Annotated in this window: 42 protein-coding genes and 3 pseudogenes; 21 read left to right on the top strand and 24 right to left on the bottom strand. The window is 63.3% G+C overall.

Annotation, left to right across the window (positions count from 1 at the left end):
• Window position 1: 1 nt before the first annotated feature.
• From C8D77_RS35640 to C8D77_RS35620, 5 genes and pseudogenes are all read left to right on the top strand, one after another.
• Window positions 2–3,460, top strand: coding sequence for a beta strand repeat-containing protein (locus tag C8D77_RS35640; RefSeq protein ID WP_425453801.1), 3,459 nt, complete (start codon window positions 2–4; stop codon window positions 3,458–3,460).
• A gap of 63 nt (window positions 3,461–3,523) precedes the next feature.
• A complete protein-coding gene (locus C8D77_RS35635) occupies window positions 3,524–5,218 on the top strand; it encodes a type I secretion system permease/ATPase (RefSeq protein WP_109672459.1) in 1,695 nt (564 codons plus the stop codon).
• Window positions 5,219–5,237: 19 nt separating this feature from the next.
• On the top strand, window positions 5,238–6,575 hold the full coding sequence (locus tag C8D77_RS35630; RefSeq protein WP_109672457.1) for an HlyD family type I secretion periplasmic adaptor subunit: 1,338 nt from the start codon (window positions 5,238–5,240) through the stop codon (window positions 6,573–6,575).
• Between the two features lie 234 nt (window positions 6,576–6,809).
• Window positions 6,810–7,441 (top strand): annotated as a pseudogene (locus C8D77_RS35625) (hypothetical protein).
• Between the two features lie 109 nt (window positions 7,442–7,550).
• On the top strand, window positions 7,551–9,236 hold the full coding sequence (locus tag C8D77_RS35620) for a tetratricopeptide repeat protein (protein ID WP_109672454.1): 1,686 nt from the start codon (window positions 7,551–7,553) through the stop codon (window positions 9,234–9,236).
• Between the two features lie 23 nt (window positions 9,237–9,259).
• Here the strand turns inward: C8D77_RS35620 and C8D77_RS35615 are convergent, their stop codons facing one another.
• Entirely contained in the window at window positions 9,260–9,946 is a 687-nt protein-coding gene (locus C8D77_RS35615; protein ID WP_109672468.1) for a D-lyxose/D-mannose family sugar isomerase, read from the bottom strand.
• A 191-nt stretch (window positions 9,947–10,137) separates the two neighbouring features.
• Here C8D77_RS35615 and C8D77_RS35610 point away from each other — a divergent pair, with 191 nt between their 5' ends.
• The gene (locus C8D77_RS35610; protein WP_170136916.1) at window positions 10,138–11,196 is read left to right on the top strand and encodes a D-TA family PLP-dependent enzyme; all 1,059 of its coding nucleotides are present in this window, start codon (window positions 10,138–10,140) and stop codon (window positions 11,194–11,196) included.
• 144 nt (window positions 11,197–11,340) lie between these two features.
• Window positions 11,341–11,631 (top strand): hypothetical protein, encoded by a 291-nt coding sequence (locus C8D77_RS35605; protein ID WP_109672448.1) that lies wholly within the window; start codon window positions 11,341–11,343, stop codon window positions 11,629–11,631.
• Between the two features lie 57 nt (window positions 11,632–11,688).
• Here C8D77_RS35605 and C8D77_RS35600 read toward each other — a convergent pair whose 3' ends face one another.
• From C8D77_RS35600 to hutI, 8 genes are all read right to left on the bottom strand, one after another.
• Window positions 11,689–12,447, bottom strand: coding sequence for a heme ABC transporter permease (locus tag C8D77_RS35600; RefSeq protein WP_109672446.1), 759 nt, complete (start codon window positions 12,445–12,447; stop codon window positions 11,689–11,691).
• A gap of 103 nt (window positions 12,448–12,550) precedes the next feature.
• Entirely contained in the window at window positions 12,551–14,332 is a 1,782-nt protein-coding gene (locus tag C8D77_RS35595; protein ID WP_109672443.1) for a glucan ABC transporter ATP-binding protein/ permease, read from the bottom strand.
• A gap of 515 nt (window positions 14,333–14,847) precedes the next feature.
• Entirely contained in the window at window positions 14,848–23,451 is an 8,604-nt protein-coding gene (locus C8D77_RS35590) for a glycoside hydrolase family 94 protein (RefSeq protein WP_109672441.1), read from the bottom strand.
• A gap of 268 nt (window positions 23,452–23,719) precedes the next feature.
• Window positions 23,720–24,307, bottom strand: a complete 588-nt coding sequence (locus C8D77_RS35585) for a HutD/Ves family protein (RefSeq protein ID WP_109672439.1) — start codon at window positions 24,305–24,307, stop codon at window positions 23,720–23,722.
• Window positions 24,308–24,319: 12 nt separating this feature from the next.
• On the bottom strand, window positions 24,320–25,990 hold the full coding sequence (gene hutU, locus C8D77_RS35580; protein WP_109672436.1) for a urocanate hydratase: 1,671 nt from the start codon (window positions 25,988–25,990) through the stop codon (window positions 24,320–24,322).
• Between the two features lie 27 nt (window positions 25,991–26,017).
• The gene (hutG, locus tag C8D77_RS35575) at window positions 26,018–26,836 is read right to left on the bottom strand and encodes an N-formylglutamate deformylase (RefSeq protein WP_109672433.1); all 819 of its coding nucleotides are present in this window, start codon (window positions 26,834–26,836) and stop codon (window positions 26,018–26,020) included.
• Window positions 26,836–28,377: a histidine ammonia-lyase gene (hutH, locus tag C8D77_RS35570; protein WP_109672430.1), complete on the bottom strand. Its 1,542-nt coding sequence runs from the start codon at window positions 28,375–28,377 to the stop codon at window positions 26,836–26,838. The genes hutG and hutH overlap by 1 nt, the downstream gene beginning before the upstream one ends.
• A complete protein-coding gene (gene hutI, locus C8D77_RS35565; protein ID WP_109672465.1) occupies window positions 28,374–29,609 on the bottom strand; it encodes an imidazolonepropionase in 1,236 nt (411 codons plus the stop codon). Before hutI ends, hutH begins: the two co-directional genes overlap by 4 nt.
• A gap of 98 nt (window positions 29,610–29,707) precedes the next feature.
• Here hutI and C8D77_RS35560 point away from each other — a divergent pair, with 98 nt between their 5' ends.
• Window positions 29,708–31,060 carry a formimidoylglutamate deiminase gene (locus tag C8D77_RS35560; protein WP_109672427.1) on the top strand — a complete coding sequence of 451 codons (1,353 nt, stop codon included), beginning with the start codon at window positions 29,708–29,710 and terminating at the stop codon, window positions 31,058–31,060.
• Complete coding sequence (hutC, locus tag C8D77_RS35555; protein ID WP_109672424.1) at window positions 31,057–31,797, top strand: histidine utilization transcriptional repressor HutC; 741 nt, start codon at window positions 31,057–31,059, stop codon at window positions 31,795–31,797. Before C8D77_RS35560 ends, hutC begins: the two co-directional genes overlap by 4 nt.
• Before the next feature lie 148 nt (window positions 31,798–31,945).
• Here the strand turns inward: hutC and C8D77_RS35550 are convergent, their stop codons facing one another.
• On the bottom strand, window positions 31,946–32,290 hold the full coding sequence (locus tag C8D77_RS35550) for a RidA family protein (RefSeq protein WP_109672422.1): 345 nt from the start codon (window positions 32,288–32,290) through the stop codon (window positions 31,946–31,948).
• Between the two features lie 228 nt (window positions 32,291–32,518).
• Here C8D77_RS35550 and aztA point away from each other — a divergent pair, with 228 nt between their 5' ends.
• The 6 genes from aztA to C8D77_RS35520 all read left to right on the top strand — a co-directional run bounded on the left by aztA (window position 32,519) and on the right by C8D77_RS35520 (window position 36,594).
• Window positions 32,519–33,325 carry a zinc ABC transporter ATP-binding protein AztA gene (aztA, locus tag C8D77_RS35545; RefSeq protein WP_109672419.1) on the top strand — a complete coding sequence of 269 codons (807 nt, stop codon included), beginning with the start codon at window positions 32,519–32,521 and terminating at the stop codon, window positions 33,323–33,325.
• A complete protein-coding gene (gene aztB / locus C8D77_RS35540) occupies window positions 33,325–34,200 on the top strand; it encodes a zinc ABC transporter permease AztB (RefSeq protein WP_109672416.1) in 876 nt (291 codons plus the stop codon). Before aztA ends, aztB begins: the two co-directional genes overlap by 1 nt.
• Before the next feature lie 28 nt (window positions 34,201–34,228).
• Entirely contained in the window at window positions 34,229–35,170 is a 942-nt protein-coding gene (aztC, locus tag C8D77_RS35535) for a zinc ABC transporter substrate-binding protein AztC (protein WP_109672414.1), read from the top strand.
• A 95-nt stretch (window positions 35,171–35,265) separates the two neighbouring features.
• Window positions 35,266–35,745: a YeeE/YedE family protein gene (locus tag C8D77_RS35530; protein WP_342770068.1), complete on the top strand. Its 480-nt coding sequence runs from the start codon at window positions 35,266–35,268 to the stop codon at window positions 35,743–35,745.
• 4 nt (window positions 35,746–35,749) lie between these two features.
• Entirely contained in the window at window positions 35,750–36,187 is a 438-nt protein-coding gene (locus C8D77_RS35525) for a DUF6691 family protein (RefSeq protein ID WP_109672412.1), read from the top strand.
• A gap of 68 nt (window positions 36,188–36,255) precedes the next feature.
• A complete protein-coding gene (locus tag C8D77_RS35520; RefSeq protein ID WP_109672409.1) occupies window positions 36,256–36,594 on the top strand; it encodes a protein tyrosine phosphatase family protein in 339 nt (112 codons plus the stop codon).
• Window positions 36,595–36,607: 13 nt separating this feature from the next.
• Here C8D77_RS35520 and C8D77_RS35515 read toward each other — a convergent pair whose 3' ends face one another.
• Window positions 36,608–37,075, bottom strand: a complete 468-nt coding sequence (locus tag C8D77_RS35515; protein WP_109672406.1) for an Lrp/AsnC family transcriptional regulator — start codon at window positions 37,073–37,075, stop codon at window positions 36,608–36,610.
• Between the two features lie 138 nt (window positions 37,076–37,213).
• Between C8D77_RS35515 and hppD the strand changes: the two genes are divergently transcribed.
• Complete coding sequence (gene hppD, locus C8D77_RS35510) at window positions 37,214–38,326, top strand: 4-hydroxyphenylpyruvate dioxygenase (RefSeq protein ID WP_109672404.1); 1,113 nt, start codon at window positions 37,214–37,216, stop codon at window positions 38,324–38,326.
• Between the two features lie 56 nt (window positions 38,327–38,382).
• Here hppD and C8D77_RS35505 read toward each other — a convergent pair whose 3' ends face one another.
• From C8D77_RS35505 to hmgA, 5 genes are read right to left on the bottom strand one after another with little or no spacing between them, the layout of a single operon-like run.
• Window positions 38,383–38,925: a DinB family protein gene (locus tag C8D77_RS35505; protein WP_109672402.1), complete on the bottom strand. Its 543-nt coding sequence runs from the start codon at window positions 38,923–38,925 to the stop codon at window positions 38,383–38,385.
• Window positions 38,926–38,929: 4 nt separating this feature from the next.
• Complete coding sequence (locus C8D77_RS35500) at window positions 38,930–39,217, bottom strand: hypothetical protein (RefSeq protein WP_109672400.1); 288 nt, start codon at window positions 39,215–39,217, stop codon at window positions 38,930–38,932.
• Window positions 39,218–39,221: 4 nt separating this feature from the next.
• Complete coding sequence (locus C8D77_RS35495; protein WP_109672397.1) at window positions 39,222–40,235, bottom strand: fumarylacetoacetate hydrolase family protein; 1,014 nt, start codon at window positions 40,233–40,235, stop codon at window positions 39,222–39,224.
• Window positions 40,232–41,119, bottom strand: a complete 888-nt coding sequence (locus tag C8D77_RS35490; RefSeq protein ID WP_170136915.1) for an MBL fold metallo-hydrolase — start codon at window positions 41,117–41,119, stop codon at window positions 40,232–40,234. Before C8D77_RS35490 ends, C8D77_RS35495 begins: the two co-directional genes overlap by 4 nt.
• 11 nt (window positions 41,120–41,130) lie before the next feature.
• Window positions 41,131–42,444 (bottom strand): homogentisate 1,2-dioxygenase, encoded by a 1,314-nt coding sequence (hmgA, locus tag C8D77_RS35485; RefSeq protein ID WP_109672392.1) that lies wholly within the window; start codon window positions 42,442–42,444, stop codon window positions 41,131–41,133.
• Window positions 42,445–42,531: 87 nt separating this feature from the next.
• On the opposite strand from hmgA, the gene C8D77_RS35480 reads away from it, so the two are divergent.
• Window positions 42,532–42,999: a MarR family winged helix-turn-helix transcriptional regulator gene (locus C8D77_RS35480; RefSeq protein WP_109672389.1), complete on the top strand. Its 468-nt coding sequence runs from the start codon at window positions 42,532–42,534 to the stop codon at window positions 42,997–42,999.
• Between the two features lie 58 nt (window positions 43,000–43,057).
• Here the strand turns inward: C8D77_RS35480 and tdh are convergent, their stop codons facing one another.
• Window positions 43,058–44,092, bottom strand: coding sequence for an L-threonine 3-dehydrogenase (gene tdh / locus C8D77_RS35475; protein WP_109672387.1), 1,035 nt, complete (start codon window positions 44,090–44,092; stop codon window positions 43,058–43,060).
• Window positions 44,093–44,144: 52 nt separating this feature from the next.
• On the bottom strand, window positions 44,145–45,332 hold the full coding sequence (locus C8D77_RS35470) for a glycine C-acetyltransferase (RefSeq protein ID WP_109672384.1): 1,188 nt from the start codon (window positions 45,330–45,332) through the stop codon (window positions 44,145–44,147).
• 318 nt (window positions 45,333–45,650) lie between these two features.
• On the opposite strand from C8D77_RS35470, the gene C8D77_RS35465 reads away from it, so the two are divergent.
• Together C8D77_RS35465 and C8D77_RS35460 are read left to right on the top strand one after the other, a co-directional pair.
• Window positions 45,651–47,717, top strand: a complete 2,067-nt coding sequence (locus C8D77_RS35465) for a putative bifunctional diguanylate cyclase/phosphodiesterase (RefSeq protein ID WP_109672382.1) — start codon at window positions 45,651–45,653, stop codon at window positions 47,715–47,717.
• Window positions 47,718–47,881: 164 nt separating this feature from the next.
• Entirely contained in the window at window positions 47,882–48,589 is a 708-nt protein-coding gene (locus tag C8D77_RS35460; RefSeq protein ID WP_245951969.1) for a polysaccharide deacetylase family protein, read from the top strand.
• 25 nt (window positions 48,590–48,614) lie between these two features.
• Here C8D77_RS35460 and C8D77_RS35455 read toward each other — a convergent pair whose 3' ends face one another.
• Window positions 48,615–49,043, bottom strand: coding sequence for a MarR family winged helix-turn-helix transcriptional regulator (locus C8D77_RS35455; RefSeq protein WP_109672377.1), 429 nt, complete (start codon window positions 49,041–49,043; stop codon window positions 48,615–48,617).
• 116 nt (window positions 49,044–49,159) lie between these two features.
• Here C8D77_RS35455 and C8D77_RS35450 point away from each other — a divergent pair, with 116 nt between their 5' ends.
• Window positions 49,160–49,567 (top strand): hypothetical protein, encoded by a 408-nt coding sequence (locus C8D77_RS35450; protein ID WP_109672374.1) that lies wholly within the window; start codon window positions 49,160–49,162, stop codon window positions 49,565–49,567.
• A gap of 136 nt (window positions 49,568–49,703) precedes the next feature.
• Here the strand turns inward: C8D77_RS35450 and C8D77_RS35445 are convergent.
• Window positions 49,704–51,748 (bottom strand): annotated as a pseudogene (locus tag C8D77_RS35445) (oxidoreductase).
• Between the two features lie 56 nt (window positions 51,749–51,804).
• On the opposite strand from C8D77_RS35445, the gene queF reads away from it, so the two are divergent.
• Window positions 51,805–52,266: a preQ(1) synthase gene (queF, locus tag C8D77_RS35440; RefSeq protein WP_109672371.1), complete on the top strand. Its 462-nt coding sequence runs from the start codon at window positions 51,805–51,807 to the stop codon at window positions 52,264–52,266.
• 8 nt (window positions 52,267–52,274) lie between these two features.
• Here queF and C8D77_RS35435 read toward each other — a convergent pair whose 3' ends face one another.
• From C8D77_RS35435 to C8D77_RS38635, 4 genes and pseudogenes are all read right to left on the bottom strand, one after another.
• Window positions 52,275–52,889 carry a YqhG/Tai3 family protein gene (locus C8D77_RS35435; RefSeq protein ID WP_109672368.1) on the bottom strand — a complete coding sequence of 205 codons (615 nt, stop codon included), beginning with the start codon at window positions 52,887–52,889 and terminating at the stop codon, window positions 52,275–52,277.
• A 4-nt stretch (window positions 52,890–52,893) separates the two neighbouring features.
• Window positions 52,894–53,373 (bottom strand): DUF3828 domain-containing protein, encoded by a 480-nt coding sequence (locus C8D77_RS35430; protein ID WP_109672365.1) that lies wholly within the window; start codon window positions 53,371–53,373, stop codon window positions 52,894–52,896.
• Window positions 53,374–53,569: 196 nt separating this feature from the next.
• Complete coding sequence (locus C8D77_RS35425; RefSeq protein WP_109672363.1) at window positions 53,570–54,679, bottom strand: mandelate racemase/muconate lactonizing enzyme family protein; 1,110 nt, start codon at window positions 54,677–54,679, stop codon at window positions 53,570–53,572.
• 98 nt (window positions 54,680–54,777) lie between these two features.
• Window positions 54,778–54,933 (bottom strand): annotated as a pseudogene (locus tag C8D77_RS38635) (cobalamin-binding protein); the annotation flags it as partial.

Below are 54,933 nucleotides of genomic sequence, written 5' to 3'. Positions count from 1 at the left end.
CGTGGCCAACTACACCGTCACCGACGAGCATGGCGCCACCTCCAGCGCCTCGCTGACCATCACCGTCACCGGCGTCAACGACGCCCCGGTCGCGGCAAATGACACCAGCGCCAGCGCGGGTGCGATTGCCGCAACCGAGAAGGGTGGCACGCTGAACGGATCCGGCGGCACCAATGGTTCCGGCAACGTGCTGACCAACGACAGCGATGTCGACAGCGCCACCCTGACCGTCAGCGCGATCCGCACCGGTGGCGTCGAAGGCTCAGGCACGGGCGGTTCGCTGGGTGTCGGCCTGGTCGGCGCGCACGGCACGCTCACCATCGCCGCCAACGGCAGCTACACCTATGTGGTCAACGAGAACGACTTGACGGTGCAAGCCCTCAACACCGGCGGCTCCACCACCGATACGTTCAACTACACGGTCAGCGACGGCAGCCTGACCGACACGGCAGTACTCACCGTTACCATCAATGGTGCAAATGACGCGCCTGTCGGTGCAAATGACACCAGCGCCAGCGCGGGTGCGATTGCCGCAACCGAGAAGAGCGGCACGCTGAACGGATCCGGCGGCAACAATGGCTCCGGCAACGTGCTGACCAACGACAGCGATGTCGACAGCGCCGGCCTGACGGTGAGCGCGATCCGCACCGGTGGCGTCGAAGGCTCAGGCACGGGCGGTTCGCTGGGTGTCGGCCTGGTTGGCGCGCACGGCACGCTCACCATCGCCGCCGACGGCAGCTATACCTACGTGGTCAACGAGAACGACTTGACGGTGCAAGCCCTCAACACCGGCGGCTCCACCACCGACACGTTCAACTACACGGTCAGCGACGGCAGCCTGACCGATACAGCAGTACTCACCGTTACCATCAATGGCGCCAACGATGCTGCGGTGCTCTCCTCCGCCTCGGTGAATCTGACCGAGACCAATGCTGTCGCCAACATCTCGACCTCGGGCACTCTCACCGTCTCGGACGTCGACAGCGCGGCGACCTTCGTCGCCCAGGCGGCCAATGTTGGAACCTATGGCACGTTTGCCATCAACGCAGCCGGTGCCTGGACCTACACGGCGTCTTCTGCGCACAACGAGTTCGTCGCCGGCACCACCTACACTGACACCTTCAACGTGGCCAGCGCCGACGGCACCACCACCTCGGTGACGATCAACATCGCGGGCACGAACGACGCCCCGGCCATAGATCTCAACAGCGGGACGGCCGGAACATCTACAAGCCTGAGCTACACGGCCGGGTCCGCCGCCGCTACCATCGCCCCTTCGGCGACGATAACGGATATCGACTCCGCCAACTTCGGCGGCGGCTCGCTCACTGTCGGGTTCACGGCAAACGGCGCGGCCACGGACCAGCTTACGATTCAGAACCAAGCCCCCGGCGCCGGCCAGATCACTGTCAGCGGCAATAATGTGAGCTATGGTGGCACACTCATAGGTACCTTCAGCGGCGGCACGAACGGGTCGAACCTAGTCGTGACGTTCAACGCCAATGCCACCGCAGCGGCCGCGCAGGCCCTTGCCGATCACATCCTCTATGCAAACGCAACCAGCGGAACCATCGCAAAGACCGTGACCTATACACTGGTGGACGGCGATGGCACGGCCAACGGCGGCACCGACACGGGCTCGGCGACCGCAACGATCAATGTGACGGGCGGCGATACAACGGCGCCGACGGTCGTCATTTCGCACGACAACAACGGCGCCAAGCAGACGATCACCTTCACCTTTAGTGAGGCCGTCTCGGGCTTCGACATCAATGACATCGCGCTGGTAGGAGCAACCGCGACGGCCGGGACCTTCGTACATGTCGGCATCGATGGCACCGGACACGACATCTACACCTTGGACGTCACGAAGCCGGTCGGCGGTGGCGCGCATACCGTGCAAGTCGTGTCCAGTGGCACCGGAACGTCGTCCTGGACCGACATAGCTGGCAATCCCGGGGTCGGCACGCCGGCATTCAGCCTGCCCGCCGGCACCTCCGGCGAGCCCATCAATCTCGCCTTGACCGACCCCTCACATGAAGGCGCGCTCATCACCGTCACGGTGAAGGACGTGCCTTCGGGCTGGACTATCGACGGCGCGACGCACAACGCCGATGGATCCTGGACGACACAGACCAACGACCTGCACGGGCTGACTGTGACCACACCGGTCGAATTCACCGGGGCAGCGGTGCTCGACGTGCAGTTGACCTGGACCAATGCCGACGGCACGACGGGCAGCGCGTCGATCGCCGACAATGTCGAGGCCTACGCGCCGGGTTCGCCGATCTTCGCCTGGTCGGGCGACGACGTGCTGACCGGCTCCAGCGGCAACGACCTCTTCGTCTTCTCGCAGCCGATCGGCGCCGACACGGTGCATAGTTTCGACGCCGCGGCCGACCAGATCGACCTTATCGGCTACAACGGATTGGCAGACTTTGCCGACCTCCAGACCCATATCGCCGACGATGCCCACGGCAACGCGGTGATCACGCTCGGCGACGGGCAGTCGATCACGCTGGACGGCGTGCACTCGGGCGCGCTGACGGCAAGCAATTTCGTCTTCGACCAGACGCCGGTGGTCAACAATCCAGGCACCATGACGATCGGCGACGGCGCCTTGCTGCCGTTGAGCGGCACGATCAACAATACGGGCCTTATCTCGCTGGACTCGACGGGCAGCGAAACGTTGCTGCAAATCATCCAGCATGGCGTGACGCTGCAGGGCGGCGGACAGATCCTGCTGTCCGACAGTGCCGCCAACGTGATCTCCGGCACGGGGCCGGATGTCACTCTGGTCAATGTCGACAACACGATATCCGGTGCTGGCCAGTTGGGCGGCGGGATGCTGAGCCTCGACAACCAGGGCACCATCATCGCCACCGGTTCGAATGCGCTGGTCATCGACACAGGGGGCAGCGTCGTTACCAACTCCGGCACACTGGAGGCGACCGGTTCAGGCGGCCTGACGGTCACCGGCGGGCTGGCGAATTCCGGCATGCTGTTGGCCAATGGCGGCGACATCGTCATCCACGGTCAGGTGACCGGCGATGGCGATGCCACGATCGGCAATCTGTCGAAGCTCGAGTTCGGCGGCGCCTCGTCGACGGACGTCACCTTCGCGCACGATGCGGCCGGCACGCTGCAGCTCGACGATTCCTTCGACTTCAGCGGGCGGATCGGCGGCATCACCAATGACGACAGGCTGGAGCTCGAGGATATCCTGTTCGGTGCGGGCACGACGGCCGTCTACCAGGCAAACCAGGATGGCAGCGGCGGAACGCTGACTATTTCGGACGGCACCCACGGTACCGCGCTGCATCTGGTCGGCTCCTATGATGCAAACGGCTTCAAGCTCGCCGATGACGGCCAAGGCCATACCGCCGTCTCGTACAATCCGGCGGAGTTCACGCTGACGGGCGTCGGCAATGGAGCAATTTCAAGCGACTTCGTGGTGTGAACCAAAGGGCCGCCGTCAGCGGCGGCCCACCTGGCCTGACGAGTTTTGAGTGGGGTTCTGGAAGTGGATAGCAAATCGCGAATTGTGAAGGATGCGCTTCGGGCCTGCCGCCGCTATTTCCTGGTCGCGGCGGCATTCAGCCTGGCTATCAATCTGCTCTACCTCGCGTCCCCACTGTACATGCTGCAGATCTACGACCGGGTCGTCACCAGCGGCAGCGAAACCACGCTGGTGATGCTGACCCTGGTGTTGCTGGCGGCTTTCCTTTCGCTGGCCGGCCTCGACCTGGTGCGCGCCTCCATCCTGACGCGTGCCAGCGCGCGGCTCGACCGGCTGCTCTCGGCAAAAGTCCTCGCCGCGTCGGTCGAGACGCCATCGCCGGGCTCCTCGCAAAGCCAGCCGATCCGCGATTTCGACACGTTCAGGCAGGTGATCACCGGCAGCGGCATCCATGCCCTGTTCGACCTGCCATGGTCGCCCATCTACATCGGCATCATCTTCCTGCTGCATCCCTGGCTCGGCTTCTTCGCGCTGGGCTGCTCGCTGCTCCTGATCGCCATGGCGGTGCTCAACGAGTATATCGTGCGTTCGCCGCTGAAGCAGGCCAACGACCTGGCGACGACCAACTATAACTTTACCGAGATGAGCCTCAGAAACGCGGAAGTCGTTCGCGCCATGGGGATGATCGACGGTCTCATCCGCCGCTGGGGGCGCGACCGCAACCTGGCGCTGCGGCGCCAGGCGGAGGCAAGCGATCGCGCCGCCCTGATGTCGGGCCTGATCCGTTTCCTGCGGCTCACCATGCAGTCGCTGATCCTCGGCCTCGGCGCCTATCTGGTGATCGAGCGGCAGATCACCGGCGGCACCATGTTCGCGGCGAGCCTCTTGCTGGGGCGTGGGCTACAGCCGGTCGAGCAGATCGTCGGCCTTTGGCGCAGCCTGATCCTGGGGCGGGCGGCATTGGTAAGGGTCGAAAAGCTGCTGGACGGGGGCGCGCAGAACGAAAGATCGTTCAACCTGCCGAAGCCCACCGGCAAGATCTCGGTCGAGCAGGTCAGCTTTGCAATTGCCAGCCAGCAGAAAGTGCTTCTCCGGGACGTATCGTTCCGGCTGGAAGCAGGCGAGACACTGGGAATCGTCGGCCCTTCCGGCGCCGGCAAGTCGACGCTGGCGCGTCATCTCGCGGGCGTCATGCAACCCAGCCGCGGCACCGTCAGGCTGGACGGGGCCGACCTGTCGCAATGGGGGCACGACGCGCTCGGCGACCACATCGGCTACCTGCCGCAGGATATCGAACTCTTCTCCGACACGGTCGCCGCCAACATCGGCCGCTTCAAGACCAATGTCGACCAGGAGGTGATCGAGGCCGCGCGGCTCGCCGGCGTGCATGAGATGATCATCCGCCTGCCACAGGGCTATGAGACCCAGATCGGCGAAGGCGGCGCAGTGCTGTCGGGAGGATATCGGCAACGGATCGCTCTCGCCCGGGCGGTGTTCGGAACGCCGAACCTGATCATTCTCGACGAGCCGAGCTCCAATCTCGACGCCGATGGCGACCGCGCGCTGAGCGACTGCGCGATCGAGCTCAAGCGCCGCGGCAGCACGGTGATCATCGTCTCGCACCGGCCCTCTACCCTGGCGAATGTCGACAAGATCCTTCTGTTGCGCGATGGCGCGGTCGAGGCCTTCGGCATGAGAAACGAGATCGTGGCGCTGCTCAACCAGCGCGCGGCGCCAATGGCGGTGGCAACCCAATGAGCTGTGGCCGGAGAGATCGATGAGCGACGGCGCCCTCACCTACCGGAGCCTGCCAGGCGAAACCGGTATCCTGGCCCCGGATTCGATCCGGGTGCCGGCCTATATCGGCTTGCTGATCATCGTCGCCTTCTTCGGCGTCTTCGGTGGCTGGGCAGCCTTTGCTCCGCTGAACGGCGCCGTACTCGCCGACGCCATCGTCAAGGTGGAAGGCAATCGCAAGAGCGTACAGCACTTCGACGGCGGAACGGTGAAGGAGATCCGCGTCAAGGATGGCGACGTCGTCAGGAAGGGCGACATCATGCTGAAGCTGGACGACACCAGGATCAGGTCCGAGTTCAATCTCTATGCCCAGCAATACGCTCTGCTGCGTGCAACCGATGCCAGGATCCGGGCCGAACTGGACGGCAGCAAGGCTGTTGCCTTCCCGAAGGACATCCTGAAGGAGCACGAGGCCTACCTCAGGGATGCGATGGCAAACCAGATCACCGACCTGGAGAGCCAGCGCGCCTCGATGGCCGGCGCCAGGCAGATCCTCGAGCGGCGGATTGCCGAGCTCGAGGAGCAGATTCAGGGCAAGCAGGCTCGGGTCGAATCCTACCAGGCCCAGATGCAATCGACGATCGACGAGAAGGCCAGCCTGTCAAAGCTGCTCAAGGCCGGATTGACGACCCGCCCACGCATCCTGGAGCTGGAAAGATCCGCCTCGGATCTGCAGGGCCTGATCGACGAGAACCTCGGCGCCATAGCCGGTAGCCAACAGAGCAAAGCCGAACTCGAGGGCCAGATCGCGCAATTGACATATGAGCGCCGGGCCAAGCTGTCGGCCATGCTTATCGATACGCAATCGAGCCTTGCCGACCTCGTGCCCAAGATGTTTGCCGCCCAGGCTGCCATGGACCGAGCCGAAGTGCGCGCGCCCTATGACGGCCAGGTGATGGATCTCAGCGTCTTCTCGATCGGCGCGATCGTTTCGCCAGGCCAGACCATCCTCGACATCGTGCCGACCGAGAATTCGCTGATCGTCCAGGCGCAGGTTCGCGTCGAGGACATATCGAACCTGCGACCCGACATGGCAGCCGAAGTTCGTTTCACATCATACAAGCAGCGCTCGATACCCATAATCCATGGGCGAATCGCCCGCATTTCGGCGGATCGCATTACCGACAGCAAGACCGGGTTTCCCTACTATCTTGCCGACGTAGCGGTCGATCCGGTGGAATTGGCTGCAGCCCCACAGATCGCGCTTTATCCGGGCATGCCAGCGTCGGTCATGATCGTTACCGAGGAACGCACCGCACTCGACTACATCCTGGGCCCGCTGGTCGTGTCGTTCCACTCCGCGTTTCGCCAGAAGTAACGAGCCTCGCGCCGTCCAGCGGCCGGGTGATGAACTTCAGCCACTCGTCCACGGGCCTTACGCTCCCTCCAAGGCTATCGTCTGCGGTGAGCGTGCCACCGCCTTGCATATCTATGGCAACCCGCGCATCAGTTTGGGCTGATTGAGGCAGGCGAGATTCCCAGAGCAAATTGGTGGCCGCCCGTGCGTGCCAACGGCTAAGCTTCGTGAAAGATTCCTGCACGAGGCCGAGTAATGCCCAGTGATAGCCAGTACATTCTCGAAAGCATCAGCCAAGGCTGCGTGGCGCTCACCGACGACGAGTTCTTCATCGACAGGCTGGTGAAGTATTTCGGCAACGGGAGGATCCGATGGCACGTCGAATTCCGTGGGCATCGCGTCGAGCTAACGACAGGCCAGCTTAAGAAGCAGCCTACCTTCCGCAGGAAGATACTCGAACAGGCCGGTGTGCTGCCGCCCCAGCGTGCCGGGACCGCCTACAGGCGATGGGCACTCGATCTGAGAAGAATGCCGTCGAGCTTCCTTGGCGGGATAGGCCGGTCGATGCCGGTTTCGCCATCGACAGGCTCACCAGCCATGGAGATGGGCGCTGGACGGTTGAATACCAAGGCAAGGCAATCAAATTCACGACGACCAAACTCCGCAGGCAGGTTAGTTTCCGCAAACGCATGCTGGCCAAGGCCAAGGTGCTGCCGCCCCAGCTGGACCCGGTTGCCTATCGGAAGTGGATGGACTGGCTCATTCAAAATGCCACCGAGGCTGCCCCGCAGGCCGGCGATGCCCTGATGACGGAAAGAAGTTGGCTGGACGACCTGCCTGAGCTGGCCGGCTGGCAAAATGAAACACCGCCCGAAGGGACCAGCTAGCAGCGGCACGCGTTGCGTTTGCCATGCCTGGAGATTTCGTCACACACTGATGACGAAGGAATCTGACCAGAGCCCGGCTCGCTGGCGATCAGAATTGAAATGAGACTTCATGGACCGCTTCAACCTCGGCGCCTACCGCCGCTCCATCTCCACCCACTCAACCGAAGCCCAGCGCTGGTTCGATATCGGGCTGAACTGGTGCTACGGCTTCAACCATGAGGAAGGCATCAAGTGCTTTGAGAAGGCGCTGGAGATGGATCCTGATTGCGCCTTTGTGCATTGGGGCATCGCCTATGCCGCCGGGCCTTTCTACAATCTGACCTGGAAAGAGCATGGCGAGGCCGAGGCCAACAGCGCGACCAAGCGCTGCTTCGAGCATGTCCAGCTAGCGCGCGCCAATGCGGCTTCCGCCAGCGAGGTCGAAAGGCGCCTGATCGAGGCGCTGGCGTGCCGTTTCCAGAAACTGCACCGGGTGGGTCCCGAGGAATTCGAACAGTGGGACGATGCCTATGCCGCCGAGATGCGGCTTGTGTACCGGGACTTTCCCGACGACCACGATGTGATGGCGCTTTTCGTCGAGGCGCTGATGATGCGCACCGTGCGGCGGCTTTGGAACCTCAAGACCGGCGCGCCGGCGCCGAATTCCGATGTCGTCGAGGCGCTCGAGGTCTGCGAGCGGTCGATCCGGCTTGCCGACGAGGCGGGGATTGCACAACATCCGGCGATCGTCCACCTGCACATCCATCTTCTGGAAATGTCCACCATGCCGGAGCGCGGCATGCGCTCGGCGGATCTGCTGGGCGCAATGTGCCCCGATGCCGGGCACATGAACCACATGCCGGGGCATATCTATGTGCTGTGCGGCGAATACGAAAAGGCGAAGCTTGCCAGCGAGAAGGCGATTCGCGCCAACGACCTCTATCTCGCCTATGCGGACGAGCCGACCTACTATCTGCTCGGCTGCTGCCACGATCTGCATCTGATGATGTTCACCTGCATGTTGTCAGGCCAGTACAGGCCGGCGCTGTGGGCCGCCGACAAGGTGCGCAGCCTGGTCGCGCGCGACGTGGTCGCAATCCAGGACCGGCCCAAGCTCACCCAGACAGTGGAAGGCTACCATGCGATGAAATCGCATGTGCAGGTGCGCTTCGGCCGCTGGCAGGAGATCGTCGACGAGCCGGTCACCGCGGAGCCGAGCCTCTATGTGCTGACGGCGGCCATGCAGCACTACGCCAAGGGTGTCGCGCACGCGACGCTGGGGCAATTCGCCGAAGCCGAGCGCGAGCGCGACCGGTTCCACCGGCATATGGAAGGCATTCCAGCCGAGCGGCGCTTCCTCAGTAACCCGACGCGCGCCTCGCTGGCTGTCGGGGCTGCCCTGCTCGGTGGCGAGCTTGCCTATCACCAGGGCCGGCACGACGAGGCCTACGGCCATTTGCGGCAAGCGGTCGAGCTTGACGACAATCTGTCCTACACCGAGCCATGGGCGTGGATGCACCCGCCGCGCCATGCGCTGGCGGCACTGCTTCTCGACCAGGGCCACTCTGCAGAGGCCGAACAGGTCTATCGCGACGATCTCGGCCTGAGCGGCAAGGTGCAGCGCTGCGCCCAGCATCCGAACAATGTCTGGGCGCTGCACGGGCTGGTGGAATGCCTGAAACGACGCGGCGAGCGCGAAGAACTGCCGGCGCTGCAGGCAAGCCTTGCCGCGGCGTTGGCCAGAGCAGACGTGGCGATCAGCTCGTCATGCCTGTGCAGGACGAGCGTGCAGCCAGCCTCAAGCTGCTGTCATTGAGGCTGGCTGCCCGGCGCGTTGCCTCAGCCCAGCCACTTCTCATAGTCGGACACCAGCAGGTGCACGGGAGCAACGTCCTCGTCGATGTTGGAAAAACGGCCGATCGGTTCGCGAAAGACATTGTCGGTGAGATCGTCATTGACGGTCGACACCTCGCCGATCAGCACATCCTTGCCCTCGGCCCAGAAGGCATGCCAGACGCCGGGCAAAAGCGTGACGCTCTGGCCCGGGTCGAGCTTCAACAGCCCGCCCGCCGGCAGCCTGTGGATGGTTCCGTCGACCGGCACCGATACCTCGGCCTTGGGATCGATGCCGCCGTCGCGATCGTGCATGAACAGTTCCAGCACCAGCTTGCCGCCACCACGGTTGATGATGTCCTCGGCCTTGATGTTGTGGCGGTGCATCGGCGACAGCTGGTCCTTGCGCGAGATCATGATCTTCTCGGCATAGAGCATGCCCATGCCCTTCTTCATGTCCTCGTAGCGGCCGTTGCGCACGGTGAACAGGAACAGGCCGAGTTCCTTGAACTTCTCCTGGCCGTAGTCGGTGATGTCCCAGCCGAGCCGGGAGGTAAACACGGCCGCGGAGTCGGTCTGGCGCGCCTTCGCCTCCTCGGGCGACCAGTAGGCGAAGGGCGGCATGATGTAGCCGAACGAGCGGATGAAAGCGTCGGCTTCGCGGATGATGTCGTTGATGGCGGAGCGTTTCATGATCATGGTCCTTCGTGCCGATTTGTCTGGCAAATCGCATAGCCGAACGTCGATGCGGTGTCGATCCGTCTTGCCGCTCCGCCCGGCCTTGCGCCTTCAGCGCATGGACAACAGATCCGCTGCGCTGGCCGCGTGACATCGCGCCCGTTCGAGGCCATAACCCCTGCGGATTTTCTATGGGATAACAGATGATGCCGACCGTCCACGACCTCGATACGCCATCGATCCTGATCGACGCCGCGCGCGCCGAAGCCAACATTGCCCGCGCCCAGGCCCATGCCCACAAGAACGGGCTGAAACTGCGGCCGCATATCAAGACGCACAAACTGCCCTACTGGGCGAATAAACAGGTCGCGGCCGGTGCCGTCGGTATCACCTGCCAGAAGATCGGCGAGGCCGAGGTGATGGCCGACGCCGGGCTGACCGACATTTTTCTCCCTTACAACATCCTTGGGCGCGCCAAGCTGGAGCGGCTTCTGGCGCTACACCGCCGTGTGACACTGTCGGTTACGGCTGACAGCAGAGAAACACTCGAAGGATTGGCCGCCATTTTCACCGATGCCGGTCATCGTCTGCCGGTACTGGTCGAATGCGACACCGGCATGGGCCGCTGCGGCGTGCAGACGGCTGACGAAGCAGTTGCGCTGGCAAGACAGATCGACAAGGCCGGTGGCCTCGCCTTCGGCGGGCTGATGACCTACCCGGCCGCCGGTCGCGCGGCGGAGGCCGAGGCGTGGCTGGCCGACGCCAAGCAGGCGCTGGCCGCGTCGGGCCTCGCCTGCGAACGCATCTCAAGTGGCGGCACGCCGGATATGTGGCGCTCGAGCGAGGCATCGGTGGTCACGGAGTACCGCCCCGGCACCTACATCTATCTCGACCGCTATCAGGTCGCCAAAGGCGTCGGCACTCTCGACGACTGCGCACTGACGGTGCTGTCGACGGTGGTCAGCCATCCCACAGCGACGCGTGCCATTCTGGATGCCGGCAGCAAGGCGCTGTCCAGCGACACGCTGGGGCTCGCCGATTTCGGCGAGTTGCTCGGCATTTCCGGTGCACGGGTGACGGGCTTGAGCGAGGAGCACGGCACCCTCACGCTTTCGGGTGACGGCAAGTTGCGCATCGGCGAACGCGTCCGCGTCGTGCCAGACCATTGCTGCGTCGTCACCAACCTGTTCGACCAGGTGCATCTGATCTCAGGCGAAAAGGTGCTGGAAACGCTGCCGGTGGCCGCACGCGGCCGCACCGGCTAATGCGAACATCCAAACCCGTGTCCAGGGCAGGTGCATGGTCGACCCTGTCTAAGGTCCTGCTTGTCCCCGGTGTTCCGTTACGTCAATCTGGCTTCAGCAAGCCGACCATTGGATGGTTTGCGGCTTGCTCGGGAGGAAAACAGAATGGCTTACGCAATCACGCACTATTTTCCTGGCGGCACGAAGGAACAATACGAGGCGTCAATCGCTGCTGTGCATCCAGCAGGCGGAAAAAGCCTGCCAAAAGGCCAACTCTTCCATGTTGCCGGCCCGTCGGCCGGTGGCTGGTCAATTGTTGCGGTTCACGAATCCAAGAAGAGTTGGGAGCAATTCCGGGACGATATCCTGATGCCTCAAATGAAAACGGGCATCAAGGGTGGGTTCACCTCGCCGCCTCAGGAGACCACGTTCGAGGTTCACAATCTGCAGAAATGACAAGCTGTTCAGAGACGATGAACGCTTGATCTGTTAGTGCGCTGGCGCAATGGCGCCTTAGATCCGCTCGGCCTGCCTGGCGGCGACGCGACGCATTGCAATGACGCGGCGGCGGCGGATTTCGGTGCGCATCGCCATCAGGTGCAGCGCAAAGAACAGCACGGTGAAGCCGAGCGCCATCACCAGCAGCGGCCACAGCAGGCTTTGGTCGATGGTCGAGCCGCCCATGCGGAACACCGAAGCCGGCTGATGCAGCGTGTTCCACCAGTCGACCGAGAATTTGATGATCGGGATGTTGATGAAGCCGACCAGCGTGATGATGGCGGCGGCCCAGGCGGCGCGGCTGGCATCGTCGAGGGCACGGGTCAGCGCGATGATGCCGAGATACATCAGGAACAGGACGAAGACCGAGGTCAGCCGTGCGTCCCAAACCCACCAGGTGCCCCACATAGGCTTGCCCCAGATCGAGCCGGTGATCAATGCAAGCGCGGTGAAGACGGCTCCGATGGGCGCGGCGGATTTCAGCGCGACATCGGCCAGCGGATGCCGCCAGACGAGCGTGCCAAGTGCGGAAACCGCCATCAGCGTGTAGCACATCATGGCCAGCCAGGCGAAAGGCACGTGGATGTACATGATGCGCACGGTGATGCCTTGCTGGAAATCCTCAGGCGCAGCGAAGCTCATATAGAGCCCGACGGCGAGGATGAGTGCGGCGATGGACGCCAGCCACGGCACGAGCCTATCGGCCAGCCCGACGAAGCGCGTCGGGTTGGCGAGATCCATCCAGCCGGTCAGTCGTGAAGTCGTGTCGCTCATGCGGCTCTACATAGACCGCCGGTGCGTTTGGGGCAATCGAGCGGTTATGTCGCACGCTAGCCTTGCCTTCTCCCCCTGGGGGGAGAAGGCAGAGACGCCAAGATCAGGCGGCCGCTTCCTGCTGTTGCTGCACGGTGCGGCTGAGGCGGCGAACCTCCTCGTCGTTGAGCAGGCCGCCGGCGCGCAGCAGGCTGGCAAAGCGGCCGTTGCGCAGCGACAGTTCGGCGAAGCCGCCCATTTCGACCACCCTGCCCTTGTCCATGAACACGACCAGATCGGCGTCGCGGACGGTGGTCAGGCGGTGGGCGATGATGAAGGTGGTGCGGTCGCGCCGCAATTCGTCTATCGCATCCTTGACGCGGTCCTCGGTCTCGACGTCGAGCGCGCTGGTCGCCTCGTCGAGCACCAGGATCGGGGCATCCTTCAGCACGGCGCGGGCAATGGCGATGCGCTGACGCTCGCCACCCGACAGCTGGCCGCCACGTTCGCCGACCACCGTGTCGTAGCCATTGCTCTTGGACAGGATGAAGTCCTGCGCCGCGGCCGCGTTGGCAGCGGCATGGATCTCGTCATTGGTCGCATCGGCGCGGCCGACGCGGATGTTGTCCTCGATCGAACGGTTGAGCAGGCCGGCATCCTGGAACACGGTGGCGATCGAATGACGCAGCGACTTGCGGGTCACGGTGCGTGTGTCGACGCCGTCGATCAGGATACGGCCATGGGACGGCGAGAAGACACGCTGCAGCAGATTGATGAGCGTGGTCTTGCCGGCGCCGGTCGGTCCGACGATGGCAACGGTCTGGCCGGCCTGGACTTCGAACGACACGTCGTCGATGCCTTGGCCCGAATTGGCGAATTCGAAGCCGACATTCTCGAAGCGGACATGCCCGGTGATGTTAGCGAGATCGCGCAACCCATCCGGCTCGGCTGCGTCGGCCGCGGAGTCCTCGAGCTGGTAGAAATCTTCAAGCTTGGCGCGCGCCTCGGAAATCTGGTTGGCGAAAGCCGACATCTGGTCGAGGCGAGCGATCAGCATCGTCGCAAAACCGGTGAAGGCGATGACGTCGCCGATACCCAACTGACCATGAGTCACGAGATAGGAGCCGATCGACAACACGATCAGCATCGAGATTGCCGATGACAGACGGTGCAAGGCATTGGCCAGCGCCCACCAGTCGAGCACAGGATTCTGCGCGTCGAGCAGGTTCTTGACGTAGTGGCGCAGCGTATCGGCCTCGTGGCCGAGGCGATTGTAGCTCTGCAGCACCGCAACGTTGCTGACCGAGTCGGTCACATGCTCGAACACCTTGTGGTAGTGGCGCTCGACCGCAGCCTGGCCCGCCTTGGTGCGGCGCATTACCATTCGGCCGATGCCGACATACAGCAGTCCGAGGCCAAGCAGCACCAGCGACATGCGCAGGTCCATGCTGATCGCGGTTGGGACCAGCAGTACGAGGGCGACAGCCGTGGACAGATGCTGGCGCATGAATTCAAGCCAAAGGCTGAACAGGGTTTCGACGGCGCGCAGCATCGTGTGCAACGCATTGGAGGTGCCGTGCTGATGGTGCCAGGCGAGCGGCATGGTGATCACGCGCTCGAAGGACTGGCACAGAACTTCGCTGCGCCGCGCATGGGCAAAGCGGTCAGCGCCGCGCGCCACCATGACGAAAGCAACGATGTTGAAGGCGCCGAGACCAGCCCACATCACCAGCGTGGTGAAGACAGAGCCGCGCTCGGAGATGGCGCCGATGACGCGACCGAACATAATCGGCTCGAGAAGCGCTACGATGGCGAGCGCCACGTTGGCCGAACAGATCAACGCGACGCGTTTCCTGTCCGCGGCCAGATATCCGAGTGCTCGCCAGTAGATTTGCAGAAGGGTCACCCCAGTTACTCCGCCACGCTGTTTATTGTGCACTGCATCATTTGACTCGTACCGGTTGATACGTCGCAAAACAATGGCCGTGTACCTCTTCAGTTCCCTCAGAGCGAACAAAAGATGGCGACGTTCCGAAATCTGCCGTGATCACCTAACGGTTTGAGAAGACAGGTAAAATGTCAGGCATGCGGCGAAATCATGGCAGTTGGAGCGTGCTGCCACAATTTTAATCAGCTACAATGTCGGGCGGATGACTAAGACCGAAATCGCCGTCTGCACAGTATAGGTCAAAACTAAGCGGCTTTGCGCGCGCCCAAGAATACGGGACGCCGAGCCTCGCCGCCTGGCGCGAGCCCTGCGATGGGCATCAAGTCTTTGATTTTATAAGCCTCTCAGCCGCATGCCATGCGGGCGGGCCGATGGCAACACGGGCGGCATGCCGCCCTTTCATCCTGGCGTGAGCCGAAACCGCGGCCTCCCCCGGGCTTGAGCCCGAGGGGAATGCTGTTGGGTAAAGTGCCTCAGGCCGGGATCCTGATGAGGATTTCGGCAACTTCGCCGTCCTTCAGTTCGACTGCCGAAACCTTGGTCTTGGCCCCATTCACCTCCAGCGACACGGCCTTGGCCTTATTGTCGCGGATGACACGAACCCTGAGTTCCGCCCCCAGCATCTTGAGATTTGCCGAATACCCATCCCAGTGACTCGGCAGCTTCGGCTTGAACTGGACACGCTTGCCGCGCCGTTCGATACCCAGAATGCCTTCGACCGCCGCCCTATAAAGCCAGCCGGCGGAGCCGGTGTACCAGGTCCAGCCGCCACGGCCGCCCTTGCTGTTGCCGGCATTGTCGTCCCCGGCATAGATATCGGCCGCCACGACATAGGGTTCGACACGATAGTGCTCGGCCGACGCCTCGTCGGTCGCATGGTTGACCGGATTCAGCATCGAGAAACAGCGATAGGCCTCGTCGACCTGCCCCATCTCGGCGAGCGCGATGACGAACCATGTGGCGGCATGGGTGTATTGACCGCCATTCTCGCGCACACCGGGCGGATAGCTCTTAATGTAACCCGGGTCCTTCTCCGTCTTGGAGAAGGGCGGCGTGAACAGCTTGACGATGTTGAGCTTGTCGTCGACGAGCAGCTTCGTCGCCTGCTCCATCGCCGTCGTCGACCGTGCCGGATCGCCCTCCCCCGAAAGCACGCTCCAGGACTGGGCAATGGAGTCGATCTTGCACTCCTGCGAGTTGCGAGACCCCAGAGGGGTGCCGTCGTCGAAGCTGCCGCGCCGGTACCATTCGCCATCCCATGCCGTGCTCTCAAGCGCCCGCTTCAAAACATCGGCATGTTTTGCCCAGGCCTGTGCACGCTTGGCATCGCCCTCGGTCTTGGCAACGGGGGCGAAGTCGCCCAGCGTCTTCAGCAGGAACCAGCCAAGCCAGACGCTCTCGCCCTTGCCGTGCTCGCCGACGCGGTTCATGCCGTCGTTCCAGTCGCCGCCGAGGATTAGCGGCAGGCCCGCAGGGCTGCTGCGTTTGATGGCCAGGTCGAGCGCACGCGCGCAATGGTCGTAGAGCGACGCCGTCTTCTTCGAAATCTCCGGGATGAAGAAGGCATCATGTTCGCCCTCGCCCAGCGGCTGCCCGTCGATGAAGGGCAACTGCTCCTTGAGGATGGTGGCGTCACCGGTGACCAGCAGGTAGCGCGCCGTGGCGTGGGCCAGCCAGACCACGTCGTCGGAGATCAGCGTGCGCACGCCGGCGCCCGTGCGTGGCAGCCACCAATGCTGCACGTCGCCTTCGGGGAACTGCCGCCGCGCCGCGTTGAGTATCTGGTCGCGCGCCAGTTGCGGATCATGCGCCAGCAACGCCAGCGTGTCCTGCAACTGGTCGCGGAAGCCGAAGGCACCGCTGGCCTGATAGAAGGCGGAGCGGGCACGGATGCGGCAGGCCAAGCTCTGATAGGGCAGCCAGTGATTGACCATGGCGTCGAGCGCCTTGTCCGGTGTCTCGACCTGGATGGTGTCGAGAAAGCCGCGCCACACGCGCTCATTGTCGGCCAGCCGCTGGTCGAAATCCTTGACCCGATGTTCCTGGACCAGCGCGCTCGCCTCCTCGACGGACTCGGCGTCGCCGAGCAACCAGAGCAGGGTCACGTCGCCGCCGGCCGGAATCTCGATGTCGCGGGCGATCGCCGCGCACGGATCGTCGCCGGCCTCGACACGGCCCGATAGCGCAGCACCACTCAGCACCGCCTGCGGCAGCTCGCTGGAGCCATGCCGGCCGAGGAACTCCGAGCGGTCTGATGTCACCGAGTGCACGCCGCCGTCGGCGGCAAGGAAGGCCACCCGTTCGCTGAAATCGAGCCCGTAGGGATTTTGTGCCAGCAACGCCCCGGTGGCGGCGTCCCTCGACGGGACGATGGTTGCCGCTGTGCGCGACCGATGCCCGCCGAGCACCCATTCGGCATAGGCATAGACACGCAGCCGCGCCGGCACCGAGCCGGAATTCTGGATGCGCAGCCGCGAAATCTTCACCGGATCGACCGGATCGACGACATGGGTGAGGTCCATCGACAACGGCCCGCGCTTCGAGCGGAAGGTCGAGAAACCCTGGCCATGCCAGGCCTCGTAGGTCATCGAGGGGTCACGCACCATGGCGGCGAGCGGCGAAAACGCCTTGCCGCTGGCCTGATCGTAGATGTAGAGGCCCTCGCCCGGCCGGTTCGAGACCGGATCATTCGACCATGGCGTCAACTGGTAGTCGCGGCTGTTTCGGCTCCAGGTAAAGGCAGCCCCCTCAGCGGAGGTGTGAAAGCCGAACGAGGCGTTGGAGACGACGTTGATCCACGGCTGCGGCGTGGTGCGCCGGCCAGCCAGGCGCACGACATAGTGCCGCCCGTCGCCATCGAAACCGCCAAACCCGTTCCACTGGCTGAGCCCGCTGCCATCGGCGCTGACATTCGCCACCGCCTGCGAGGCAGATGCATGCGTCGTGGGCGTAAGCGATGGTAATTCACGCAGAACCGGCAGTGCGGCCGGCAGCAGGGCGTCGCGCGCCTGCAGGGCGGCCGCCTCGGCCCGCTCGATCTGATCGAAGATGGTGCCGTTGCGCGTGTGCAGGACCACCCGGGCGACGGCGAGCAGCGTCTTGTAGGTCGTCTCGTCCATCAGGTCGCGGCGCACCGCGAAAATGTGCTGGCGAGGTCCGAGCTCCTTGCCGCGCAAACGGCTGTTTTCGCACAGAGTCTCGACCGCCCGCTGCAGGTCCTGAACATAGGAGGACGCCTGCTCGTTGACGACGACGAAGTCGATCATCATGCCGCGGGTGCGCATATACTCCTGGAAACGCAGCGCCTGGGCGACGATTTCGAGATCGGCAACGTCGCCGATCCTGACCAGGAAGATCGGGAAATCGCCGGAAATGCTGGTCGGCCACAGGCTCGACTGCTTGCCCAGCCCCGAGGCGATGGATTCGGCGGGAAGACGCAGGAACGGATCCGGATAGATCAGGTAGCGCGCCAGCTTCTGCACATTGGCGGCATCGGTCAGGCTGAGGCCCATATGGCGGGTCTGCACCTGGCTGCGCGTCCAAGCGAGCATGGCCTGGCGGGCAAAGCTCTCCGGGTGGTCTAGCCGGGCGATTGCCTCGTCCAGCTCAGTGCGGCCGGCGCCGACGACGGTCCAGAAGGTCAGCGATATCTTCTTGTTGGCCGGCACGCGCACCTGACGGCGCAGCGAGGCGACGGGATCGAGCGTGAAGCCCGAATGGCCGCCAAGCCTGGCGCCCGGATCGAAGGCGGCCGCGTCGACAATGGTACGGCCACGGCCTATGAAGGCGCGCCTGTCGGTCTCGGCCTCGGCATCGCGCGCCGATCCGGACGGATCGGTGACGAAATGCACCATGGCGATATCCGGCTCGCTGGTCTCGCGCTTGCGCCGCGTGGCGAAGATCGCCGCGTTATTCGATGCAATCTCGGTTTCCACGAACATCTTCGAGAAGGCCGGATGCGCGTTGTCGGACGCTTCCAGGCCGAGTACCAGCTCGGCGAAGGAGGTCACTTCAATGTGACGGTCGGACGGACCATCATTATAGAGCGTGACCCGACGGCCCTCGCCATTGCCTTCCGAGATGACGATGCATTCGACCTCGGAGCGCAACGTGCCCACCGATTTGACGAAGCTCGCCTTGTCGTCGGAGAACAAAGTCTGCGCCTTTTCCTCGGCCGCACGCTTCGGCTCTGATGTCGCCGACCACCAGTCGCCGGTGCCGGCGTCACGCAGGAAGATGTAGGAGCCGAGCCGGTCCTCGGTCGGATCCGGCTGCCAGCGGGTGACGGAGAGATCGCCCCAGCGGCTGTAGCCCGAGCCGGTCGCGGTGACCATCACCGAATAGCGGCCGTTCGACATGACGCTGGTCGACCGCAGCGACTGCAGTGGGTTGAGCACGATGCGGGTGTCGGGGCTGTCGACTTCGGTCTCGTCCTTGGCGCGTTCGTCGGCCTCTGTCCTGACGGTCGCGGTCGGGATATCGCGCGGCGCCCTCTCCTGCAGCAAAAGTTCGGCCGATTCGATGACCGGATCGCTGTGGAAACGGTCGCGCATACGGCCTTCGAAGATGGCGTCGGCAACCGCCACGATCGACATGCCCGAATGGTGGGCCATGTAGTTCTGCACGACGACATGGTCCGAGCCTTCCGGCACGCGCTGCGGCGTGAAGTCGACGGCGTCATAGTATCCGTGGCGGCCAAGCGCGCCGATCTCCCGCAATCGGGCGAGGTTCTGCACGGCTTCGCGCGGGTTGAACTGGGCCGCCAATATGGTGGCGTAAGGCGCGATCACCGTGTTCTGGCCAAGGCCGCGCTTCAGCCCCAGGCCGGGAACGCCGAAATTGGTGTACTGGTAGGTCAGTTCACGGTCGCGGGCGTTGTAGGCCGCTTCCGAAATGCCCCACGGCACGTTCTTCTGGCGGCCGTACTGGATCTGGCGCTTGATGATCAGCTTGCTGGTCTGGTTGAGAATCGAGCCCTGCGGCTCCTTCATCACCAGCGGCGGCATCAAATATTCGAACATCGAGCCGGACCAGGACATCAGCGCGCCCTGGAACCCGATCTCGACGATCGGCCGGCCCAGCCGGAACCAGTGCTCGGTCGGCAGGTCACCCTTGGCGATGGCGAACAGGCTGGTCAGCCGCGCCTCGGAAGCCAAAAGGTCGTAGCAGCTTTCATCGAGCTGGTGTTCCTCGACCCGGTAACCGATGGACAGCAGCTTGCGCTCCGGCCGCATCAGGAAGGAGAAATCCATTTCGAAGGCGAAGCGACGCGTGCGCTCGCGCAAGGTGAGCAGCTTGGCACGCAGCGCTTCGACGGCATTGTCGTCGCTGTGCGCGTCATGAACGTGCGCTTCGCAGGTGGCTTCGAGCCTTGCCGCCCAGTCGACGATGACGTCGCTCTGCGGCGACGCCGCCTCGGTGTGGATGGCTGTGGCAAGCTTGCGGATCTCGCCGGCCAGCACGGCCAGATTGATGGTGCGGATCGACGCCATTTCCGGCTGCGCCTTGATGGTGTCGACCGCGCGCCGCATGCCGTCGAGACGGTCGGCGAGGCGCTGGCGCAGGGGTCGCAGCTGGCGGCGGTCGTCGGGCAGCTCATCAAGGCTTTCGCCGAGAATGGTGACGGTGTCGAGAATGCCTTCGAAATCACCCTGGAGATGGACGGAGGGCGCTTCGGCCCATTCGGCGCAAGCTGCCGCCACCGCCACCAGATGGCCGGCGAGATTGCCGCTGTCGACAGCCGAGATGTAGAGCGGATAGAGCGGCTTCAGCGTCGTCGTATCATACCAGTTGAAGAGGTGGCCGCGATCACGCGGCATGCCCTCGATCGTCGTCATGGTGGCGTCGATGCGGGTGATGGCGTCGGACAGGCTGATCCAGCCGAAGTCGCGGGCAGAGACGACGGACAGCAGATAGACGCCGATATTGGTCGGCGAGGTGCGAGGTGCGACGACCGGCGCCGGGCTTTCCTGGAAATTGTCCGGCGGCAGATGGTGATGCTCTGACGTCACGAAGCTTTCGAAATAGTGCCATGTGCGCCGTGCCACCGTGCGCAACGTATGGATATCAGCCTGCGATATGCGCAAGCGGTCCTCGGTTTCAGCCGAACGGCTGATCCAGCTGGCGATGGCGGGCGAGCCAATCCAGAACAGGGCGAAAAAGAAGGCAACGAAGGCGCCGGTCGAATCGGCCAGCACCGGAATGGCAAGGCCGACGAAGCCGATGATCACGGCGCCATACATCATGCCGTAATACGATCCGATATCATTGTCGCCCGCCTTGTGCGCCTGCGAGGCGGTGCGCCATTCCAAAAGGTTCTGGCGACTGACGAACAGTCGGTAGAGCGTGCGGACGATGGCGTCGCCCATCATCCAGGCGTTGTGCGCCATCAGCACGATCTTCAGCGCCACCATGGCGGTGCCGAAGGCAACATCGCGCGCCAGGGCCGAGAAATGGCCGCGCGGCGTCTGGTCGCCGCTCTTGGGCAGGATGGCGTTGACGATGTCGAATGTCGGCGCCATGAACAGGCTGAGGATCAGCAGGGCCTGCCATTGCGCGGCCTGCGTGAAGGGCAGCAGCGTCCAGCCGGCGATCGCCGCCATCACCCAGAAGATCGGCGTGAGCGAGCGGCGTAGATTGTCGATCATCTTCCAGCGCGACAGGGCTGGCACGCCGGAGCGCGGATCGAGCATGAAGCCGAGCAGCTGCCAGTCGCCGCGTGCCCAGCGGTGATGGCGCGAGGCGTCGACCGAGTAGCGGGTCGGATAATCCTCGACCAGTTCGACGTCGGTGACCAGCGCCGAGCGCGCCAGCGCGCCTTCCAGCAGATCGTGGCTGAGGATGGTGTTTTCCTCGATGCGGCCCTGCAGCGCCGCCTCGAAAGCGTCGACATGGTAGAGGCCCTTGCCGGTGAAAGAACCGTCGCCGAAGACGTCCTGATAGAGATCGGACACGGCAAAGACATAGGGGTCGAGGCCGCGATTGGCCGAAAAGACCCGCTGGAAAAACGACGCATCGTCGCCGCTGGTCAGCGACGCGGTGATGCGCGGCTGCAGGATCGCATAGCCGGCGGTGACAACGCGCTTGCTGGCATCGAAATGCGGGCGGTTGAGCGGGTGGCAAAGCTTGCCGACGAGGGTCGCGACAGCGTCGCGGGTGGTGCGCGTGTCGGCGTCGAGCGTCATCACATGGACGACGTTCTCCGGCAGCGGCACGTCGAGCGGCAGGAACGTGGTGTCGCTGTCGCCGCGCAGCAGAAGGTCGAGTTCGTGCAGCTTGCCGCGCTTGCGCTCCCAGCCCATCCAGGACCCTTGAGCCGCATTGAACAGCCGGCGCCGGTGCAGGATGTAGAAACGCTGCGCGCCTTCGGAGGGATAGCGGGCGTTGAGACGGGCGATCTCGGCGCGGGCGAATTCGAGGATTTCGGTATCCGCCGCATCGATCTCGGTCTTGCTGTCGGGCCAGTCCGACAACAGCGCGAAATGGATTTCATCGGCGGTGTTGGCGAGATGATGCACCTCGATGTTGCGGATGTTTTCCTCGACATCGTCGCGCGAGCCGATCAGCGACGGCACCACAACAAGCGTGCGCGCCTCGGGCGGTACGCCGTGCCTGTAATCGTAGCCGACAAGGCGCGTCGGTTTGAGGAACAGCGAAACGACAGTGTTGAAGAAGGCGAGCGCGCCCTCGCTGGCCGGCACGGCGAACAGCGCCAGCATCAGGACGATCGACGGCACCGACAAGCCGAGATTGGCCAGTGCGTTGCCGGAGAGGACGAGAAGCAGGGCCGTCAGCGCAAACACCGGTACGACGATGCCAAGCCACCCGGTCTTGCGGAAGGCGCGCTTGACCGTCTGGCTGATGGTCGGCCGGTAGCCGATCGCCTTCTCCAGCTCCAGCCGGCGTGGGCCGACAAGAAAGAAACCGACATCGGTGTGGGCGGATAAGATCGGACCCGCATCGCTTTCACCATCGCCTAGCATGGTCTCGCTGGCGGCATGGCCGGCCAACTCGATGGCCTTTTCGGCGACGCGATATTCCGAAAGATCCGAGCGGCGCGCGAGTTCCTCGATCGCGGTCCGGTACTGGTCCCGCGAGAAGAAGTCGAGCGCGGCGAAATCGGTGCGCTCGCGCAGCACGGTGTCGATGCGGCTGACGCCTTCGAACCACACGGTCCAGTCGACGTCGTTGATGAGGCGCAGGCCGCGGATGATGTTGCCCGTCGTCACATTGCCGCTGGACAGCGTGTGGTGTTCGGAAATGATGATTTCCTCGGCATCGGAGCCGGTCTTTTCGAGCTCGCCTTCCAGCCATTCCAGGGCCTTGCCAGCATTCTGCGATCCATCACGCAGACGGTAGAGCAGCTGGGTGGCAAAGGTGGTGTCCTGCGCGTGGGCGCTGAAGTTGGACAGGATCGCCTGCCGGTCGGCGCTGTCGTCGGTCGCCAGAACCTTGTCCGCCACATCATTGGCGATCTGGCGCATCTGACGGGTGCGATTGACCCTGACCGCCAGCCGGCGGAGATTTTCGATCAGGACGAAGCGCAACAGCGAAGGCAGCGCCCAAAGTTCGCCGATCTTCAGCGGTTCGACCGACTGGAAGCCCTGAACGATGGCCTTGAACATCGTCGCCGACACGGAACTGTCCGAATGCGCCACATAGGTCCATGCCAGCGCCAGCGCGCGCGGCACGCTGCCATTGTCAGGCAGTTTCAAGGTCGGCAGCTGGCGATAGAAGCGGCGCGGCAGGTCGCGCTTGACCTGGAAAATGGTCTCTTCGACCAGATAATTGTTATCGAGCAGCCATTGTGCCGCCGGCGTGATCGTCTCGCCTCTCGCCTGCGCCGCATTGGTTGACCGGTAGACTTCCAGGATCTTCTTGGCGCTGTCGCGGACACGCGCCTGAAAATCGAAGGGCGTCAGGCCGAACAGATCGGTGAGGTCGCCTTTTGCCAGGCTTTCACCGAGCAGCCGAAGGCGCTCTTCGGGCAGGTAATTGGAGCGGATCGGCTCTTCGGTGATGGCCGGGAAGCTCGCGCTTGTCTTCTCGATTTGGGCAGGGTTCGTCTGAATATTCATTGAAAATTCCGTAAGCGGGCAGTCAGCGGCGTCACCGCCACGGCAATGGCCCTAAAACCGATTCAAATGCAATTGGTTGCATAAACCCCATTTGCCGAAAGTTTGTTTCCGCACCACGACAGGGCGTCACCTCTCAGCGAAAAACAACGACGAGCGCCCCTCCTCCCGTCGAGATCGATCGACGGGGAGGATTCGGGCTTTTTCGTGATGCCCGCCGTCAGCTTACGCTATAATTCGCCGGCATCGCGATCATGTTTGGAAACAAGCGTTAATCGTTGCCGGAGATGCCGCCGATCCGGATCACGAACAGCGTTGTCTCATGGGCGGGCTGGACAAGCAGGCTGGCGCTGTCCGGCTCGGGCAGCAGTGTGTCGAGCGGCCCGAGGCGAACCGGTTCGGCGGCGGGCACGATGACTTCGCCGTTCAAGCACAGGATAAGGGTTGTGTCGGCTTCAGTCCGGATTTCCACGGGAGCCGAAATCACCAGGCGTTCGACCGAATGCATCATCCGGCTTCGGCGGGTCATGACATTGAGATCGGTGATCGGCCCGCCAATCAGCGCGGCCGAGGTCTGCACGTCGGCCGGGAAGGAAAACGGGTCGGTCACCCTGTTTATGGATGTCGGCGGGTAGCCGGCAATCTCGAGGACGATGCCGTCGCCTTCGAGCACGGCCAGGGTGCGGTCGATACCGGCAAACTGCGAGAACGGGCCGCTCAATTCGACGCGCGCCATCGAGACGCGCCAGCCGAAGTCGTCGAGCCCGGCACCGGTGGGCGAGACGGCGATTTCTGTCGTCACGCCGCCGCCGTTCTTCCACGGCATCGACCGGTATTCGGCTGCCCGCAGGATGCGCATGAAATCAGTCCGTTACCCGAGAATGCCAGGCAGGTTGAGTTGGTGCTCCTTGGCGCATTCGATGGCGATGTCGTAGCCGGCATCGGCGTGGCGCATGACACCGGTCGCCGGGTCGTTCCACAACACCCGTTCCAGGCGCCTGGCGGCGTCGCGCGTGCCGTCGGCGACGATGACCATGCCGGCGTGCTGGGAAAAGCCCATGCCGACGCCGCCGCCATGGTGCAGCGACACCCAGGTGGCGCCAGACGCCGTGTTGAGCAGTGCGTTGAGCAGCGGCCAGTCGGACACGGCGTCCGAGCCGTCCTTCATCGATTCCGTTTCGCGGTTCGGCGAGGCGACCGAGCCGGAATCGAGGTGATCGCGGCCGATGACGACCGGCGCTTTCAGCTCGCCCTTGGCCACCATCTCGTTGAAGGCGAGGCCCAGCCGATGCCGGTCGCCGAGGCCGACCCAGCAGATGCGCGCCGGCAGCCCCTGGAAAGCAATGCGCTCACGCGCCATATCGAGCCAGTTGTGAAGATGGGTGTTGCCGGGCGTCAACTCGCGCACCTTGGCATCGGTCTTGTAGATATCCTCGGGATCGCCCGACAAGGCTGCCCAGCGGAACGGGCCGATGCCGCGGCAAAACAGCGGACGGATGTAGGCCGGCACGAAGCCGGGGAAGGCAAAGGCGTTCTCGAAGCCCTCCTCCTTGGCCACCTGGCGGATGTTGTTGCCATAGTCGAGCGTCGGCACGCCGGCGTTCCAGAACGCCACCATCGCCTCGACATGTTCGCGCATCGAAGCGCGGGCCGCCTTCTCGACAGCCTTGGGGTCGCTGACGCGCTTCTCGCGCCACTCGGCCATCGTCCAGCCCTTCGGCAGATAGCCGTTGATGGGATCATGCGCCGAGGTCTGGTCGGTGACCATATCGGGGCGAATGCCACGCCTGAACATTTCCGGCACGATCTCGGCCGTATTGCCGAGCAGTCCGACCGACTTCGCCTCGCCGGCCTTGGTCCAGCGCTCGATCTTTTCCAGCGCCTCGTCGAGCGTGTCGGCGCGCTCGTCGACATAGCGGGTGCGCAGGCGAAAATCGATCGAGTCCGGGTTGCATTCGATGGCCAGGCAGCAGGCGCCGGCCATGACGGCGGCGAGTGGCTGGGCGCCGCCCATGCCGCCGAGCCCGCCGGTCAGGATCCATTTTCCCTTGAGATTGCCGCCATAATGCTGGCGGCCGGCCTCGACGAAGGTTTCGTAGGTGCCCTGCACGATGCCTTGCGTGCCGATGTAGATCCACGAGCCGGCCGTCATCTGGCCGTACATCATCAGGCCCTTCTTATCGAGTTCGTTGAACTTTTCCCAGGTCGCCCAGTGCGGCACCAGGTTGGAATTGGCGATCAGCACGCGCGGCGCATCGGGATGGGTGCGGAAGACGCCGACCGGCTTGCCCGACTGCACAATCAAAGTCTCGTCATCGGCCAGCGTCCTCAACGAGGCGACGATGCGGTCGAAGTCGTTCCAGGTCCGCGCCGCCCGGCCGATGCCGCCATAGACGACCAGCTCGTTGGGATTTTCGGCGACGTCTGGGTCGAGATTGTTCATCAGCATGCGCAACGGCGCTTCCGTCAGCCAGGAGCGGGCGCTGATTTCCGTGCCGCGCGGGCTGCGGACTTCGCGGATATTGTGGCGAGGATTGTTCATGGCGTCACTCCATAAAAGGACCTGATGTCAGACGCGCGCCCAGGATGTCGCGGTCTCGAGGATTTTCCGCAGCGTGGCGCGGATCGGTGCTGCAAACTCGGCATCGTAAGGCACAGGCCAGTTGTCCGGCACGCCCTTGCCTTCCGGCTCGCGCATGTAGCCACGGTTGGACAGCTCCATCTGCAGCGCATGCACGCCATCTTGAGGTTGTCCGAAATGGCGCGTGATCCAGCCGCCCTTGAAACGGCCATTGACGACAGAGGTCTCGCCGGTCTCGGCGATGATCTGATCGACCATCGCCTGCAAGGTCGGATCGGCGCTCTTGCCGTCATTGGTGCCGAGATTGAACACCGGCAGTGTGCCTTCAAACAGGCGCGGCAGCACCGAGCGGATCGAATGGCAGTCATAGAGAACGATCTTCTCGTGCAGCCCGCGCAAGCGGCCGATCTCGGCCTGCAAGGCGGCATGGTAGGGCACGAAGAATTTTTCGCGCCGCTCATCAACCTCTGAAGGTCCCGGCTCCTCGCCTTCGCGGTAGAGCGGATCCCCGTCGAAGGTTTCTGTCGGGCAGAGGCCGGTCGTCGCCTGGCCGGGATAGAGCGATGCGCCGGATGGATCACGGTTGACGTCGATGACGGTGCGAGAGATCGCGGTGTGCACGACAGTTGCACCGAGGTCGGTCACGAAATCGTAGAGCATGTCGATCCACCAGTCGCAGTCGCGGCGACCGAGCCAGGGTGACACCAGCCGGTTCTCGAGGCCGGCGAGATCAATCCCGGTGTGCGGGATCGACACCAGCAGCGGGGCCGTGCCAGGCGTAACGGTGAGCCAGGGCGTGCTTGCCATCATGCCGCTCCCGAAATCGACGGCAGCGTTATCGCACCCGCCGCCTTGATGGTCGCGCCGCTGCGCACCATGGCGATCGCCTTTTCCATATCGGGGTGGAAATGCCGGTCATTGTCGAGATGCGACACCTCGGCCCGGACCAGCTTGCGCACGGCCTCGAGCGCCGCGCTCGACGCCAGCGGCGCATGGAAGTCGCAGCCTTGCGCCGCGGCCAGCAGTTCGATGCCGATCACCGCGGTGGCGTTCTCGACCATGCCGATCAGCCGGCGCGCACCGTGCGCCGCCATCGAAACGTGATCTTCCTGGTTGGCCGAGGTGGGGATGGAATCGACGCTGGCCGGATAGGCTTTCTGCTTGTTTTCGGAGACGAGCGCCGCCGCAGTCACCTGCGGGATCATGAAGCCGGAGTTCAGACCGGGCTTCGGCGTCAAAAAGGCCGGCATCCCCGACAATGCCGGGTCGACCAGCATGGCGATGCGGCGTTCCGACAACGAGCCGATCTCGCAGACGGCGAGCGCGATCATGTCGGCGGCGAAGGCCACCGGCTCGGCGTGGAAATTGCCGCCGGACAGTGCGGTGTCATCCTCGGCGAAGATCAGCGGATTGTCGGTGACGCCATTGGCCTCGGTGCCCAGCGTGTCGGCCGCCTGGCGCAGCACGGTGAGTGCCGCGCCCATGACCTGTGGCTGGCAGCGCAAGCAATACGGATCCTGCACACGCTCGTCGCCAACCCGGTGCGATTCACGGATGGCGCTGCCGGCCATCAGATTGCGCAGCGCGTCCGCCGTCTCGATCTGGCCGCGATGCTTTCTCAAGGCATGAATGCGCGGATCGAAGGGTGCATCGGAGCCTTTTGCGGCGTCGGTCGACAAGGCGCCGGCGACCAGCGCCGACTGGTAGAGCACTTCGGCCTCGAACAAAGCGGCCAGCGCATAGGCCGTCGAAAACTGCGTGCCATTAAGCAGCGCCAGGCCTTCCTTGGCGCCCAATGTCACCGGCTCCAGCCCATGCGAGACAAAGGCGACCTTGGCCGGGAAGCGCCCATGCGGGGTGAAGCATTCGCCGACGCCGATCATCACCGCCGTCATGTGCGACAGCGGGGCAAGGTCACCGGAGGCGCCGACCGAGCCTTGCGCCGGCACCACGGGGATGACGTCGTTGGCCAGCATCGCTTCGAGCAACTCGATGGTTTGCGGCCGCACGCCGGAGGCGCCCTGCGCCAGGCTGGCGAGCTTCAGCGCCATCATCAGCCGGCAAACGGCTGATGGCATCGGCTCGCCGACGCCGGCGGCGTGCGACAGCACGATGTTGCGCTGCAAGGTCTCCAGGTCTTCGGCCGGAATGCGGACGCTCGCCAGTTTGCCGAAGCCGGTGTTGATGCCATAGACCGGCTCGCCCTTGGCAACGATCCTGGCGACGGCCTCGGCGCTCGCCTTGATCTTTGGCCGGCAGGCATCGTCGAGCTTCGGCACGGCGCCACGATAGATGGCGCGCCAGTCGGCCAGCGTCGCATTGCCGGGCTTCAGGGTCAGTTCGGTCATTGTCCTCTCCAGATGCGGGCATGCAGCGGGTTGAAGCCCATGCGGTAGACGAGTTCGGCGGGGCGCTCGATGTCCCAGATCGCCAGGTCGGCGGATTTTCCGACCTCAAGCGTGCCGGTTTCTCCCAGCAAACCAAGCGCGCGGGCCGCCTCGCGGGTGACGCCGGCAAGACATTCGTCGACGGTCAGGCCGAACAGGGTCGCGGCCATGTTCATGGTCATCAGCAGCGAGGTCAGCGGCGAGGTGCCGGGATTGTTGTCGGTGGCGACAGCCATCTTGACGCCGTGCTGGCGAAACAGGCCGATCGGGGGCTTTTTTGTTTCGCGAATGAAATAGTAGGCACCGGGCAGGATCGTTGCCACGGTTCCGGCCTTGGCCATCGCCACCGCACCCGCCTCATCGGTGTATTCGAGATGGTCGGCCGACAGCGCGCCATAGCGGGCGGCGAGTTCGGCGCCATGCAGGTTGGACAGCTGGTCGGCATGAAGCTTGACCGGCAGGCCGGCGGCCTTGGCGGCATCGAAGACGCGCGCCATCTGGTCCGGCGAAAAGGCGATGCCCTCGCAAAACCCGTCGACGGCATCGGCCAGCCCCTCGGCGGCAACCGCCGGGAGAATTTCCTTGGCGACCAGATCGATGAAAGCGTCCTTGTCGCCCCTGGCTTCCGGCGGCAGCGCGTGGGCGCCGAGGAAAGTCGTGCGGATCGTCACAGGCCGCTTTTCACCCAATTGGCGGGCCGCACGCAGCGACTTCTTTTCGTTTTCGAGATCGAGGCCGTAGCCCGATTTGATTTCGATCGTGGTAGCACCCTCGGCGATCAGCGCATCGAGGCGCGGCAGCGATTGGGTGACCAGATCGTCTTCGCTGGCGGCGCGCAAGGATTTGACCGAAGAGACAATGCCGCCGCCGGCCCTGGCGACTTCTTCATAGCTGGCGCCGGCCAGCCGCATCTCGAATTCGTTGGCGCGGTTGCCGGCATGGACCAGATGGGTATGGCAGTCGATCAGGCCGGGCGTGATCCAGCGGCCCTCGCAATCGACCGTCTCAGCGCCCTGGGCAAGTGTTGAGGGCAGCTCCGCTTCGGGACCGGCGTACACTATGCGGCCATCCCGCGCAGCGATCGCGCCCTGTTCGACGATGCCAAGTCCCGCAGAACTTTCGGCCATGGTCGCCAGGCGCGCATTGCGCCACAGACGAAGACCCCCTGCCCGGCTTTTGCTCTCTGCGGCCATCATCTTTTCCGTTTCAATCGATGGTTATTATGTATATACATATTGAAACGCGCTGCAAGTGCCATCATCGCATGAGAGACAGAGAACTGGAGAGAAAAGTGACTGATATCTTCGCGGAGCAGGCACTCCTTCCCAATGGCTGGCACGACAATGTGCGGCTCACCTTGGCCGAGGGACGCATTACAGCCGTTCAGCCTGGTGCCGCAGCGGCAGCCGGCGACGAACGCCACGCGATCCTGTTGCCCGGCATGCCCAACCTGCACAGTCACGCCTTCCAGCGCGGCATGGCCGGCCTTGCCGAGCTTCGCGGCCCCTCCGCCGACAGTTTCTGGAGCTGGCGCGAGGTGATGTACCGTTTCGCCCTGTCGATGACGCCCGATCAGGTCGAGGCGGTTGCAGCGCAGCTCTATGTCGAGATGCTGGAGGCCGGTTTTTCACGCGTCGGCGAATTTCACTATCTGCATCACGACCGCGATGGAAAACCCTACGCCAACCTCGCCGAGATGGCCGAGCGCATTGCGGCCGCGGCCGGCGAAACGGGCATCGGCCTGACGCTGCTGCCGGTGTTTTACGCACGTTCGTCTTTCGGCGGTGCCGCGCCAAACGAAGGCCAGCGGCGATTCATCAACGATGTGAATCGGTTCTCGCGGCTTGTTGAGAAAAGCCGGGAATGCGTTCGCACTTTGAATCAAGCGGTTGTCGGCGTTGCCCCGCACAGTTTGCGCGCGGCGACACCGGAAGAACTGATTGAGGTGGCCGAGATGGTGCCGGATGGGCCTATCCACATCCACATTGCCGAGCAGGTGAAGGAAGTCGAGGATTGCCTTGCCTGGTCGGGCGCGCGGCCGGTCGAATTTCTGCTTGGCCATGCCAAAGTCGACAAGCGCTGGTGCCTGATCCACGCCACTCACATGACCGATGCGGAAACGATCGGCATGGCCAAGAGTGGCGCCATCGCCGGTCTTTGCCCGATCACCGAGGCCAATCTCGGTGACGGCACTTTTGCAGCGCCGCTGTTCAGAGAACATGGCGGCCGCTTTGGCGTCGGCTCCGATTCCAACGTGCTGATCGGCCTGCCCGACGAGTTGCGCCAACTCGAATATTCCCAGCGCCTCGCCCACCGCGCCCGCAATGTGCTGGCGGTCGCGGGCGGCTCGACCGGCCGCGCGCTGTTCGACGCCGCACTCGACGGCGGCAGCGTCGCCCTTGGCGCCGGCGCCTCCGCAATCGCAGCCGGCGCATCCGCCGATCTCGTCTCGCTCGACGCCAACAATCCCTCGCTGGCCGGCAAGACCGGTGACGCAATCCTCGACGCCTGGATCTTCGCCAATGGCAGCAAGGTCGATTGCGTCTGGGTGCATGGCCAGAAACAGGTCAGCGGCGGCAGGCATGTCAAGCGCGAGGCCATCACCGAGCGGTTTCGCAGCGTTATGATGGCGCTTTCGGCATGAGCATTGTCGAGACTGCGGATGCTGAAGGTAGCGTCTCGCTGCACCAGCGCATCCTGTCCGACATCAGTGAACGCATCATGTCCGGTGCCTGGGCGCCTGGTCACCGCATTCCGTTCGAGCACGAGCTGAGCACGCAATACAATTGCTCGCGCATGACGGTGAACAAGGCGCTGTCGCAGCTTGCCAAGGCTGGGCTGATCGAGCGGCGCCGCCGCTCAGGCAGCTTTGTGCGCCGGCCGCAGTCGCAGGCGGCGGTGCTGGAAATCCACGACATCCGCATCGAGGTCGAAGCGCTCGGCCTACCCTACCGCTACGAGCGCGTCGCGCGACACAAAAGGCGCAGCAGCGCCGAGGATCGCGCCCTGCTGGAGCTGGGCGCGGCCGGGCCTGTGCTGGCGCTGGAGTGCGGGCATTTCGCTGGCGAGCGTCCGTTCGCGCATGAACAGCGGCTGATCAATCTCACCGCCGTGCCCGAGGCAGCAGACGAGGAATTCGTGGCCATAGCGCCAGGACCATGGCTGATTGGCCGCGTGCCGTGGAGCGAAGCCGAGCACCGGATTCGCGCTGTCGCCGCCGACAGGCATATCGCGGCCGCGCTCGATATCGAAGCCGGCGCGCCGTGCCTCGTGGTCGAGCGACGGACATGGAGCGCCGATCACCCGGTCACCCATGTGCGCTTTACCTACCCGGCCGAGAGCCACACGCTGGTGGCAAGGTTCAGGCCGTCGCAGGGGTGAGGCGTGTCCAGCCGCAGGCTGGCGAAAAGCCAACGATTTGGCTTTTCGAACGCCTAACGCCCGGAGCCATAGCGGAGGGCAGCGACGCCAACCCCCACCCGGACCTTCGGTCCGACCTCCCCACAAGGGGGAGGTAGAAAACCGCCGATCAAATCGCAGCCGTAATAATAACCTCGACCAGATATTCCGGGGTGGCGAGCTTCGCTTCGCCGGTGGCGCGGGCCGGCGTGTTGCCTTGCGGCACCCACTTGTCCCACTCCGCGTTCATCTCGGCAAAGGTGGTCATGTCGGCCAGCCAGATGATCGCCTGCAGGATCTTGGTCTTGTCGGAGCCGGCCTTGGCCAGCAGTTCGTCGACAGCCGCCAGGATATCCCTGGTCTGCGAAGCGACGTTGCCGGTCGGCTGACCGACCTGACCGGCCAGATAGACGGTATCTCCGTGAATGACGATCTGGCTCATGCGCGGGCCAACATCGATGCGACGAATGCTCATTGGATGGTTCCTTCCTGTGGCGGTTGCGCCTCTTTAGAGTTGCCGCCAGCTTCGGGCAAGGTCGCCAAGTCGAATCCCCTTGGGCCAAGGGCATATGATATCCCCACACGGCAAGTTGACCCGCCAGCCGCAATTCCGCCGGATTGGCTTGTTGACTAATGTAATAACATCACATATCCAATCGGCCGCTGCCCGCAGCCGGATTTCGCCGCCCTCACGGATCGCAGAATGACAAACACCTGCCTGACATTCCGCGACCTGACGCTTGGCTACGGCAGCCACCCTGCAATCCATCATCTCGACGGCACCATCCGCAAGGGCTCGCTGACGGCCGTCGTCGGCGCCAACGGCTCCGGCAAATCGACGCTGATGAAAGGTATTGTCGGCGTCCTGAAGCCGATGGCCGGCGAGGTTATCCGCGCGCCCGGCGTTCGCGCCGCCTATCTGCCGCAGCAGTCCGAGCTCGACCGCAGCTTTCCGGCGCGGGTGGTGGATCTGGTTTCGCTCGGCCTGTGGCCACGGCGCGGCCTGCTTGGCCGCCACAGCAAGCAAGATCGCGATGATGTCAGCAAAGCGCTGATGGCGGTCGGCCTCGGCGGCTTCGAGAAGCGGCCGATCGACACGCTTTCGGGCGGCCAGTTGCAACGCACGCTGTTTGCGCGTGTCCTGCTGCAGGACGCCGACCTCATCCTGCTCGACGAACCGTTCAACGCCGTCGACGCCAAGACGGTCGGCGACCTTATTGCCCTGATCAAGCACTGGCATGGCGAAGAACGGACCATCATGGTGGTCGTCCACGATCTCGATCTGGTGCGGCAGAATTTTCCCGAAACGCTGCTTCTCGCCCGCCAGCCGATTGCCTGGGGCGAAACCAGGGAAACGCTGAAGCCGGAAAACCTGCTGCGCGCCCGCCGCTTCCACGAAGCCTGGGAAGAGAATGCGCCCTGGTGCGAGCCAGACGAGCACGCTGATGGTCACGATCACGACCATCATGGCCATGATCATCACCATGGCGTCGGACCGAGGGCTGCCTGATGGATACGCTTTACGGTCTTTTCATCGCACCCTTCGCCGATTTCGGCTTCATGCAGCGAGCCCTGATCGGTTCGCTGATGCTGTCGCTCGGCGCCTGCCCAATCGGCGTCTTCCTGATGCTGCGGCGGATGAGCCTGTCGGGCGACGCCATGGCGCATGCCATCCTGCCCGGTGCCGCCGCCGGCTTCCTGTTCTATGGGCTGGAAATCCTGCCGATGACCATCGGCGGCCTGATCGCCGGCGTCATCGTCGCGCTCGGCGCCGGCGCCGTCTCGCGCTTCACGATCCAGCGTGAGGACGCCTCGATGGCCGCGTTTTATCTGATTTCGCTCGCCATCGGCGTGCTGATGGTGTCGATCCGGGGGTCCAGCGTCGATCTCATGCATGTGCTGTTCGGCACCGTGCTGGCGCTTAACGATGAAGCCTTGACGCTGATCGGCGGCATCGTCGCGGTGACACTGGTCAGCCTTGCCATCTTCTGGCGAGCGCTGGTCGCTGAATGCCTCGACCCGCTGTTCCTGCGTTCGGTCAGCCGGCTCGGCAGTCCGGTGCATTTCATCTTTCTCGGCCTCGTCGTGCTCAACCTCGTCGGCGGCTTCCAGGCACTCGGCACGCTGCTGTCGGTCGGACTGATGATGCTGCCGGCCGCCGCCGCCCGTTTCTGGACGGTGCGCGTCGAGCCGATGTGCGTGCTGGCCGTGCTGATAGGCTTTGCCTCCTGCGTCGCCGGGCTTCTGTTGTCCTATCACGCGTCGCTGCCGTCCGGCCCGGCGATCATCCTGTCGGCCGGCGTCGTCTATTTCGCCTCGATCCTGTTTGGCACGCGCGGCATTCTGCGCGCGCGCATCATCCACCACCGTCACAGAACGGCCTGATCCCCCGCCCCTAAAAGGAGACCCGCCTATGCTGAAATCGATCCATGCCGCCTTGGCGATGAGCGTTATAACATTAACTGCCTTTGGCGCATCGTCGGCCTTCGCTGCACCGCTGAAAGTGGTCGCCAGCTTCACCGTCATTGCCGATTTCGCCAAAAATGTCGGCGGCGACCGCATCGATGTCACCACCATCGTCGGGCCGGATGGCGATGCCCATGTCTACGAGCCGAGCCCGGCCGATGCGGTAGCAATGGCCAAGGCCGACATCGTGCTGGTCAACGGCCTGCATTTCGAAGGTTTCCTGCAGCGGCTGGTCGACGCCAGCGCCACCAAGGCCTCGATCATCACCTTGACCAAGGGCGTGACGCCAATCGATTTCAAGCCTGAATTCGCCGATGCCGACGCAGCCGAAGGTGCCGGCACCGGCGGCGGCAAGACGGTCACCGATCCGCACGCCTTCCAGTCGATCGCCAATGCCAGGATCTACGTGAAGAACATCGCCGAGGCCTTCTGCGCGGCCGATTCGGACGGCTGCGTCAGCTACCAGACCAACGCCGCCGCCTACACCAAGAAGCTCGACGCGGTCGAAGGTGAAGTGAAAGCGGCGATCGCCTCGATCCCGGAGAGCAAGCGCGTCGTCATCACCTCGCATGACGCCTTCGGCTATTTCGAACACGCATACGGCCTGACCTTCCTGGCCCCGCAAGGCATCTCGACCGACTCCGAACCGTCCGCCGCCGACGTCGCCAAGCTGGTTACCCAGGTGAAACAGGACAAGGCCGCGGCGATCTTCGTCGAGAACATCACCAATCCGCGCCTGATCGAGCAGATCGCCAGCGAGACCGGGATCAAGGTGGGCGGCACGCTCTATTCGGACGCGCTGTCGCAGCCCGACGGCCCGGCTGCTACCTATATCGACATGATGCACAACAATATCCGTCAGATCAAAGGCGCCATTCTCGGTAGTTGATCGAAGCTCTTCTCGGAAAGGCGGAGCTAGTCTCCGCCTTCCGTTTCCGCTCTGGGCCTGAGTTGGATTCTTCGCCGGAAATGTCTATCTGCGCTATGGTGTCAAGCCGCGCGAAGACGCGGATCGACCGCAGCTCGAAAGCCGGCATTGCCATGACAAACTTCACGCCTCTCCAATCGCTGCTTGGCGGCGCTCTCATCGGCCTGTCGGCGGTGCTCTTGATGGCCTTGCATGGCCGGATTGCCGGGATGACCGGCATCCTCACCGGGGTCATCCCGCCGCTTTCTCCCGAATGGCGCTGGCGGGCCGCCTTTCTCGCCGGCGCGGTGGCGGCGCCGCTTCTCTATCAGGCTGCTGGCGGACACATCGCCCTCAGCGTGCCTATGCCAACGCTGGCACTTGTCGGCGGCGGCTTCCTGGTCGGCATCGGCGTGCATTTCGGTGGCGGCTGCCCGAGCGGACACGGCATTTGCGGCATAGCGCGGCTGTCGCCACGCTCGATGGTCGCCGTCGCGACCTTCATGGTCGCCGCCTTCGCTACCGTCTTCATCATCCGCCACGTGATCGGAGGCTGAACCCGTGAACAAGCTCGTCTCCGCATTTCTGATCGGTGGGGTCTTCGGTCTCGGCATCGCCATTTCCGGCATGATCAATCCGGCAAAGGTGCTGAATTTCTTCGATATTGCCGGCACATGGGATCCAAGCCTGATCTTCGTCATGGCGGGCGGCCTTGCGGTCGCCTTCGTCGGCTATCGCATCGTATTCGGTCGGCGCAAGACGCCGGTGTTCGAAACCTCCTTCGCGCTGCCGACAAAGCGGGTCATCGACACGGAGCTGGTTGGCGGCGCCGCCGTCTTCGGCATCGGCTGGGGCATTGCCGGCTTCTGTCCCGGCGGAGCCATCCCTGCCCTTGGCCTTGGCTATTCGGCGACAGCGATCTTCGTTGCGGCGGTGATTGCCGGCATCGTCGTGGCGCGTTTCGCCAGGGCAAGGCTCGCTCAACCGGCCGCGGCATAGGATTCGAGTTGCCGGCCACGTCAGGGAGTGGCAAGACTCCCGCCAAATCAGATTGCGAGGACACTGCCATGGAATACCGCGAAATCAGCGAGGACTATTCGGTCTCGGGCCAGATCCAGCCGGAAGACGTCGTCGCCATCAAGGAAGCCGGCTTCAAGAGCATCATCTGCAACCGGCCCGATGACGAACAACCGGGCCAGCCTTCCGCCGACACCGTCAAGGCAGCGGTCGAAGCCGCGGGCCTCGCCTTCCGCTACATCCCCGTTATCAGCGGCCAGATCACGGCCGAGAATGTCGACGATCAGGCCGAGGCGCTGGATGAGCTTGACGGCCCGGTCTTTGCCTACTGCCGCTCGGGCGCACGCTGCACCAATCTCTATGGGTTGATCCAGCAGTCGAAGGGTTAGATCGGCCCAAGATTTAGATCGGCAGCGCGCCGGTTTCCTTGAGCGTCTCCAGCACGATCGCCGTTTTCACGTGCTGCACGGATTCGTGTGGTAAGAGCACGCCGTTGACGAATTCCGACAGCGACTTCAGGTCGGGCGTCACCACTTTCAGGATGTAATCCATCTCACCGGTCAGCGCGTGCGCTTCCTGCACCTCCGGCAGCCGTGCCACCAGTTCGCCGAAGCGCCGTGCGTTGTCGCGGTTGTGGGTGGCAAGCGTGACCGAGATGACGTTGACCAGGGAAAAGCCGAGCTTGTCGCGGTCGAGCACGGCACGATAGCCCTTGATGAAGCCATCCTCCTCCAGCCGCTGGCGGCGGCGCGAGCATTGCGAGGCCGACAGGTTCACCCGCTCCGACAAATCGTTGTTGGTCAGCCGCGCATCACTCTGCAACAGCGCCATTATCTTGCGGTCAAACTGATCAATACGCGTCTCATCCATGGTTTTATCTCACATCATGCACGCTTCACGCATGACATCATCATTTCAAGCGTTTGAATGCAAGCACCATGCACTCCATCAGCGCTATGATGGCGTCAAATGGCCTTTTCAGGCCAAACCAGCTTTCGGAGGAATATCATGGGTCCCTTCCCGCACGACGCCCCGCCCGCGACGATCAGCAAGGACAACCCGGCGGGCACCGATGGTTTCGAGTTCGTCGAATTCGCGCATCCGGAGCCGCAGAAGCTGGCCGAACTCTTCACCCGCATGGGCTATGTCGCGGTGGCGAAGCACCGCACGAAGGACATCACCATCTGGCGCCAGGGCGACATCAACTATGTCGTCAATGCCGAGCCCGGCTCGCATGCGATGAAATTCGTCGACAAGCACGGCCCCTGCGCCGCCTCGATGGCCTGGCGGGTGGTCGATGCCAAACACGCTTTCGATCATGCCGTTGCCAAGGGCGCCACGCCTTACGAAGGCACCGACGAGGCGCTCGACGTGCCGGCAATCATCGGCATTGGCGGCTCGCTGCTCTATTTCATCGAGACCTATGGCAAGAAGGGCTCGGCCTATGATGCCGAGTTCGAGTGGCTGGGCGCTCGTGACCCACGGCCGGAAGGCGTCGGCTTCTATTATCTCGATCACCTGACCCACAATGTCTATCGCGGCCAGATGGACAAATGGTGGGATTTCTACCGCAATCTGTTCGGCTTCAAGCAGATCCATTTCTTCGACATCGACGGCAAGATCACCGGCCTGGTCAGCCGCGCCATCACCTCACCCTGCGGCAAGATCCGCATTCCGCTGAACGAGTCCAAGGACGAGACCAGCCAGATCGCCGAGTACCTGAAGAAGTACAATGGCGAAGGCATCCAGCACATTGCGGTGGGCACCGACGAAATCTACGCAGCTACCGACCGGCTGGCCGACAATGGGCTGAAGTTCATGCCCGGCCCGCCTGAAACCTACTACGACATGTCCTATGACAGGGTGAACGGCCATGACGAACCTATCGAACGGATGAAGAAGCACGGCATCCTGATCGACGGCGAAGGCGTCGTCGACGGCGGCATGACCAAGATCCTGCTGCAGATTTTTTCGAAAACCGTGATTGGTCCGATCTTCTTCGAATTCATCCAGCGCAAGGGCGACGAGGGTTTTGGCGAAGGCAATTTCCGCGCGCTGTTCGAATCGATCGAGCAGGACCAGATCAAGCGTGGGGTGATCAAGGTTCAGGCGGCGGAATAGCGTTCAGGTCGGTCGAGCGGACTGCGCATGGCCTCATTTTCAGGTCATGCGCTGGATCAGATTTTGAGCCCCAACCGCTCGACCTCTTTCTCTCTCAGCTTCGCATCATAATCGAGCAGGAACTCGTCCAGTTGCGGCGGCTTGACCGACGTGCCGGACAGCATTGCGTGCACCTGGCCGCGATGATGGATGTCGTGCAGGAAGACGTGGGCGAGGATATCGCCGATGCGCTCGGGGATCATGCCGTCCTCGCGCCGGTCGGTGATCACACGACGATCGAGATCGCTGGCCGAGATCCTATCGCAGAAGGCGATCAGCCGCCGGTCGGCTGCGACCTGGGCAGCAAACAACGCCCCCGGCTCGTCGAACGACACGAAGTCGTCATGAGCGGCAGCACCGACGCCGCCCTCCTCGAGAAAATCGAGATAGAGATGGTCAACCGCCAGCATGTGGTTGAGTGTTTCCTTGATCGACGGAAAGAAGCTGGTGCGTTCGGCCTCGAACTCACCCGGCTGGAGCGACAGCACCGCGCGGTAGAGCCGGTCGTTCGACCACAGATTGTTGCCGGCCATACGGCGCAGATGGTCAAGCAGGTTCACGAGATCATCCCCCTGCCCGCACCATATGCAAGCCTGCTCCCACAATCGCGAATCCGGCAAGAACGATCAACAGCAGCCCGTTCATGCGTCGCCGCATGGCTTGCGTCTCCTCATCCCGCGCGACGTTCATGTTGGTGATGGTGTGGAACATCATCGCCTTGCGCGGAAAGCCGCTGCGGTTGGTCAGGTCAGGCGAGCGCGCCTCGATGCGGTAACTCAGCCGGATCGCCTGGATGAACGCGGCCAGTATGGCGAGTGCCCAGACACCGGCCAGCAGATAGTCCCCCGCCATTCCCTTACCTCTCGTATTTCTCGACCTTCTGTTCGATGGCGCCGAAGATCGAATGCCCAGCTTTGTCCTTCATCTCGATGCGCACCGTGTCGCCGAAGCGCAGGAACGGCGTCTTGGGCTCGCCTGACACAATGGTCTCGATCATGCGCAGTTCGGCGACGCAGGAATAGCCGGCGCCGCCAGCCGAGACGGGTTTGCCCGGCCCGCCGTCGAGCTTGTTGGAGACGGTGCCGGAACCGATGATCGTGCCGGCGGCCAATGGCCGTGTCCTTGCCGCGTGAACGATCAGCGCCGGGAAATCGAAGGTCATGTCGATACCGGCATTGGCGCGACCGAACGGCTTGCCGTTGAGATCGGCCAGCAGCGGCAGGCTGACCTTGCCGCCATCCCAGGCATTGCCCAGTTCGTCCGGCGTCACCGCGACAGGCGAAAACGCCGAGGACGGTTTTGACTGAAAGAAGCCGAATCCCTTGGCGAGTTCCGGCCCCGTGAGCGCGCGCAACGTGACGTCGTTGACCAGCATGACCAGTCGGATCGCTGCCTTTGCCTCTTCGAGGCTGGCGCCCATCGGCACATCGTCGACAATGACAGCAACTTCTCCTTCCATGTCGATGCCGAAGGCTTCGTCAGGCATGCGGATCGGGTCGCGCGGTGGAATGAAGGCGTCCGAGCCGCCCTGGTAGATGAGCGGGTCGGTCCAGAAGCTCGCCGGCATCTCGGCCCCGCGCGCTTTGCGCACCAGCTCGACATGGTTCACATATGCCGAGCCATCGGCCCATTGATAGGCGCGCGGCAGCGGCGAATGGGCGTCATGCTCGTGGAAGCGCTCCGCCGGCATCGCATTGTTCTCCAGCGATTCCGCTATCGTCGCGAGATGCGGGGCGATGCGCCGCCAGTCGTCGAGCGCCGCCTGCAACGTGCGCACCAGGAACGAGGCGTCGGTGAAGCGTGTCAGGTCACGCGAGACGACGACGAGTTTTCCGTCGCGCGTCCCGTCCTTCAATGTGGCAAGCTTCATGCGGTTTCCTCTCCTGCTGCAGCTTTGGCGCTGCTTAATTCCACAACAAGGCCGTCGCGGGCGATCGTCAAGCCGCCGGCCCATGTTTTCCTGACAGCGGCGATCCAGTCGGCCTCGCCGATCTGGGCGTCGTCGGCAGGAATGAGATGATTGAGCACCAGTCTCTTGACGCCGGCATCGCTGGCGATGCTGCCGGCCTCTTCGGCAAAGCTGTGGCTGGCGAGCAGATGCTCTTTCAGCCGCGCGCCATTGCCGGTCTTGGCCACCAGCCGCTCGATGCCTTCTTCCAGCATGGCTTCGTGGGCCAGGATATCGGCGCCCCGGGCAAAATCGGCGAGCGGCGGATAGAAGGCCGTATCGGCGGAGAACACCACGCTTTTGCCCGCGTATTCGAAGCGCAGCGCAAAACAGTCGGTCACCGGCGGATGCTCGACGCGCAGCGCCGAAACCGTCAAGCCGCCTTGTTCGACCACCTGGCCTTCGCCGAATTCGACGATCGAAACCAGCTCACGAATATCCGGCCGGCCCTCATCGACGATCCGGATCTCGATGTCGAACTCCATCGCCTGGCAAAAACGCCGCCAGTAATGACCCGTGCCGGGCGGACCGAACACGCCGACGGGCGTCGCCAAGCCCGCTGTCCACGCGGTGTGGATCAGCGGCCCCAGTTCCAGCACATGGTCGGAATGCAAATGCGTGATGAAGATCAGGTCGAGCGCCTTCAGGCTGATACCGGCATCGACCAGACCACGCGTCACGCCAAGTCCGCAGTCGACGACGATGCTGCGGCCGCCGATCTCCAGCAGCGACGAACTCGGCCATGGGCCACCTGGCCGCAGCGCCGGGCCGCCCTTCGAACCCAAAATCACCAGCCGATCCGGCATTGGCTCTGTGCTCAAGACCAGTCGCCCTCGGGCGTGCCGTTGAAGCGCTTCTTCAGGTCCGCCCAGCAGTCGATGTAATTGTCCTGCCGGGTTTCCAGTTCGGCGCCGTAGCGGGTCAGCATCTGCGGGTAGCGGGTCTCGAACATGAAGGCCATGGTGTTGTCGAGCTTGACCGGTTTCAGGTCCGCGCGCGAGGCTTTTTCGAAGCCAGGCGCATCCGGCCCATGGGCCAGCATCAGATTGTGCAGGCTGATGCCGCCGGGCACAAAACCCTCTTCCTTGGCGTCGTACTGGCCGTGGATCAGGCCCATGAACTCGCTCATGATGTTGCGGTGGTACCAGGGCGGCCGGAACGTATCTTCGGCCACCAGCCAGCGCGGTGGGAAGATGACGAAGTCGATGTTGGCGGTACCCTCCTCGCCACTCGGCGCCGTCAGCACCGTGAAGATCGACGGATCCGGATGGTCGAACAGCAGCGCTCCGACCGGCGAAAACGTCGCCAGATCATATTTGTAGGGCGCGTAGTTGCCGTGCCAGGCGACGACATCCAGCGGCGAATGGCCGATCTCGGTGACATGGAAATTGCCGCACCATTTCACCGTCAGCCGGCAAGGCGTTTCCTTCTCCTCGAACCAGGCGCAAGGCGTCTTGAAATCGCGCGGGTTGGCCAGGCAGTTGGCGCCGATCGGGCCGCGATCCGGCAGCGTCAGCTTGGCGCCGTAGTTTTCGCAGACATAGCCGCGCACTTCGGCATCGATCAACTCGACCTTGAAGACCAGACCACGCGGCAGCACGGCAATCTCGCCGGGCCTCAATTCGATGACGCCCATCTCGGTGACGAAGCGCAAAGCGCCGACCTGCGGCACGACCAGCAACTCGCCGTCGGCATTGAAGAAATGATCGTCGACCATCGAGCGGTTGGCGACATAGACGTGCGCTGCCATGCCCGTCTGGCCAAGCACATCGCCTGATGTGGTGATGCTACGCACGCCGGCGATGAAATCGGTCGGCTCCTTCGGCATCGGCACCGGATTCCAGCGGTATTGGCCAAGCGCCAGCTCGTGGTCGCCGACATTGGGCGCGCTCTTCCACAAGGGATAGTTCGCCGCCTTGAAGCGGCCGGTGTGCTTGACGCTCGGCCGGATCCGGTAAAGCCAGGAACGCTCATTGGTGCCGCGCGGGGCGGTGAAGGGCGAGCCGGAAAGCTGCTCGGCATAGAGCCCATAGGCCGGCCGCTGCGGCGAGTTTCGCCCCTGCGGCAGCGAGCCGGGCAGTGTTTCGGTTTCGAAATCGTTGCCGAAACCCGGCATGTAGGAAAAGGCCATTGCTTCCTCCCGGAATGGATCTCAATTGACCAAACTGGTTTCATTTGTAACCATCGAAAATGTAACCATCAATGGCGACTTTGAAAAATGGCGATCAAGAGCGAAGCGTCCGACGAGCCTGAAATTCTCAATCTGGAGAATTTCCTGCCCTACCGGCTCTACCGGCTTGCCGACGCCGTCAGCCGCGAATTCTCGCGAATATACAAGGACAGCCATGGCCTGACGCGGCCGGAATGGCGCACCCTTTCCGGGCTTGGGCAGCATGGAACAATGACGGCGTCTGCAATCGGCGAGCAATCGGCAATGCACAAGACCAAGGTGTCGCGCGCTGTTGCTGAACTCGAACGGCGGCGCTGGCTCACGCGGACACCAGATGAGAATGATCGCCGGGTCGAGCATCTGGCGCTGACCAAGGCCGGGCTTGCCGCCTATCGCGAAATGGTGCCGCTGGCGAAGGCGTTCGAGCGGGAGTTGCTGGCGAAACTGAGCGTCAGCGAACGCGAAGCGATCGCGAACGGACTGGCGGCGCTGCAGGCTGCGTTGGGCAAAGGCTAGGTCGGGAACAGAAATGCCGACATATTAGCGGGACAGCGCAACGCCTCTTATTAGGCGCCTACCAGTCCATCACCACCTTGCCGGAACTGCCGCTGCGCATCGCATCGAAGCCGGCCTGGAAATCGTCGATGCCGATCCGGTGCGTGATAAGCCCGGAAACATCGAGCGGCCCCTGCACCAGCGCGATCATCTTGTACCAGGTCTCGAACATCTCACGGCCGTAGATGCCCTTGAGATGCAGCATCTTGAAGATGACCTTGTTCCAGTCGATCTCGAAGCCGGTCGGCGCGATACCCAGAATGGCGATCTTGCCGCCATTGTTCATGGTGTCGATCATGTCGCGGAAGGCAGGTGCAGCGCCCGACATTTCAAGGCCGACATCAAAGCCTTCGGTCATGCCGAGCGCTGGCATGATTTCGCGCAGCTTTTCCTTGGAGGCGTCGACGACATGCTGGACGCCGAGCTTTTTCGCCAGCGCCAGCCGCACCGGGTTGATGTCGGTGATGACCACTTTTCGCGCGCCGACGCATTGCGCGACGAGCGCGCCCATGATGCCGATCGGCCCGGCACCGGTGACCAGCACATCCTCGCCGACCAGATCGAAGGACAATGCGGTGTGAACCGCATTGCCCAAGGGATCGAAAATCGCGGCGATCTCGTCCGGCACATCGTCGGGGATCGGCACAACATTATGTTGCGGGATCGCCAGATACTCGCCGAAAGCGCCGGGACGGTTGACGCCGACGCCGAGGGTGTTGCGGCACAGATGCCCCCTGCCCGCACGGCAGTTGCGGCAATGACCGCAGACGATGTGGCCTTCGCCCGACACGCGCTGGCCGACCTTGTATTCGGTGACCGCGGCGCCGAAATCGGCAACGGTTCCGACAAATTCGTGGCCGGTGACCATTGGCACCGGCACCGTCTTTTGCGCCCACTGGTCCCAATTGTAGATATGGACGTCAGTGCCGCAGATTGCCGTCTTCTTGATCTTGATCAGCACGTCGTTGGGGCCGATTTCCGGCACCGGCACCTCTTCCATCCAGATGCCCGGTTCGGCCTTGGCCTTCACCAGCGCCTTCATCATGTTCGACATGCGTTTGTCCCTTGAATCTCTTGATCCGGAGTCGCTTTTCGATTCCGGCCTTTCAGGAAATGACCCCGAGTTCGCGCCCGACGGCGGCAAACGCTTCCACCGCGCGGTCGATGTCGGCGCTGGAATGCGCCGCCGACATCTGGGTGCGGATGCGCGCCTGGCCCTTCGGCACCACCGGGAAAGAAAAGCCGATGACGTAGATGCCGCGCTTCAGCATGCGCGCGGCCATCTCCTGCGCCAGGCTGGCATCGCCCAGCATCACCGGAATGATCGGATGGTCGGCGCCGGCCAGCGTGAAGCCGAGCTTGCCCATCTGCGACCGGAACCGCGCCGCATTGGCATAGAGGCGCTCGCGCAAGGCGTCGCCATTGCGGATCAGTTCGAACACCTTGATCGAAGCGCCGGCAATCGCCGGCATGAGCGTGTTGGAGAAGAGATAGGGTCGTGAGCGCTGGCGCAGCCAGTCGACCACTTGGCTCTTGCCCGAGGTGTAACCGCCGGAGGCGCCGCCGAGCGCCTTGCCGAGCGTCCCGGTGATGATGTCGACCCTGCCCTCGACGCCGCAATGCTCGGCCGAGCCGCGGCCGTTCCGGCCGACGAAGCCGACCGCATGGCTGTCGTCAACCATCACCATGGCGTCGTACTTCTCAGCGAGGTCGCAGACACCCCGAAGGTTAGCGATGATGCCATCCATCGAAAACACGCCATCGGTGGCGATCAGCCGGAAGCGACAGTCCTTGGCTTCCTTCAGGCGCGCCTCGAGATCGGCCATGTCGTTGTTGGCGTAGCGGAAGCGTTTGGCCTTCGACAGCCGCACGCCGTCGATGATCGAGGCGTGGTTCAGCGCATCGGAAATGATCGCGTCGTCCTCACCGAGCAACGTTTCGAACAGGCCGCCATTGGCGTCGAAGCAAGAGCCGTAGAGGATGGTGTCTTCCAGGCCGAGGAAGGATGAAATCGTCGCCTCGAGCTGCTTGTGCTCCTCCTGCGTGCCGCAGATGAAACGCACCGATGCCATGCCGTAGCCATAGCGGTCGAGCGCCTGGCTGGCCGCCGCCCGCAGGTCGGCGCTGTCGGCGAGGCCGAGATAGTTGTTGGCGCAGAAATTGAGCACCTTCTGCCCGCCGACCTCGATCTCGGCTGACTGGGTCGAAGAGATCACCCGTTCGGATTTGTAGAGGCCTGCCGATTTGAGCCCCGCGAGCTCGCTGTCGATGTGGGAGAGGAATGCTGCGGTCATGATCTAGCCTCGTTTGACGTGGGCCGACTGTCGTCTCGTCCGCGCGAAAAATCCATCGCAAAAACGACCGGATCGGTGGCAAGCGGCCCGATGTGGCCCGATGTGGATTGTCATACGGCCGCAGAAGCGGGGCCACGACAAATGCGGCAGGCCAACGACCGCTCAAATGTCGGTACAGCGCTAAACGAGCCGATAACCATTTCGCGATCTTTCCACGGCTCCCCCTTGCCGGCCGGCTGTCGATTTCCAGTCCTGTTAACGTTTGCAGTTCAATGGTGCTCATACAGGAATCCGTTGGCGAGAGGGCCGCCCCCGAAAATGTCGCAGCAGCCGGTGCAAACCGTTTCAGGCAAGCTCATATTGCTGATCAAGGCTGGCTATTGGCTGGCCCTGCTAATTATTGCGGCCATGGTGATAGCCTCCTTCATCCTGCTGCAGCAGATGATGGCAACCCAACAGCACAACCACACCTTGCTCGACATTGTCAGCACGCAAAAGACGCTGTCGCAGCGCATCGTCTTCCTTGCCAGTGCAACGGTTGCTGGTTCGCGCGACAAGCAGCCGGCGCTGGTCAGCGCGCTCAAGCAGGCAACGGCGGAGTTCGAGACGAACTACGATCTGCTGCTCGAGCAGACGGGAGCCGATCCGCAATCGCCGGCCAAGCTCGACTCGAAGTCGATCGAAAGTGTCCTTTTCGCCAAGCCTTTTCACCTCGATTATTTCTCGGTCGGGCTAATCGCCAATGGCGACCGCCTGATCTCGGCCTATGAATCGCGATTCACAGGCAATGGCGGCTACAAAGGTGGCGACGAGCGCGTTAATCTCGATGCCTCTGTCGCCAATGCGACCTTGTCGGGCTATGCCGCGCTTGGCCAGCGCATCAGCGCCGATGCCGACGAGCGCTCCGAGAAGCTGCTCGCCCTGCACCGCACATTGTTCTACGCCACCCTCGGCGTCATCATACTGGTGGCGCTCTTCATTTTCAGGCCGATGTCGAACGCCATCCTGCGCAAGACGCATGAACTGATCGACGCGCGCAATTCCATGGCCTTCATCGCGGTGCATGACGGCCTCACCGGCCTGCACAACCGCACGTTCCTGACCGACCATTTCGACACGCTGATCAAGGGCACGCACCGGCGCCGCGAGCGCCTTGCCGTCGTCCAGCTCGACCTCGACCGGTTCAAGCAGATCAACGATACGCTCGGCCACGCCGCCGGCGACTATGTGCTGGTCGTCACGGCGCAGCGCATGCGCGATTCCTGCCGGGCGTCGGATCTGTGCGTGCGGCTGGGCGGCGACGAGTTCGTCATGATCCTCGGCGGTGCCGGCGGCACCGAAGACATCAACATGCTGGCGCGGCGCATCCTGGCGCACATCAACGAGCCGATCGTCTTCCAGGGCACGACCATTCTACCAGGCGCCAGCGCCGGCATCGCCGTCTATCCGATCGACGCCGACAATGCGCAGGATCTGCTGGTGCACGCCGATCTGGCGCTCTACTCCGCCAAGAAGCTGGGCGGCAGCAACTTCTCCTTCTTCTCCGAAGAGTTGCGCCGCGAACTCGACTATCGCAAGCAACTCGAGCACGACATCAAGGTCGCCATCGCGGAGCGGGCCTTCCAGGTCTATTTCCAGCCGCAGGTTTCGCTGACCAACGGCACGATCAGCGGCATCGAGGCGCTGGTGCGCTGGAACCATGCCGAGCGCGGCATGATCCCGCCCGGCGAATTCATTCCGGTCGCCGAGAAATGCGGCTTCATGCCCGAGATCGGCCGCATCGTCATCACCAAGGCGATCAACGAGGCGGCCGAATGGAACCGCGCCGGGATTGCCTTCGGGCGGCTTGCCGTCAATGTTTCCGGCACCGAATTGCGCGAACACGATTTCGATGCGTTTTTGTTTGAGACGCTGGAAAAGGCCGGGCTACCGCCGCAGAAACTGTCGCTGGAAATCGTCGAATCCGTCATTCTCGACGACGAGAAGACGGGCATAGCCGCCAAGCTGCGCCACATCAGGGCGGCCGGCGTTCATCTCGAACTCGACGATTTCGGCACCGGCTATGCCTCGCTCAGCCATGTCAACCCGAACGAGATCGACCGGCTGAAGATCGACCGCCGCTTCGTCCAGAACATCCATGAGAATGGCGACAATTCGAAGATCGTGCGCGCCATCACCGAGCTGGCGCGTGGCCTTGGCATCTCGATCGTTGCCGAAGGCGCCGAAACCGAGGCCGAGCTCGAGTCGCTGATGGCGATCGGCTGCGACCAGGTGCAGGGTTATTCCATCGCCTTCCCGATGCCGCACGACAAGGCGCTGGAATGGCTGACCGCCCGCATGCCGAAGAAAGCCAAGCTGACAGTGCTGCAGGGAAGCCTGGCGTAGGCTTGCCTTTTTGTTTGTGCATGTCGTTGTCCAAAATCGCTGCGCACTTTTGGGCGACATGCACCGGCTCGCCTTGACAAGCCGTTGTGGGCATGGCCGCCTGTCATGATTGCAACCGGATATTGCGGGTGATGACACCGTTTCGGTCTGTCCTGGCGGCACTGTTGATTTTTGCGGTCCCCGCCCATGGCGCCGATCGCACCATCTATCTTACCTTCGACGATGGCCCGCTGAACGGCACAAGCAACATCCTCGATGTGCTGGAAGCCGAGCAGGTTCCGGCGACCATGTTCATGGTCGGCATGCACGCGCAGGCGAGCGCCGGCAACAGGGCGCTCGCCCAACGCGCCAAGCAGCTTGCGCTGGTGACGCTCGGCAACCACAGCTACAGCCACGCCAACAACCGCTACCAGCATTTTTACGCCGACACCGAAGGCGTCGTCGCCGACATGATGCGGGCAAACGCGGTGCTTGGCTTGAAGCCGATGGTGCATGCGCGGCTGCCGGGACGCGACGTGTTCAGGCTGCCCTCCATGTCGAAGAACGACACCTCGCTTGGCCTCGCCCAGGAGGGGCATGAAGAGCCCGACTACGAGTTTGTCGCGGCCTCAGGCTTCTATCTCTACGGCTGGGACCACGAATGGGTGCACAAGGACAGCGGCGAACCGGTGCAGAGCGTCGACCATCTGGTCAGCGAGATCGACCACCTCTTCGGCTATGGCCGCTTCGTCAAGCCCGGCAAGCTGATCCTGTTGATGCATGACGAGATGTTCCAGGACCGCTTCGACGGCAAGGCGAAGCTGACCAATTTGATCACCGCGCTGAAGCTGCGCCATTACACCTTCGGGACAATCCAGGGCTACGACGACTGAACCGATGATCGGGGGCGCGCGCTCCCTATCCTCCCACATTGCCCCGCAACGCCGCCAGCACCTGCGCGAACTCCGCCAGCCGCTCGTCGGACAATCCCACCCGCAGCCGCTTGTCAAAGGAAAGCGCGGCCTTGCGCAATGTCTCGAACATTGCTTCTCCCGCTGCAGTCAATTCGACCAGATGAACCCGGCGGTTGACGGGATCGCGGCGGCGCGTCAGCAGGCCCTGCGCCTCCATCGCGTTGAGATGGTGGGTCAGCGTCGCCCCCTGGATGCCGATCATGCCGGCGAGTTCGCGCTGATTGGCAAGCCTGCTCGACTTGACCGACAGCAGAGTGAGCCAGACCGGCAACGTACCGCCGGCCTCGACCAGGGCAGCGTCGAAGGCCTGGGCAACCAGCTTGGCGGTTCGGCCGAGATTCATACCGACTGGCGGGCGTTCAAAAGGCGTCATGCATGGACACTAGACGGTGTTCTCCACGGATGGAACTGGCTCCGGCTTACGCATTGACATCTAATCTTTCGATATCTAACTATATCGGTAAGGCGGTCGCGAGAGGAGATCCGGTCATGCAGTATGTCTACATCGTCGTTATCGGCCTTCATGTCATGGCCGGTGTTTTCTGGGCAGGCACTACGATCACGCTGGCGCGCGACCCCGATATCAGGGCCGAGCGCTTCATCCAGCCGCAGATGGGCGCGGCCGGCATGGTTTTCCTGACCGGAGCGCTGCTCTGGTATTTCTTCCACGGCGCCTATTTCGGTTCGATGGAAATGGTGCTCGCGCTTGGCATCCTGGCCGCTTTCGCCGCCGCCGGCGTGCTCGGCGCCATGGTCAGGGCGCCGAGCAGACGACTTGCCGGTGCGAATGCGGAAACCGAAACGCAACTGCGCGCCAGAATGGCGACGGGCGAGCGCATTGCCGCCTGGTTGCTGGTCGTCACGGTGCTGTGCATGGCTGTCGCGAGAATGGTCTGAGACGCAGCACCCCCTCACAGAATCGTACGTTGTCTGGCGACGAGCCAATGACGTGCGGGCGCGCGGCCAGATCGAAGTACACGGGCTCTCGTACGCAGGTCCGACCGCGCGCCACCGATCCTCGCGATACCTAATTTCAGATCCGCAAGCCGAACCTGATGCCGTCATAGATGGCGGCATGGATGTTGCGCGAGGCGACCGCGTCGCCAATGCGGAACATCACGAAGCCGCCTTGCGGATTACGGGCCGGAAAGATGTCGCCACCGCTCACCAGACGCTCGTAATCCACCGCGCCGCCATTCTTCGACAGCGGCTTCAGCGAGAGATAGAGATCGTCGAGCGGCAGCGTGCCGTGCTCGACCACCACCTGGTCGACCCGCCGCTCACCGCGCCAGCTGTCGGCGAAATCCGAGGCCAGTTCGGCGATCAGCTGGTTGCCTTCGCGCCGCACCGAACGCAGCCGTGTGTTGATGGTGATGGTGAGCCCTTTTCCTGGAAGGCGCGCATGTATGGCACGTGATTCATGCCGCCCATTTCCGGGGCAAAGAAGCGCTCCGGCGAGACAAGTTCTAGTTTCGAGCCGGCATTGGCGATCAGTTCGGCCGCGCCCATGCCCTGATGGCCGCCATTGTCGTCATAGAGCAGCACGTTTTCGGCCGGCTTGACGCTGCCGGCCATGATGTCCCAGCTTGAGGTGACAAGGTTGTCGCCCGCCGTCAGCGGCGGGTTTTGCGGCAGACCGCCGGTGGCGACCACCACCACGTCGGGTGACAGCGCCAGAACGTCGTCCTTCTCCGCCCAGGTGTCGTAGCGGATCTCGACGCCGAGCCGGTCGAGTTCGGCCAGCCGCCAGTCGATGATGCCGATCAATTCCTTGCGGCGCGGGTTCTGCGTCGCCAGCCGAATTTGGCCGCCGGCCTGGCTCGACGCTTCAAGCACCGTCACCTGGTGGCCGCGCTCGGCCGCGACCCGCGCCGTTTCCAGGCCACCGGCGCCGGCACCGACGATGACGATTTTCTGCTTCGGCCCTTCGGTCTTGACTATGATGTGCGGAATATCGGCTTCGCGGCCGGTCGCCGCATTGTGGACGCATAGCGCCTCGCCGCCTTCATAGATGCGGTCGAGACAATAGGTGGCGCCCACACACGGGCGTATCTCGTGCTCGCGGCCCTCCATCACCTTTTTCATGATGTGCGGATCGGCGATGTGGGCGCGGGTCATGCCGACCATGTCGAGCTTGCCTGTGGCGATGGCGTGCCGTGCGGTGGCGACGTCGGAAATGCGCGCCGCATGGAAGGTCGGGAATTTTGTCGCCGCCCTGACCTCACCGGCGAAATCGAGATGCGGCGAAGAGCGCATGCCGGCCACCGGGATCACCTTGGTGAGCGCTGCGTCACTCTCGATCGAGCCGCGGATGATGTTGAGGAAATCAACCTTGCCGGAGTCGGCCAGCCGCTTTGCAATCTCGACGCCTTCCGCCCTCGACAGGCCTTTTTCGAAATCTTCGTCGGCAACCATGCGAATGCCGACGACGAATTTGTCACCGACCGCCGACCGCACGGCGTCGAGAACCATGTTGGTGAAGCGCAGGCGGTTGTCGAGCGAGCCGCCGAACTCGTCGTTGCGATGGTTGGTGGCCGGCGACCAGAAGCCGTCGATCAGGTGGCCGTAGGCTTCGAACTCGATCCCATCGAGGCCTGCGGCCTGGCAGCGCTGCGCGGCCGAAGCATAGTCGGCAACGATGCGCTCGATGTCCCAGTCCTCGATGGTCTTGGGAAAAGCACGATGCGCTGGCTCGCGCACCGGCGAGGCCGAGAGCACCGGCAGCCAGTCGGCCTTGTTCCAGCCGGTGCGGCGGCCGAGATGGGTGATCTGGATCATCACCTTGCAGTCGTGCTCGTGACAGGCCTCAGTGAGCTCGGCCAGCCACGGCACGATCTTATCGTCATAGACATGCAAATTGCCAAAGGCGGCCGGACTGTCGCGCGAGACGATCGCCGATCCGGCGGTCATGGTCAGCGCCATACCGCCCTTGGCCTTCTCGGCATGGTAGAGCCGATAGCGCTCTTTCGGCATGCCGTCCTCGGAATAGGCCGGCTCGTGGCTGGTCGACATGACCCGATTCTTCAGCGTCAGATGTTTGAGCTGGTAGGGCTGGAGAAGCGGATCGTTACTCGTCATCGTCTTCCTGCTTTTTCAAATTGTGCTAATGAGCGGCAAATCCAAGGACAACCGCGATGATCGATACCAAAACCCTCACCCAGCTCGGCGCCCACGTCGAGACGCCACAGAGCCCCGAACAAGCGGTCCTGGAAACCGTGCCGTTTGCGCGCGGCGACGGGCCGCCGGCGATCGTGCGCTTCACCTGTCCGGAATTCACCTCGCTGTGCCCGGTGACCGGCCAGCCGGATTTCGCCCATATCGTCATCGACTACGCACCCGATACGCTGCTGGTGGAATCGAAGTCGCTCAAGCTGTTCATGACTTCGTTCCGCAACCACGGCGCCTTTCATGAGGACTGCACGGTGATGATCGGCCGCCGCATTGTGGCGGCAACCAAGCCGCTCTGGTTGCGCATAGGCGGCTATTGGTATCCGCGTGGCGGCATTCCGATCGACGTGTTCTGGCAGACAGGCGCGCCACCGGAAGGCAGTTGGCTGCCCGACACCGGGGTGGCGCCCTATCGCGGGCGCGGCTAGCTCGGCCATCATTCGCACTGATATTGGCTGAGTGCCCATTCGCCGGTCACCGACAACAGGTCCGTGATCTTCCAGTCGCCGTCGACCTTCTTGAATTTCCATTCCAGCCGGTGCGGGTTGCCCGACACGACGAAGGCGACGATGACCTTGGCCTGGTCGCCGTTGATCGCCTCGAGCGTCTTCAGGCTCTTGTCGATCTCAGCCTTGTCAAAATCCGCATTGTCGAGCGCCATGTTGGGGTCGAGGCACTCGCCCTGCCCGGACTTGCGCAAGGCGTCGCTCTTGTCGAGCACGGTTTTCGCCGGATCGATGAAATGGCTGCGCTCTGACGGATCGATCTCCAGCCCGACCTGATCGTAAAACGGCCGCACCACCGCCGTCGGCGAACCCGGCTGGATCGGTGCGGCCGGTGCGGCTTCGGCTGGCGACCATCCAACCGGCGGCGTTGCCGGTTCCACCCCGGCTCCGGGCGCATTTGCAGGCGGCGCCCCGCTGTCGCCCGGCGCAGCGTCGGCCGGGGCGTTTGCCGGCGGCGCACCCAACAGACCTTGGGCGTCGGCACCGCTCAGACCCACCGCCAGCAGGCACATGGTCGACAGTGCCAGGAACAAGCGACGGGCCATCGCATCACTCCGGTGTCTGGCCGGCCATGCATTCCAGCGCGCTGAGCTTCCAGTCGCTGGTCTTGGAGGCGATGTCCGATATCTTCCATTTGCCGTCGATCTTCCTGAGCGACCAGACCATTTCACGTTTGGAATCGTCGCCTTCCGAAAACAGGCTGAAGGACGCTGTAACCTCTGCGTTGTCGCCATCCAGCTTCTCAGACAGTTTCAGCGTTTTCGAGACGGTCTTCTGATCGAAATCCTGGGCGTCGAGACCAGGATCGAAGTCGATGCAGGCAACCTGGTCCGGGTTCTTTTTCGTTGCCTGGTCGTTCAGGTCGAACAGTTTCGTCACCGGCTCGGTGAATCGATCCCGATATTGTTCGTCGGCCTCGAACTTGACCGCCGGAACATAGAAGAACTTCACGGCGTTGGACGCCGGTCCGGCGACGGCGGCCGCCGGCAAGACTATCGAAAGGGCGGCAGCGAGCACTGTCAGTCTCATGCAGAATCTCCGGCTTTTGATGGCTTGAGCCCATCAGTACCACGTATCCTGCATATCGGCTTTTTTGCGGCTCATGAAGTCCTGCAGCGCCAGCCCAAGGCGCGCCACCTGACGTTCTGGAAGTTCGCAAAAGCACTTCCGCGGTTAACTGCCGACGATACCAGCCAGCTACAATTGCCACAGACATCACGGATCCTCAGCCTCCGAAAGCCGCGACAGGCCCCTTGAGCCGGGAGCGCTCAGGTTTGACACCAAGCCCTGGCATCTGCGGGACGCGTATATGCCCGTTTTCGATAATGACGGGATTTACAGGGTCGATATGCCCTTCGATGTATTCCTGCGCGATCCAGGCGCCCTCGAAACGTCTCGGCTCGACGGTAGCTGCGAGATGCACGCATGCCGCGGCGATGACGTCCCCGCCCCAGGCATCGTCGCAGCTGTGCGGAAGAGATCGTATCGCACACAGGTCGCGGACCGTGACCATCTTGGTGAGGCCGCCAAGGCGGGTGACCTTCAATCCGAATCCGTCCGCGATACCTGAAGAAACTGCCCGTAGGACGGCATTCAAATCCTCGGCACTCTCATCGAGGTAGACCGGATGGGTAACGCGTCCCTTGAGGCTCGCAACTTCCTCCATGGTGTTGCAAGGTTGTTCGAACACAAACGGGATTGTTGGGCAAAGCCGATCGATGTGCAGCGCCGCCGCGGCGGTGAGGCCACGATTGGCGTCGACGGCTATCCGGGCCGCGAAGCCAACCGCTTCCCATACCTTGTGCACGGTGGCGACATCTTGCTCGAGATCCCGTCCGCCTATCTTGATCTGAAGCCGTGGGTAACCGGCCTTGACCTTGTCGACGGCAATGCGCGCCGTCTCGTCCGGTGCACCGACAATGGTCGAGTAGTAGGACGGCACACGATCGGTGAGCGCACCGCCCAGAAGTGTTGAAACCGGAACGCCCAGCCGCTGGCCGGCGAGGTCGAGGAGAGCTATATCCAGGGCCGCCTTGGCATAGTTGTGGCCGTTCAACCGCTCGTCCATTCTTTTCGCCAGGTGACGCATGGACGTAGTGTCCTCGCCGACGAGTCCAGGCGCTATTTCGGCAATTGCCGCTCTCGCACCCAGAGCATGTTGGGGCTGATAAACAGGGCCGACCGGGCAAGTCTCACCCCAGCCTGACAGCCCGTCCTCGGTGGTCACTTCAACGAGCGTGCTGTCCAGATCCTGCACGGTATCGCTGGCCATCCGGTAGGCACCGCCTTTGACAGGCAGATGCACCTGATAGACTTTGATCGACTCGATACGCATACGAACCTTAGCCCCCTTCGAGCCAAGCGATTCTGGCCATCTCGCCATTCCAGTGCATGACGGCGCTCTCGGTCACAAACTTGGGCCGACTGCCGTGCTCAAGCCCGCACATTGTGCTTGCGCTTCATGAAGTCCTTGGCGGTCTCGACCGCCACCGCCGCGTCGCGGCAATAGGCGTCGGCGCCGACGGCCTTGCCGAATTCCTCGTTCAGCGGCGCGCCGCCGACCAGCACGACATAGTCGTCGCGGATGCC

Origin of the sequence: Mesorhizobium loti (genome assembly GCF_003148495.1) — a bacterium.
Taxonomy (GTDB): domain Bacteria; phylum Pseudomonadota; class Alphaproteobacteria; order Rhizobiales; family Rhizobiaceae; genus Mesorhizobium; species Mesorhizobium loti.
The sequence above is the reverse complement of the archived record's forward strand: the minus strand, read 5'-3'. Positions and strand labels throughout refer to the sequence as shown.

Coding starts and splice junctions, on each gene's coding strand:
- C8D77_RS35520 (WP_109672409.1), top strand. CDS start 36,256: ATGGAATACCGCGAAATCAGCGAGGACTATTCGGTCTCGGGCCAGATC.
- C8D77_RS35620 (WP_109672454.1), top strand. CDS start 7,551: ATGGACCGCTTCAACCTCGGCGCCTACCGCCGCTCCATCTCCACCCAC.
- C8D77_RS35610 (WP_170136916.1), top strand. CDS start 10,138: ATGCCGACCGTCCACGACCTCGATACGCCATCGATCCTGATCGACGCC.
- C8D77_RS35455 (WP_109672377.1), bottom strand. CDS start 49,043: ATGACGCCTTTTGAACGCCCGCCAGTCGGTATGAATCTCGGCCGAACC.
- aztC (WP_109672414.1), top strand. CDS start 34,229: ATGCTGAAATCGATCCATGCCGCCTTGGCGATGAGCGTTATAACATTA.
- C8D77_RS35585 (WP_109672439.1), bottom strand. CDS start 24,307: ATGCGCATCCTGCGGGCAGCCGAATACCGGTCGATGCCGTGGAAGAAC.
- tdh (WP_109672387.1), bottom strand. CDS start 44,092: ATGTCGAACATGATGAAGGCGCTGGTGAAGGCCAAGGCCGAACCGGGC.
- C8D77_RS35630 (WP_109672457.1), top strand. CDS start 5,238: ATGAGCGACGGCGCCCTCACCTACCGGAGCCTGCCAGGCGAAACCGGT.
- aztB (WP_109672416.1), top strand. CDS start 33,325: ATGGATACGCTTTACGGTCTTTTCATCGCACCCTTCGCCGATTTCGGC.
- C8D77_RS35515 (WP_109672406.1), bottom strand. CDS start 37,075: ATGGATGAGACGCGTATTGATCAGTTTGACCGCAAGATAATGGCGCTG.
- hmgA (WP_109672392.1), bottom strand. CDS start 42,444: ATGGCCTTTTCCTACATGCCGGGTTTCGGCAACGATTTCGAAACCGAA.
- hppD (WP_109672404.1), top strand. CDS start 37,214: ATGGGTCCCTTCCCGCACGACGCCCCGCCCGCGACGATCAGCAAGGAC.
- C8D77_RS35500 (WP_109672400.1), bottom strand. CDS start 39,217: ATGGCGGGGGACTATCTGCTGGCCGGTGTCTGGGCACTCGCCATACTG.
- C8D77_RS35550 (WP_109672422.1), bottom strand. CDS start 32,290: ATGAGCATTCGTCGCATCGATGTTGGCCCGCGCATGAGCCAGATCGTC.
- C8D77_RS35600 (WP_109672446.1), bottom strand. CDS start 12,447: ATGAGCGACACGACTTCACGACTGACCGGCTGGATGGATCTCGCCAAC.
- C8D77_RS35425 (WP_109672363.1), bottom strand. CDS start 54,679: ATGCGTATCGAGTCGATCAAAGTCTATCAGGTGCATCTGCCTGTCAAA.
- C8D77_RS35470 (WP_109672384.1), bottom strand. CDS start 45,332: ATGACCGCAGCATTCCTCTCCCACATCGACAGCGAGCTCGCGGGGCTC.
- C8D77_RS35435 (WP_109672368.1), bottom strand. CDS start 52,889: ATGGCCCGTCGCTTGTTCCTGGCACTGTCGACCATGTGCCTGCTGGCG.
- C8D77_RS35605 (WP_109672448.1), top strand. CDS start 11,341: ATGGCTTACGCAATCACGCACTATTTTCCTGGCGGCACGAAGGAACAA.
- hutC (WP_109672424.1), top strand. CDS start 31,057: ATGAGCATTGTCGAGACTGCGGATGCTGAAGGTAGCGTCTCGCTGCAC.
- C8D77_RS35480 (WP_109672389.1), top strand. CDS start 42,532: ATGGCGATCAAGAGCGAAGCGTCCGACGAGCCTGAAATTCTCAATCTG.
- C8D77_RS35430 (WP_109672365.1), bottom strand. CDS start 53,373: ATGAGACTGACAGTGCTCGCTGCCGCCCTTTCGATAGTCTTGCCGGCG.
- C8D77_RS35465 (WP_109672382.1), top strand. CDS start 45,651: ATGTCGCAGCAGCCGGTGCAAACCGTTTCAGGCAAGCTCATATTGCTG.
- C8D77_RS35590 (WP_109672441.1), bottom strand. CDS start 23,451: ATGAATATTCAGACGAACCCTGCCCAAATCGAGAAGACAAGCGCGAGC.
- C8D77_RS35615 (WP_109672468.1), bottom strand. CDS start 9,946: ATGAAACGCTCCGCCATCAACGACATCATCCGCGAAGCCGACGCTTTC.
- aztA (WP_109672419.1), top strand. CDS start 32,519: ATGACAAACACCTGCCTGACATTCCGCGACCTGACGCTTGGCTACGGC.
- hutI (WP_109672465.1), bottom strand. CDS start 29,609: ATGGCCGCAGAGAGCAAAAGCCGGGCAGGGGGTCTTCGTCTGTGGCGC.
- C8D77_RS35495 (WP_109672397.1), bottom strand. CDS start 40,235: ATGAAGCTTGCCACATTGAAGGACGGGACGCGCGACGGAAAACTCGTC.
- C8D77_RS35490 (WP_170136915.1), bottom strand. CDS start 41,119: ATGCCGGATCGGCTGGTGATTTTGGGTTCGAAGGGCGGCCCGGCGCTG.
- queF (WP_109672371.1), top strand. CDS start 51,805: ATGATCGATACCAAAACCCTCACCCAGCTCGGCGCCCACGTCGAGACG.
- hutU (WP_109672436.1), bottom strand. CDS start 25,990: ATGAACAATCCTCGCCACAATATCCGCGAAGTCCGCAGCCCGCGCGGC.
- hutG (WP_109672433.1), bottom strand. CDS start 26,836: ATGGCAAGCACGCCCTGGCTCACCGTTACGCCTGGCACGGCCCCGCTG.
- C8D77_RS35530 (WP_342770068.1), top strand. CDS start 35,266: ATGGTGTCAAGCCGCGCGAAGACGCGGATCGACCGCAGCTCGAAAGCC.
- C8D77_RS35450 (WP_109672374.1), top strand. CDS start 49,160: ATGCAGTATGTCTACATCGTCGTTATCGGCCTTCATGTCATGGCCGGT.
- hutH (WP_109672430.1), bottom strand. CDS start 28,377: ATGACCGAACTGACCCTGAAGCCCGGCAATGCGACGCTGGCCGACTGG.